This is a genomic window from Streptomyces sp. NRRL F-5126, assembly GCF_000721265.1.
Lineage (GTDB): Bacteria > Actinomycetota > Actinomycetes > Streptomycetales > Streptomycetaceae > Streptomyces.
The window spans coordinates 1-56,885 of sequence record NZ_JOFZ01000008.1 but is presented as its reverse complement, the minus strand read 5'-3'; the positions used below and the strand labels follow the sequence as shown (position 1 = coordinate 56,885).

The window sequence follows — 56,885 nt, the reverse complement described above, 5'->3', positions numbered from 1 at the left end:
CCGGCCAGATCTCCATCAAGCACGGCCTCGGCGGGCCCAGCGGTGTGCTCGTCACCGAGCAGGCCGGCGGGCTCGACGCCGTCGCCCAGGCGCGCAGGCACCTGCGCAAGGGCAGCAGGCTCATCGTCACCGGCGGCGTCGACGGCGCCGTCTGCCCGTGGGGCTGGACGGCGCAGCTCACCGGCGGGCGGATGACGACCGTGTCGGATCCGGCCGCCGCCTACCTGCCGTTCGACGCGGCCGCGAGCGGCCACGTGCCGGGCGAGGGCGGCGCCATCCTCGTACTGGAGGCCGAGGCGGCGGCACGCGAGCGCGGCGCCCGCACGTACGGCGCGTTCGCCGGGTACGCGGCCACCTTCGACCCGCCGCCCGGCAGCGGCGGCGAGCCGGGACTGCGCAGGGCGATCGAGCTGGCGCTCGCGGACGCGGGAACGGCCCCCGAGCAGGTCGACGCGGTCTTCGCGGACGCGGCCGGCGTGCTGTCACTCGACCGCGCGGAATCGGCGGCGATCCGCGCCGTCTTCGGGGAGCGTGCCGTGCCGGTCACCGCGCCGAAGACCATGACCGGCAGGCTCCAGGCGGGGGCGGGCTCGCTCGACCTGGCCGCGGCGCTGCTCTCGATCAGGGACGGCGTGCTCCCGCCGACCGTGGGCGTACGCCCGGACCCCGGCCACGGCCTCGACCTGGTGACGTCCGCACGTGAGTGCCGGGTGCGCACGGCGCTCGTACTCGCCCGCGGCCAGGGCGGGTTCAACGCGGCCACCGTGGTCACGGCGGCCGGCTCCTGACCGGCGCCCTTCACACCCCACCGCACCAACCACCCACCGCACCACCGACGAGAGACGGAGACACACCATGACGCTCGCAGAACTCACCGCCTTGCTGCGCGAATGCGCGGGAGAGGACGAGGGGGTCGACCTGGACGGCGACACGCTGGACACCCCGCTCGCCGAGCTGAAGTACGACTCGCTCGCCGTGCTCCAGACCGCCGGCCGCATCGAGTGCGACTACGGCATACGGCTGTCGGACGACGCGGTCGCCGAGGCGCACACCCCGAGGCTCCTGCTGGACTTCATCAACGAGAGCCTCGCCGAGTCCCGCGCGCAGGCCGCCGCCTGACGCGCCCGCGGCCCCCGAGCCCCCCACCGGCGAGTGCCGGCCCCGCCCGTGCGGGGCGGGCACTCGCTTTCGTGCGCCCGCCGCCGGCGGCAGCGGGGCACGCGCACAGCACGGCAGGCCCGTACGCCGGGGGAGCGTTACGGGCCTGCCGTGGATCCGGGGGCCGGGCGTGCCGGCCGGGGTGGGCGCGTCAGACGAGGTCGTCGCGGGTGACGTGGCGGTCCCGCACGAGCCAGCCGCCCTCGTGGCGCACCAGCACGTCCTCGCAGAGCGTGCTCGCCCTGATGGCCGCCTGCCCGCCGCGCGGCGTCTCGACGACCAGGGCGTAGCAGCGTGCGCTGACGCGGTCGCCGTGGTCCTCCACGGACAGCATGCCGAGCCAGTGGCGGCGCTGCACGCCCTTGGCGGCGTACTCGTCGGTGGCCTTGCGTGCCGACGCGGCGATGACGGCCCGGCCCACGGCGGGCTGCGGGTGCGCGTTGGCCGCGAAGACGCCGTCGCGGGTGAAGGTGTCGGCCCACAGCTCGGCCTTCCCGCTGTCGAGCAGGTGCATCTGGCGCGCGTAGAACTGCTGGACCTGCTGGTACAGGTCGGTCGTCGTGGCGACCGGGTACTCCGTGACGGTCATGGAGAGCTCCTCCGTGTGGTTCCTGCGGATCGTTCCTGCGGACGTGGCACCCGAGGGTCGCCGCGGCCCCTCGCGCCCCGGCTGACGGCCGCTGGAGCAGGCGCCGCACCCCGCCCCGCCGCCGTGTCCACCGCCTCTCGACGGCCGTTCGAGCACCGTTCGCCAGCTTGGGAGCGTCGACGGCCGACCGGCCGGCCAGCGAGAGGAGCGCAAAGCCATGGGGAACGAGGGACGGGTCGCCCTGGTCACCGGGGGTACCAGCGGGATCGGGCTCGCGGTCGCGACCGATCTGGCGCGCAGCGGACACCGCGTGGTCGTCTGCGCCCGCAGCGCCGACACCACGGAGCTCACCGTCAAGGAGCTGCGCGCGCAGGGCCTCGACGTGCACGGCGAGGTCGCCGACGTGCGGCGCGCCGAGGACGTCAGGCGCCTGGTCGCGGCCACCGTCGAGCGGCACGGCCGCATCGACGTGCTGGTGAACAACGCCGGCCGCAGCGGCGGCGGCGTCACCGCGCAGATCGAGGACGACCTCTGGTACGACGTGATCGCGACCAACCTGCACAGCGTCTTCCTGATGACGCGTGAGGTGCTGAACGCCGGCGGCCTTCAGGAGCGCGGCTGGGGCCGGATCATCAACATCGCGTCCACGGGCGGCAAGCAGGGCGTCGTGCTCGGGGCCCCCTACTCCGCGTCCAAGCACGGCGTCATCGGCTTCACGAAGGCCCTCGGCCTCGAACTCGCGAAGACCGGTGTCACCGTCAACGCGGTGTGCCCGGGGTACGTGGAGACGCCGATGGCGCAGCGCGTCAGGCAGGGCTACGCGGCCGCCTACGACACGACCGAGGACGCCATCCTGGAGCGCTTCTCGACGAAGATCCCGCTCGGCCGGTACTCCACGCCGGAGGAGGTCGCCGGCCTCGTCGGCTACCTGGCGACCGACACGGCCGCCTCCATCACGGCCCAGGCGCTCAACGTCTGCGGCGGCCTCGGCAACTACTGAGCCGCGCACGCCCCGCGCCCCCGCGCGACGACACGAAGGAAAGGTCCCGTATGTCCACCGCATCCGCAGTCTCCCGGGCCCCGGAGCCCCCCGTCCGCACCACCGTGCACTCCACGGACGTGGCCGCCCCGGCTGCCGCCGTCTACGCGGTCGTCGCCGACGTCACCACCTGGCCGCAGTACTTCACGCCCAACGTCCACGTCGAGCACCTGGAGCGCGGCGAGCGCTCCGAGCGGCTGCGCATCTGGGCCACCGCGAACGGCGAGGTGAAGACGTGGGTGTCGCGCCGCGAGCTCGACCCCGAGGCGCTGCGCGTCACGTTCCGCCAGGAGGTGTCCACGCCGCCGGTCGCGGCCATGGGCGGCACCTGGGCCGTCACCGCGACCGGGCCGTCCACCAGCAGGCTCGACCTGCACCACGACTTCTCGGCCGTGGACGACACACCGGAGAACGTCGCCTGGATCACCAGCGCCCTCGACCGCAACAGCGCGGCCGAGCTGGCGGGCATCAAGGAGGTGGCCGAGCAGGCGGACCTGATGGCCGAGCTGGTCTTCGGCTTCGAGGACACGGTCCACGTCGAGGGCGAGGGCACGGGCCCGGACGTCTTCGACTTCCTCAACCGGTCCGACCTGTGGCCCGAGCGGCTGCCGCACGTCGCGCGGCTGGACCTGCGCGAGGAGGTGCCGGGACTGCAGGTGATGGCGATGGACACCACCACGGCCGACGGCTCCACGCACACCACCGAGTCGGTGCGCGTGGTCTTCGGCCGTGACCGCATCGTCTACAAGCAGACCACCGTGCCGGCGCTGATGTCCGCGCACACCGGGCAGTGGACGGTCACGCCCGTGCCCGGCGGCGTCGACGTCACCTCGCGCCACACCGTCACCGTACGGACGGACACCATCGAGCGGATACTCGGCGCGGGCACCGGAGTCGCCGAGGCCCGCGAGTTCATCCACCGCGCGCTGTCCACCAACAGCTCCACGACCCTCAGGTACGCCAAGGAGTTCGCCGAGGCGCGCCGTGGCTGAGACGACGGCAGCGGCTTCCGTGCTCGACGTGCCGGTGGTGCCCGAGCGCCTCGACGGGCTGCTCGCACAGAGCGCCGCCGCGCACCCGGCCCGTACCGCACTCATCGGCGGCGGCCGTGAGATGGACTTCGCGGAGCTCGACCGCCGGGTCACCGCCGCGGCAGGCGCGGTACGCGCCCTGGTCGCGGCGGAGGAGGCTCCGCCGCGTGCGGCCACGGTGGCGGTCGCCTCCGTCCTGCACCCGGACTTCGCCGTGGCCTACTACGCGACGGTGCGCGCCGGGCAGGTCGTCGCGGTCGTCAACCCGCTGCTGCGCGAGGACGACCTGCACCACGTCCTCGAACTGAGCGGGGCGCGCGCGGCGTTCGTCGACGCCACCGTGTACGGCAGGCTCGCCGCGGTGCGCGAGAGGCTGCCGCTGCTGCGCGACGTCGTGCTGATCGGCGAGGGCGCGGACGAGGCGGCGGACGCCGCGTCCGTACCGACGCTGGACGCGCTCGTCGCGTCGGCCGGGGACGCCGCCGGGCAAGCGCGGCCCTGGGAGGCGCCCGGCGCGCAGGACATCGCGTGCGTGCAGTTCACCAGCGGCACCACAGGACGCCCCAAGGCGGTCGGGCTCACCCACCGCAACCTCGCGGTCAACGCGGCCCAGATCGCCGACGCGCACCTCCTCGACGCGGGCTCGGTGACCGTCAACCACCTGCCGACGTTCCACCCCATGCACCTCAACTCGGCCGTGCGGGCCGGTGCGACGCAGGTCCTGTGCACAGGCCCCGACCCGGTCGACGCGGTCACGGCGGCCAACGGCCACGGCGCGACCCACCTCTACAGCCTCCCGGTGCGCCTCATGCGGCTGGCCGCCGACCCGGCGCTCGCGGGACTCACCCTGCGCACGGTCGAGCGGATCGCGTCCGGCGGCTCCGCGCTGCCCCCGATGGCGGCCGGGCGGCTGACCGCACGGTTCGGCGTGCCCGTCTTCCAGGGCTACGGCCTCGCGGAGACGTCGCCCCTCACCCACAGCGACGACCCCGACCACCCGGTGCACGGCTCGGTCGGCAGGCCCGTCGCCGGTACCGAGTGCCGCGTCGTCGGCATCGAGAGCCGCGAGCCGCTGCCCGCGGGGGAGAAGGGCGAGGTCCAGCTGCGCGGCCCGCAGGTGATGAAGGGCTACCTCGGCCGTCCCGAAGGCGCCGGGCTCGACGCCGACGGCTGGCTGACCACGGGCGACGTGGGCCGCGTCGACGACGACGGGCGCCTGTTCCTCGTGGACCGGCTCAAAGACGTCTTCAAGTGCGACAACTTCCTCGTGGCGCCGTCCGAGGTGGAGCAGCTGTTCGCCCGCCACCCGCTCGTGCGCGAGTGCGTCGTCGTCGACCTGCCGGACGACTTCAGCGGCGCGGTGTCCGGCGCCCTGGTGGCGCCGCACCGCGGTGCCGTCGCGCCCGGCGCCGACCCGGCCGCCGTCGTCGCGTCCGTCGTCGCGTCCGTCAACCCGCTGATGCCGTACTACCGGCGGGTGCGGCACGCGAAGGCCGTCGACGCCATCCCGCGCTCGGGCAACGGCAAGGTCCAGCGGCGCGTGCTGCGCGAGGAGCTGATCCAGCACCGTGCCGGGGCCGCGACGCCGCACGCCGCCACGCACGAACTCCCCCGACCCACCGACGAGAGGCCCGACATGCCCGCCCCCCTGTTCACCGTCGTCAACACCTTCACCCTCAAGGACCCCGCCGGCGGCGCCGAGTTCGAGCGCCGCTTCCTGCGCCACGTCGAGTGGATGCGCGAGCGCGACGGCTTCGACTCGCACCAGGCCGTGCGCTCGTCCGACCGGCCCGACGTGTACGTCAACGTCGGCTGGTGGCGGGCGCCCGAGGACTTCCAGCAGGTCATGGCGAGCGAGGTATTCCAGGCGCACGCCGCCGAGTTCCACGAGATCGTCGACGTGAGCGCCGACCCGTCCATGGGCGTGCTGCGCGTGGAGGGCAGGCCCGTTCAGCCCGCGGACGAGGACGGCCGGCGTGACGTGGTCGTCGACGAGTTCACGGTCACAGGCGACGCCGCCGCGTTCGAGGCCGCGTTCCGCGCGTACGCGGAGCAGGCCGCGACCCGGGACGGCCTCGTCCACATCGACCTGGCGCGCTCCCTGTTCCAGCGCGAGGGCGGCTACACCGCCGTCACCGTCTGGCACACCGCGCGGCAGCGCGCCGCCGCGCAGTCCTGCCCCGAGTACGCGGCGGTGCTCGCCGAGGCCGGCGTACGGGTCATCGAGGCCACGCCCGTCACCGGCGTGCGCACGGCGCACGCCGGCAAGGCCTGACCCATGGCGACGGAACGGTTCGGCACGGACGTCTGCGTCGTGGGGGCGGGCCCCGCGGGTCTGGTGCTCGCGCTGCTGCTGCTGAAGTCCGGCGTCCGGGTGACCGTCGTGGAACGCGACCGGGCCCACCGGCGCGAGTTCCGCGGCGAGATCCTGCAACCCGGCGCGATGGCGCTGCTCGACCGGCTCGGGGTGCTCGCGGGCGCACGGGCCAGGGGCGCGCACGAGCACGCGCGGTTCCGGCTGGTCGAGAACGAGCGTGTGCTGCTCGACATCGACTACCGGGCGCTGCCCGCGCCGCACAACCACCTGCTGTCCGTCCCGCAGGCGCACGTCCTGGACGAACTCCTCCTGCACTGCGGGAAGTTCGAGGGCTTCCGCCACCTCGACGGGCGGCGGGCCGGCGCGCTGCTGCGTGACGGCCCACGGGTCGCCGGGATCGCGGCGGACGGTCCTTCGGGGCCCTGCGAGGTGACGGCACGGGTGGTCGTCGGCGCCGACGGCAGGTTCTCCAAGGTGCGCAGGCTCGCGGGCATCGAGGCGGGCCGCACCGAGGCGTTCGACCTGGACGTGCTGTGGTTCAAGGTGCCGGCGCCGCCCGGCGGCCCCGCTCCCGGCGCCGTGCGCGACGTGCGGGTCTTCCGCGCCGGGGACAGCCCGGTGCTCGCCTACGAGTCGTGGCCCGACCGGGTGCAGATCGGCTGGACGCTGCCGCACGGCGGCTACCGCGACGTCGCCGCCGAGGGCATCGGCCGGGTGCGGGAGCGGCTGGCGCGCGCCGTGCCGCCGCACGCGGACGCGATCATGGAGCACGTCACGTCGCTGCGCGACCTGACCCTGCTCGACGTGTTCTCCGGCCGGGCCGACCGGTGGGCGGACGACGGCCTCGTCCTGATCGGGGACGCCGCGCACACGCACAGCCCGATCGGCGCGCAGGGCATCAACCTGGCCGTGCAGGACGCGGCGGTGCTGCACCCGCTGCTCGTCGAGTCCCTCGCCACGGGCGACGCGAGCGCCGCGTTCCTCGGCCGCTTCGAGGCGGTGCGGGCGCCCGACATCGCCGCCGTGATGCGCATGCAGGCGCTGCAGAGCAAGGCGATGCTGTCCACCGGTGCGCTCGCCACCCGCGTCAGGCCCGCGCTCGCCGGGGTGCTGCGGCACACGCCGCTCTACCCCAAGGTGCTGCGCCGCATCGCCTACGGCAATCCGGGCGTCCGGATCGCCGAGGAGTGCTTCGTGTGATGCCCGAGGGGTTCTCGACCGCACGCGGCCATGGTCCCCCCGTCAGCACAGAACCAGCCACAGAGAACCAGCCACGCGCCACACCGCGGTGAGAAGAGGACCGATGAAGGCTCTGGTGTTGTCCGGCGGGACCGGATCCCGCCTGCGACCGTTCAGCTACTCCATGCCGAAACAGCTCATCCCCATCGCCAACAAGCCCGTGCTCCAGTACGTGCTTGAGGACATCAGGGACCTCGGCGTCACCGAGATCGGCGTCATCGTCGGCGAGCGCGAGCCCGAGATCGCGGCCGTGCTCGGCGACGGCTCCGCGCTCGGCGTCCACGTCACCTACCTGCGCCAGGACCTGCCGCGCGGCCTCGCCCACTGCGTGGCGCTGGCCCGCGACTTCCTCGGCGACGACGACTTCGTCATGTACCTGGGCGACAACATGCTCCCGCAGGGGGTGCGCGAGGCGGCCGACGAGTTCCGGCTGCTGCGGCCCGCAGCCCAGGTCGTGGTGCAGAAGGTGGCCGACCCGCGCGCGTTCGGTATCGCCGAGGTCGGCCCCGACGGCCGGGTCACCCGGCTCGTCGAGAAGCCCGTCGAGCCGGCCGGCGACCTGGCCCTGATCGGCGTGTACTTCTTCACCTCGGCCGTGCACCTGGCGGTCGACTCGATCAGGCCGAGCGCGCGCGGCGAGCTGGAGATCACCGACGCCATCCAGTGGCTGGTGACGGCGGGCGCCGAGGTCAGGGCGCACGAGTACGGCGGCTACTGGAAGGACACCGGGCGCGTCGAGGACGTGCTCGAGTGCAACAGCGAGCTCCTCGACAAGATCACGTACCGGGTCGACGGCGACGTCGACGCGCACAGCGTGCTCATCGGCGACGTCGTCGTGGAGAGCGGCGCCCGGGTCGTGCGCTCCTTCGTGCAGGGCCCCGCCGTCATCGGCGCGGGAAGCCTCGTCGAGGACAGCCACATCGGCCCGCACACGTCCGTCGGCCGCGACTGCGAACTGCGCGGCACGCACGTCGACCACTCCATCGCGATGGACGGCGCGAGCCTGTCGGGGCTGCACGGCGTGCACGGGTCGCTGATCGGCAGGTCGGCCGCCGTCAGCAGCGCCGACCGCGGCAACCCGCACCACCGCCTCGTCGTCGGCGACCACACCCGCGTGGAGGTGGCGGCATGAGGATCCTGGTCACCGGGGCCGCCGGGTTCATCGGCTCCCACTACGTGCGCACGCTGCTCGCCGGCGGCTACCCGGGCCACGAGGACGACCACGTCACCGTCGTCGACAAGCTCACGTACGCCGGCAACAGGGCCAACCTGCCGGACGCGCACCCGCGCCTGACGTTCGTGCGCGGCGACATCTGCGACCTGCCGACGCTGCTCGACGTCATGCCGGGCCACGACGCGGTCGTGCACTTCGCCGCCGAGTCGCACGTCGACCGCTCGCTCGTGTCGGCGGCCGAGTTCGTCGCCACCAACGTCGGCGGCACCCAGAACGTGCTGGAGGCCGCCCTGCGCGCGAACGTCGGACGCGTCGTCCACGTCTCGACCGACGAGGTGTACGGCTCCATCGACGAGGGCTCGTGGACGGAGGAGCGGCCGCTGCTGCCCAACTCCCCCTATGCCGCGTCGAAGGCGTCGTCCGACCTGGTGGCGCGCGCCTACTGGCGCACCCACGGCCTCGACCTGTCCATCACCCGCTGCACCAACAACTACGGCCCCTACCAGCACCCGGAGAAGCTCATCCCGCGCTTCGTCACCAACCTCCTCGAAGGGCGGCAGCTCCCGCTGTACGGGGACGGCGCGAACATCCGCGAGTGGCTCCACGTGGACGACCACTGCCGGGCGATCCAGCTGGTGCTCGAACGCGGCCGCGCCGGCGAGGTCTACAACGTCGGCGGCGGCGACGAGCACACCAACCGCGAGATCACCGAGCGCGTGCTCGACCTGTGCGGCGCCGACTGGGGCCGGGTGCGCCACGTCGCCGACCGCAAGGGCCACGACCTGCGCTACTCGCTCGACGACAGCAAGATACGCGGCGAGCTCGGCTACGCGCCCCGCGTCCCCTTCGACCGGGGCCTCGCCGAGACGGCCGCCTGGTACCGGGACAACCCCGGCTGGTGGAAGCCCCTCACGCAGCCGCAGGAGCGGTCATGAACGCGGCGGGCACGGCGTCCCCCCAGGTGCTGATCGCGGGGGCGGGGCCCGTTGGCCTGACTCTCGCGCACGAACTCGCGCGCCACGGCGTGCGCGTGCGCGTCGTCGACGCGGCCGAAGGACCGGCCACCACGAGCAGGGCGCTCGCCACCCACGCCAGGAGCCTTGAGACGTACGACCAGATGGGCGTGGCCGGCGAACTGCTACCACGGGGGCAGCGCGTGGAGCACTTCACACTGCACCAGAACGGCCGCAGGCTGGTCCGCTTCGACACCGACTACAGCCACCTGCCCACCCGCTACCCCTTCACCCTCATGGTCGACCAGAAGGTGACGGAGGAGGTGCTGCGCACCGCGGCGGCCCGGCACGGCGTGCGCGTCGAATGGGGCGTGGGCCTGGAGGAGTTCACCGACGAAGGCGGGTCGGTCACGGCCCGGCTGCGGCACGCCTCGGGCATCGTCGAGGAGGTGACCGCGGACTGGCTCGTGGGGTGCGACGGCGGCCACAGTACCGTGCGCAAGCAGCTCGGCCTGCGCCTCGCCGGGGACAGCTCGGAGACGTGGCTGATCGCCGACGCGGTCGTCGACTGCGACCTGCCGCGCGACTCCATCCACTGGCTGCGCACCCCCGAGGGCACCGTGATGATGGTGCCGTTCCCCGACCCCGGCAAGTGGCGGCTGCTCGACACCGCGGACGTGTCGTACGAGAGCGACGCGCAGGTGGCGCGACGCTTCGCCGCGAAGATCAGCACCGGCACCGGCCAGGACGTGCGGGTCGAGGACCCGAGCTGGGTGTCCGTCTTCACCATCCAGCAGCGCATGATCCCGGTGATGCGCGCGGGCCGCTGCCTCGTCGCGGGCGACGCGGCGCACGTGCACAGCCCCGCGTCGGGGCAGGGCCTGAACACCGGTGTCCAGGACGCCGTGAACCTCGCGTGGAAGCTCGCCGGCGTACTGCTGGGCACGGCGGACGAGTCGGTGCTCGACAGCTACAGCGCGGAGCGCGTGCCGGTCGGCGCGAGCCTGCTCAAGTCGACGAGGATGGCCACCGTGCTGGTGCAGCTGCGCAACCGGTACGTGGCGGCGGGGCTGCGGGCGATGTTCACCGTCGTCAAGACGGTGCGGCCGCTGAAGTCCCGGATCCAGCGCAAGATCATGGGCGGGATGTCGGCGCTCGACCTCGACTACGCGGGCAGCCCGGCGACGCTCGCGGCGCAGGACGCGGACGGACCCGGATCCACCGGAGCCGGGCCCGCCGTCGGCAGCAGGCTCGTCCGCGTCACGGGCGAGGACTTCGCCCGCTCCTACGGCTGGCAGCGCCTGATCGACGAGGTGCGCACGCCCGGCTGGCTGCTGCTCGCCCTCGAACCGGGGGAGCGTGACGCGCACGCCCTGGCCAGGATCGCCGCCGAGCACGAGGGCTGGGTCAGGGTCCGCACCGTACGCGGCGGGGTGCCCGCGGGGCCCGCGGGTCCTGTCTTGCTGCCCGACCCGGACGGGCGGCTCGCCGCCGGACTCGGCGGCGGCCCGGGCAGCTGGCTGCTCGTCAGGCCGGACGGATACGTCGCCGCACGCGGCACGTTCGCCGCGGGCCGGCGGCCCGAGGGCGCGCTCGCGGACCTGGGCGTACGGCCGGCCCGTGCCACGGCGGCCAGGGCGCGCCGGGCGGCGTGACGGACACGAGCGAGGAGGGGATCGACAGCATGGGAAGACTGGCAGGGCGCGTCGTGCTCGTCAGCGGCGCCGCCGGAGGACAGGGCACGGTGACCGCGCGGCGGCTGGTCGAGGAGGGCGCGCGCGTCGTACTCGGCGACATCAGACCGGAGACGAAGGAACTCGCGGACGAGCTCGGCGCGTCCGCGCTCGCCGTCACCCTCGACGTAAGGGAACCTGACGCGTGGGAGTCCGCGGTGACGCGGGCCGTGGAGCGCTGGGGAAAGCTGGACGGGCTGGTCAACAACGCCGGTGTGCTGCACCAGGCGCCCCTTGAGGAGACCACCCTCGACGACTACCGGCGGGTGATCGACGTCAACCAGCTCGGTGTCTTCCTCGGCATGCGCGCGGTGGTGCCCGCGCTGCGGGAGGCGGGCGGCGGGACCGTCGTCAACATCGCCTCCGTCAACGCGACGCAGGGCGTGCCGCTGCTGGCCGCCTACTGCGCGTCGAAGTACGCGGTGCTCGGCATGACGAAGGTCGCGGCGCTCGAACTCGGCCGCGACTCGATCCGCGTCAACGCGGTGCTGCCGGGCGTCGTCAGCACCGACATGACGGCGTCGATGCCGGAGCGTATCGCCCGGCACCTGCTCGACCAGGTCCCCGCGGGGCGCTTCGGCGCCCCCGAGGAGGTGGCAGCGCTGACCGCCTTCCTGACCTCGGGCGAGTCCTCGTACTGCTCGGGCGGCTCCTTCGTCGTGGACGGCGGCTGGACGGCCGGCTGACCTCGCACCGCACCCGAACACCACACACAGCGCGTCACAGCACAGCACGCCACAGCACCACTTGACACACATCACGGAGGTACCGGCATGACGGCAACACAGAACGACGGCACGGCGCCCATCGCGGTGGTCGCCGCCTTCCAGCTCAAGGGCGACGCGGCGGAGTTCGAGAAGATCCTGCGCGAGCAGGGCGAGTTGATGCTCGCCGGCGACGGCTTCCAGTACGGGGTGCTCGCCCGGGCCACCGACTCCCCCACCACCTATGTGAGCGTGGCCTGGTGGCGCGACTCCATGTCGTACCTCTCCGTCGTCCGCTCCTACGCGTTCGCGTCGCGCGCCATGAGCGGCGTCGGCAGGCTCGCGGACACGCGCCTCGACCGGCTCGTGCCGCTGACGGGCGACGGATCGCTGCTGCCGCCGGCCGGCTCCGACGACGCCGTGCTCGGGCTGAGCGAGTACACGCTCGACGAGGGCGCGGACGCCGCCGCGTTCGAGCGCGAGGCCGTCGCCGCGGGCGCCGTCGCGGGCCGCTCGCTGGTGCGGGCGGGCGGCTACACCGCCCTCACCTGGGGCGGCGACGCGGCCGTGTGGACGCCCCGGGGCGCGCGGGCGACGACCGTGCGCTATGAGCCCGTCTCGGTCTCCGCGCCCGCCGCGGTGTGACGGCGCCGCACCCGGCGGCCCGCCCGGCCCGCACCCTGACGCGGACCGGACGGGCCGCCTTTCCGCGCGCCCGCCACCACGGCGCGACACACCGATCCGTAACACGCCGCGGCCCCGTGCCCGGCGATCGGGCACGGGGCGCGGGGTACGGCAGCGCGGGCGCGGTGCTACGCGGCGGCCCGCCGCAGCGTGCGGTCGCGGGCCAGCGCTTCGAGCCGTCCGACGGTGTCGGCCGGCGTGGGCTGGGTCTCCATCGCCGCCCTCAGCCGCCGCGCCCCCAGCTCGTACCGCGGGTCGTCGAGGACGGCGCGTATCGCCTCGCGGACGGCCGCGCTGTCGTCCTGCGCCGCCGCGTCGTCGACCGTGACGCCCGCGCCGCAGGCGGCGACCCGGTCGCCCACGACGAACGTGTCCAGGTGCCCGGGCAGCACCACCTGCGGCAGCCCGAAGGCCGTGGCCGTCAACTGCGTGCCGGAGCCGCCGTGGTGCACGACCGCCGCGCACCCGTCGAGCACCAGGTCGAGCGGTACGGGCGGCACGACGCGCACATTGCCGGGCACCTCGCCCACCGCGTCCGCGTACGCGTCGTCCACGGTGACCACGCCCTCCACACCGTCAAGGCCCTCGAAGGCGCCGACGATGGAGCGCAGCAGCCCCATGCCGTTCATCGCGAGCGTCAGCCGGCCCAGCGACACGCACACCCGCCGCCCCTCGCACGGCTCCAGCGCCCAGTCGGGCAGCGTGCCGGAGCCGTTGTTCGGCACGAAGCGTATCGGCTGTCCCGGCGTCAGCGACGGGTCCTGGAAACCCGGCGGGCAGGGGTCGAGCACGAGGTCGGGCCGCGGCAGCCCGCCGGCGAGCCCCGCACGCTCGCAGACTCCGCGCAGCGAGCGCGCACCGGCGGCCCAGGCGACCTCGCCGACCGGGTCGACGCCCCAGCGGTGCTGCACGACCGGGACCCCGAGCGCGCCCCCGACGATCAGCGCGCCGTACTCGAGACGGTCGGCGAGCACCAGGTCGGGCCGCCAGTGGCGGGCGAACTCCAGGTAGCCGCCGACGGTGTAGCGGGTGTGCGCGGTCCACGGGCGTACGGCCCCCGCGAAGGCAGGCGGCCCGGGACGGCCCGCGGCCTGGATGGGCCGCAGCCCGTCGGGCAGCCCGAGGGCCATCAACTCCCCCGCGTGGAAGGCCTCACCCACCACGTGGCCCGACAGGCCCGACGCGCGGGCGGCGTCGACGACGTCCGGCTGGCCCGCCACCAGCACCTCGTGCCCGGCGCCGCGCAGCGCCCAGGCGAGGGGGACCAGCGGGGCGAAGTGCGTGGACACCGGCGTCGTGATGATCAGTACTCGCATGGGCGGTCCTCCGGGTAGTCGCGTTCGGTTCGGCTTCCTCGCGCCGGGGACCGTCCCCGGCCGCGCCGGCGCGCGGGCCCGCGCCGTCCGAGCGTCCGGCGCGCCGCTGGAGGATCCCTCGCGACGCGTCGGACCACGGCCGCCCGTCCGGCGCCCCGCACCCGGTTCGACCACGCCTCAAGCAGGCGTCCCTAGCGTCGAAGACTCATCCGGACCGGGAGGACTGAGTAGTCATGTCGAACGCGGTGATCCGCGCCCGAGGGCTGGCCAAGCGCTACGGCGACGCCGTCGCGCTGAGGTCCGTCGACCTCGACGTACAGCACGGTGAGATCTTCTCGCTGCTCGGCCCCAACGGGGCGGGGAAGACCACCACCACCGAGATCATGGAGGGCTTCAGGACCCGGGACGCCGGCGAACTGTCCGTGCTGGGCGAGGACCCGGCACGCGCGGGCGCCGCCTGGCGCGGCCGGATCGGGATCGTCCTGCAGCAGGCCAAGGACTTCGCCGACATCTCCGTCGCCGACGTCGTGCACCACTTCGCCGTCTACTACGCGAACCCGCGCGACCCCGACGAGGTCATCGAGGCCGTCGGGCTCACCGAGAAGCGCGCGAGCCGCGCCGCCCAGCTCTCCGGCGGGCAGCGCAGGAGGCTCGACGTCGCGCTCGGCATCCTCGGCAACCCCGAGCTGCTCTTCCTCGACGAACCCACCACCGGGTTCGACCCCGAGGTGCGCAGGCGGTTCTGGGAGCTGATCGCGGAGCTGCGCAGCTCCGGCACGACGATCCTGCTGACCACGCACTACCTCGACGAGGTCGAGTACCTGGCGGACCGCGTCGGAGTCGTCGACGGCGGCACCGTCGTGGACGTCTCCACGCCCGACCACCTCGGCGGGCGCCACCTCGCCCCGTCCACCGTCCGCTGGGTCGGCCCCGACGGCCCCCAGGAGCAGGTGAGTTCCAACCCCACGCGCACCGTGGGCGAGCTGGCGCGGCACTTCGGGGGCGACGTGCCCGAGCTGACCGTGACGCGCCCGTCGCTCGAAGACGTCTACCTCCAGATGATCGGGGAGTCGTGATGACGACCGTCCAGACCTCCACCCGCCCCGCCGCGGCCGCGCCCGCGCGCCGCGAGGCCCGGCGGCCCTCGCTGCTGCGCATGATCAGGGCGCGCGCCGCCCTGGAGATCAAGCAGTTCTACCGGTCCAAGGGCCAGATGCTGCTGAGCTTCAGCCTCCCGCTGATCATGTACATCCTGTTCTCGACCATCTTCAGCGGCGACATCGACGGCACGTCCGTCACCGCCGGCCAGCTGTACGCCACCGGCATGCTGGCGATGGGCGTCGCCGCCACCAGTTTCCAGAGCCTCGCCCTCCAGGTGTCCCTGGAGCGGCAGAACGGCGCGCTGAAGCGGCTGCGCGGCACGCCGATGCCGCCCACGGCCTATTTCGTGGGCAAGATCGCGGTGGTCCTCGTCACCAGCCTCGGCCAGGCCGCCGTCCTCCTGATCGTCGGCTCCGCCTTCTTCCACCTGCACCTGCCGACCGGCGCCGGGCCGTGGATGAACTTCCTGTGGCTGTACGCACTCGGCATCGCCGGCTGCAGCCTGCTCGGCCTCGCCTTCTCCACCCTCATCAAGGGCGACAACGGCGGCGGCCCGATGGTGGTACTTCCCTTCATGGTCGTGCAGTTCATCTCCGGCGTGTTCATCCCGTTCCAGGAGCTGCCGCACTACCTGCAGCAGGTCGCCGCACTGCTGCCGCTCAAGTGGCTGGCCCAGGGCATGCGTTCGGTCTTCCTGCCGCACGCCTACGCGGCCAACGAGGTCACCGGCCAGTGGGAGACGGGGCGTACGGCCCTGGTGCTCGGTGCGTGGGTGGTGGGCGGCCTGGTGCTGTGCCTGCTCACCTTCCGCTGGAAGAACAGAGACGACGGCTGACCGCAGCCGGCGCCGCAAGCCGCCAAGGAGGGAGCAGACCCGTGGGAAGAAGCAGCTCGCAACCCGCAGTGCCGACCGCACCACCGACGGTGCCGACCGCACCGGCGCCCGGCGCCAGGCGCGGCCGCTACCGGCGCGGTGACACCATGCACGGCTTGTTCGCCTGGTGCGCCGCCCGTACGCCCGGCGCGGTGGCGATGGCCGACGGCGAGCGCCGCATCACCTACGCGGAACTTGACGCCGCCTCCGACGCGTTCGCCCGCACGCTGGAGGCGGCGGGCGTCGGCCGCGGCGACCGGGTGCCCCTGGTGATGGGGCGCGGGCCCGAGCTGGTCGTGGCCATGCTCGGCGTGCTCAAGCGCGGCGCCGCCTACGCTTCCCTCGCGCCCGAGTGGCCGGCGGACCACACGGCGGGGCTGATGGAGCGGCTGTCGGCGCCGCTGGCGGTGACGGACCTGCCGGGGCCCTGGCGGGTCCCGGTACTGGCCGCGCCCGGCGACCCGCGAGGTGCTGACCGTGGCACACGCCGCCGCTCCACGCCCGTCGAGGTGGACGGGGACGACGTGTGCAGCGTCTTCTTCACGTCGGGCACGACGGGCGCGCCGAAGGCGGTGCTCTCGCGCCACTGCGGCACCGTCCGCCTCTTCGACGACTGCGTCTTCTCCGACTTCGGACCCGGCACGGCCATGCTCCAGGTCGCCGCGTCCCCGTGGGACGGGTTCACGTTCGACTGCTGGGGGTCGCTGCTGTGCGGCGGCAAGGTCGTGTTCGCCGAGTCGCCGCTGCTGCCCGGGCCCCTCGCGCGCCTCGCCGCGTCCGAGGGCGTCACCCACGCCTTCCTGACGACGTCGCTGTTCAACATGCTCGTGGACGAGGCCGTGGCGGCGTTCGACGGGATCGGGCACGTGATGGTCGGCGGCGAGAAGCTGTCGAAGGACCACATCCTGCGCTTCATGGACCGCCACCCGGCCGCGAGCGTCTCCAACGTCTACGGCCCGGTCGAGGCGACCGTCATCGTCTCCCGGCACGCCATCACACGCGCCGACTGCCTCGCGGACGAGGGGCTGCCGCTCGGCCTGCCCGTCACCGGCACCGGGATCCACGTGCTCGACGGGGACCGGCCCTGCGCGCCGGGCGAGCGCGGCGAGCTCTGCTTCGGCGGCGACAGCCTCGCACGCGGCTACCTGGATCCCGCCATGACCGCGGAGAAGTTCACGGACGTCGAGATCGGCGGCCGCGTCCACCGCGTCTACCGTTCGGGCGACGTCGGCCACCTCGACGCGGCGGGCGTGCTGCACTTCGCCGGCCGCAACGACCGCCAGGTGAAGATCCGCGGCATGCGCATCGAGACCGAGCAGATCGAGCAGGGCGTCAGCGCCGTCGAGGGGGTCAGGGACCGCGCCGTGGTCCCGGTGACCGCGGCGGACGGCTCGTGCACCGCGCTCGCCCTCTTCTACACCGGCACGCTCGAACCGTCCGAGCTGCGCGACCTGCTGGCCGCACGGCTCCCGTCCCACTTCGTGCCCGGGCGCCTGTGCCGGCTCGACCGGCTGCCCCTGACCCCGCAGGGCAAGCTCGACCGCAAGCACTTGGCGGTGCTCGCGCAGCGCACGCCCGCCGGCGGCGAACCCGTGCGGGGCGACGCCGCCCAGGAGTCCGCCAACGCGACGGAGCGGCGCGTGGCCCGCGCGTTCGCGTCCGTGCTCGACCGCGTGTCGGTGCCGCTCACCGCGTCCTTCTTCGACCTCGGCGGCAACTCGCTCGACGCGGCCAGGCTGTGCGCCCGGCTGAGCGCCTCCGGGGGCGCGGTGCAGTCCGCGCAGCTCCACCGGACGCCCGACGTGAGGTCGTTCGCCGCCTGGCTCGACACCGCCGTCGACGCCGCTGCCGCCACTGACGCCGCCGCTTCCCGTGGCGACCTGGCGGGCGGGGCCGTCCCGCTCACCACCATGCAGGACCTGTTCCTCAGCCGCGACGAGGTCGCGCCGCTCGCCTGGCGGGTCGAAGGCCCCCTGGACCTCGGCGCCCTGCGCGCCGCCGCATGCGACGTGCACCGCCGCCACCAGGCGCTGTACGCACGCTACGAGATGCGCGGCGCGGGCGTCGCCGTCCTGCCCGAGCAGCCGGGCGAGCCGGAGTTCACCGTGCTGCCCACCGCACCACGCGAGCAGGCGCCCGCGCTGCTGAAAGCGGCGCTGAACGAGCCGCTGTCCGTGGGCGAGGGCCGCATCTGGCGGACCGTCGTCCTGCCGGACGCGTCCGGCGGCGGCGCGCTCGTCGGCATGGCGATCCACCACATCGCCTTCGACGGCTGGTCGCAGGCGCTGGTCGCAGGCGACCTGTCGTTCGCGTACGCGCAGCGGCTGCGCTCCACCGCGCCGCGCTTCCCGCACCCCGCCGCCACCCTGGCCGAGGCCAACGACGAGCACGCCGCCTACCTGGCCAGGATCGACCTGGCCGAGCAGCGGGACTTCTGGGTCGGGGCCCTGCGCGGCCTGCCGGACGTCGTGCTGCCGGGCGAGCGCGCGGGCGCGGCGCCCACGGGGCCCGTCGCCGTGCACCGCACCCGCGTCGGCGCGGACGAGGCGGGCGGAGCCGACGCCCCGGCGGCGGGCGCCGGCCGCTTCGTGCGCTGGTACGCGGCGGCCGTCGAGGCGCTGCGCACCCTGACCGGCCTCGCGGACGTCGGGATCTGCGTGCCGACCGCGAGCCGCGGCGGCCGCCTCATGGACAGCGCGGTGACGAACCGGGCCGACGTCGTCTGCCTGCGCGCCACGCCGGACGGCGAGGGGCCCGCGCTGCCGCTCGCACACGCCGAGGCCGTCGTGCGCGAGGCGCTCGCCCACCAGGAGATCGCCTTCCGCGACGTCGCGCTCGCCGCCGCACAGGTGCAGGACGTCGGGGCGCTGCTGACGCTGCCGATGTTCATACTCCAGGACAACCCCGCGCCCGTGCCCGAGCTGTCCGGCTGCCGCGTGAGCCGCATGCGCGAGGTGATGGACCCGCGGGAGAACGCCTTCCGCCTCGTCGTGGAGGTCGAGCCGCTGCCGGACGGCGGCGCGGAGATCACCGTGACGGTGCGCACGGACGTGGTGGACGCCGGCCTCGCCCCGCGCTTCACCGCCGCACTCCTGGGCGCCCTGCGGGCGGGCGCCGCGCGCGCCGGCCGCACGCGGGCCGCCGAGCCCGCCGAGCCCGTTGCGTCCGGGACGTCTGCCGAGCCCGCGGCGTCCGAGGCCTCGGCACGGCGGCCGGAGCTCGTCGGCGCGCCGGACGGGCGGTGACGTGCCGTGCGAGTCCTCTTCGCCACCTGGGCCGCCCCCTCGCACCTCTTCCCGATGGTCCCGCTCGCCTGGGCCTTCCGCGCGGCGGGGCACGAGGTGCGGGTGGCCGCGCCCGCCTCGGGCGTCGCGGCCGTCGCCGCAACCGGCCTGTCCGCCGTGGCGGCGGGCCCCGACGTCGCCGTCGCGCAGATGGCGGGGCGCGAGCGGCTGGCGCCCTGGCGCAGCCCCGGCGAGTGGGCCACCGGCTGGTCCGCGCGCCCCGCGCTCCTGGGCGACGCCGAGCTCGACGTCATGCGCGCCCTCGCGGACAAGCAGCTACTGGTCGCGGACGCCATGCTCGGCGACCTCGTCGCGTTCGGCCGCCGCTGGGCGCCCGACCTCGTCGTGTACGACTCGCTGTGCCTGGCGGGCCCGGTCGCGGCGGCGGCGCTCGGCGTCCCCGCGTACGGGTTCGTCGCGGGCAGCCCGGCCGTCACCAGGATCGAGCGGCGCCACCCGTCCACCGAGCCGCTCCCCGGCTACCTGCGGCTGTTCGAGCGGTTCGGCGCCGAGCCCGCGGTGGAGCCGCGCGGCTGGCTCGACCCCTGCCCGCCGAGCCTGCGGCTGCCGTTCGACGGCGACAGGACCGAGCTGCGCCATGTCTCGTACAACGGCTCCGGCACGGTGCCCGGCTGGCTGCTCGACGACCCCGGCAGGCCGCGCGTCGTCGTCACGGGCGGCGCGGCGGGCAGCAAGTACGGCGGCCAGGCCGGCGCGGGCCTCTTCCACGACACGCTGGAGGCGGTCACCTCGCTGGGCGCCGAGGCGGTACTCGCGCTCACGCCCGCGCAGGCGGAGAACCTCGGGCCCGTGCCCGAGGGGACGCGCGTCGTGCGGTCGCTCCCGTTCCACCTGCTCTTCCCCGCCTGCCACGCGGTGGTCCACCACGGCGGCTCGGGCACGGCGTTCGCCGCGTTCGCGGCGGGCCTGCCCCAACTGGTCCTGCCCCAGGCCCCGGTACTCGCGGAGCTGGCCAGGTCCATGGAGGCGCGGGGCGCGGCCCTCGTGCTCGGCGGCGAGGAACAGGACGACCCGCGGCGCTTCGCCACGGCGGTGGCACGACTTTTGGAGGACGACGAGCTGCGGCGCGCGGCGGGCAAGCTGCGCGACGAGGTCGCGTCGATGCCGCCCCCGTCCGCCGTGGCCGCCACCCTGACACCTACCTATGGCAACTTGCTATAGTGTAGGTCGCCATAAGGGAAGGGTGGGCGGATGGCCCGGTGGGACGTGACGGGGACGACGGTGCTCGCGCTGCTCGCGCAGCGCTCGCGTCACCCCTATGAGCTGCACAGATTCCTCATCGACACGCACAAGGACTACGTGTCGGGGCTGCCGCGCAGCCTGTACCACGCGGTCGGCCGGCTGGCACGGGACGGCCTGATCGAGCCCTTGGGGAGCAGCCGGGAAGGCCGCTCACCCGAGCGCACGGTGTACGGCATCACCGCGGAGGGGCACCAGGAGCTGACGCACCGGCTGCGGCGCATGCTGGAGCGGCCCGACCGCGACACCACGGTGATGTATGCCGCGCTGTCGCTGATCGGGGTGCTCGAAGTGCCCGACGCCGAGCGCTGCCTCCAGACGCGCGCCGCGGACCTGGAGGGAAAGGTCGCAGCCGCCGAGTCGGCCCTGGCCGGCCTTGACCTGCCGCGGGCGCTGCTGCTGGAAACCGAGTACGCGCGGGCCCTGCACGCGGCCGAACTGGGGTGGCTCCGCGCGGTCCTCTCCGACCTGCGTTCGGGCGACCTCGACTGGCCGGCCCTGGTGAACGGCGACGACGAACGAACCGGGAGAGAGCCGTGACGCAAGCATCATCAGTGGACGAACTGCTCGGCGCGCTGACCACCGCGTGGAACGCCGGAGACGCCACCGCGTACGCGGAGCTCTTCGTCGAGGACGCCGACTACATCACCTGGTTCGGCCAGAACATGGCGGGCCGCCCGGCGATCGAGGCGGGCCACCGGGCCCTGTTCGAGGGCCCGCTCAAGGGCTCCCGTCTGACGTCGGGCGGGACGCCGCCCAGGATCCGCTTCCTGCGTCCCGACGTGGCCGTCATCGTGACCGCCGGCGGCGCCCCGGGCGGCACGGCAGAGCGGTCCGTCATCACCCTCACCGCCGTGTGCGACGAGGGCCGTTGGCGTTTCGCCTCGTTCCAGAACACCCGAGTCGGGCGCCCGCGGGGAGCGCCTTAGCGCCTTGAGGGGCCGCGGCGGACGTGTCAGAACGCGCGGAAGTCCTCGAAGGAAGGCTCGAACGACGGGTCGGGCAGGCGGAAGGCCTTGCAACGAGCCGCCTTCCCGCCCCGAGGCCCGGCCCCGGCAGACTCGGCGGGGAAGGCGTCGGGGACAGCCGTCCATCCCAGGTTCAGCTCGTAGTAGTTGACGGCCGCGTGTACGGACGGCCACCAGTCGTCGTCGACGACGACCAGGCCCCCGGGCCGGACGATCTTGCGCAAGTAGTAGAGGTCGACGAAGACCTCGTGAAACCGGTGGCTGCCGTCCACGAAGGCCGCGTCGGCGACGAAGCCCTCGGCGAGGAGTTGCGGGAGCGCGATGGACGACGGCGCGGCCATGAGGGTGGCGATCGAGTCCAACCCCGCTGAACACATCAGCTGCCAGCCGGTGTTCGCGTACTCGCGTTCCTGAAGCGGATCGATGACGACGTGCCGGGGGAAGGGGCGGTTCACTGCTGCCAGCGCCTCACCGATGGCGAGTGCGGAACTCGCGTACGCGAGACCGATCTCGACGACCCTCTCCGCCTGCTCGCGGACGATCAGGTCACGCAGCCGGTCGCAGTGGCGCTCCGGCACCGTGACGGTCTCGAAGTCCCCCTCGTGCTCCCGCGTCCAGGGCGGACCCTCCCGCACCAGCCGGCGGCGCACCGCACGCGCACGTGTTACGCCTTCGTCCATGTTCGTCATACCGCCACTCTGACGCATTGGCGAGCACCCGACCGTGACTCGGCCCGTCATCGGCCCTGTGAGCGTGGGGCCATCGTGATCAGCCACGCCATCAGCCGGGCGGCGCGCGGCCCCGGTGCGTGGCCGGGGCCGCACGCGGGGGCGCCGCGTACAGCGGGACGCGCGCCTCACGGCGCAGCGGTGAGTACGGCCTCGATGTCGATCCGCAGGAGCCGGCCCGCCACGCCGCGCATGGCGGTCACGCCCATGGCCGTGCGGTCGACCACCGCGCTCGCCCGCAGGACCGGGGCCGTGCCGTCCAGGGGGCCGTCCGCCACGAGCAGGTCCTGCGGGGCGGTCCTGCCGCGGACCGTGAGTCCGCCGCTCACCCGCCAGCCGTCGGCCTCCCGCGCCGCCGACGTGGCCGTGTAGCGCAGCTCCGGGTGGTTCGCGGTGTCCAGGAACCGCTTGCCCTTCACGTCCTTGTCCCGCTGCGGGTTGCCGCTCTCGAAGCACGTGGCGTCCAGCCGGGCCGTCAGGCCGGTGAGGACGCCGCCGGGCGCGCAGTCGACCCGGCCGTCCAGGACGGGCAGCGTGCCCTTGACCGTGATGACGCCCAGCTTGCGCAGGGTGAAGGACACCCGCGTCCTGGCCGGATCGATCAGCCACGAGCCTGTCAGTTCCGCGACGCCCGGTCGTGCGTTCGTCTCCGGCATGTGAATCAGCCTCTCCCTCTCGACGCGGCGCCCGGCTCTCGCGGGCGTGTGCACCGCGATCGTCGGCCCGCGCGCTCGCGCGCCTCTGGAGCCGTCGCCGCGAAGCCGCTTCCACCGGCGCTCGAGCCCCGTCCGTGAGGATCCCCGTGCCGGACCCGGGCCTCCCGGCCGGACGTGCACGACGCCGTGAAGGAGGACGGGACATGGGGAGCCCAGACGCGGAGGACGCGGTGGACAGGGACCGCGAGGGCGGGCTCGGGCGCGAACGGCGCTCTCTGCGCGTCCTGTTCGCCGTCTCGGACTGGCCGGGACACTGGCACGCGATGGTGCCGCTCGGCTGGGCGCTGCGCGCGGCCGGGCACGACGTGCGCGTGGTGTGCGCGCCGTCGCAGACCGACCCGCTGACGCGTGCCGGGCTGACGCCCGTGCCGATCCTGGACGGCGGCTGGGACATGGCCCTTCAGGGCCGGTTGCAGAACTACGTCGACGCGCGCGACGGGCAGTGGCGCCTGCCCGGCCTGCCCCCGCACCCGGTGACCGGCGAACCGCTCGCCTCCCTCGACGAGTTCGACATGGACGCGTGGTTCACCGGCTACCACCCGCGGCTGGTCGAGGCGGCCACGGGATCCACCGATCGCGCGGTGGCGTTCGGCCGCGCCTGGCGGCCCGACCTGGTGGTGCACGAACGGTTCAGCCTGGAGGGGCCGCTCGTGGCCGGGGTGCTCGGCGTGCCGTCCGCCGTGCACCTGTGGGGGCCCTGCGGACCCGACGACAGCGAGCCCGGCTTCATCTCGCTGCCGCTGGACTTCAGCGGCGCCTTCGACCGCCACGGCCTGCCGCCGCTCACGGCGCGCACCTTCACCCACGTCATCGACCCGTCGCCCGCCGACGTGGCTCCGCCGCTGCTGACGGCCGAGCGCATGCCGGTGCGGTACGTGCCCTACAACGGCCCGGGCTCCGCACCGCGCGAGCTGCCCGGGCCGTCAGAACGCCCGCGGGTGTGCGTGGTGTGGGGCACGTCCGTCACCCGGATGTACGGCCAGGACTCGTTCGCCGTGCCGGAGATACTCGCCGGCCTCGCGGACCTCGACGCGGAGGTCGTCGTCGCGGTGACCGGCGCGGACCGCGAGCGCCTCGGCACCGTGCCGCCGAACGCGCGCGTCGTCGGGCACACCCCGCTGCACCTGCTGCTGCCGTCGTGCGACGCGGTCGTGCACCACGGCGGCGCCGGCGTCGTCATGACCTCGCTCGCCGCCGGTGTGCCGCAACTCGCCGTGTCGCACGGCCTCGACCAGGCGGTCAACGCGCGCCGCGTCACCGTGGCCGGTGCGGGCCGCGTCGTCGAGGCCCACCTCGCCGAGCGCGGCGCCGTCACCGCCGCCGTCGCCGAGCTGCTCGGCGAGCCCGCCGTACGCGCGGCCGCGCTGCGCCTGCGCCGCCAGGTCATGGACAACCCCTCGCCCGCCCGACTCGCCACCGCACTCGGCCGGCTCGCCGCACGGCCGCCCGCCCTCGCCACTGCCCGTGGAGGCAACTGATGCGCGTCCTCTTCTCCGTCTCGGACTGGCCGGGACACTGGTTCCCGATGGTGCCGCTCGGCTGGGCGCTGCGCGCGGCCGGGCACGACGTGCGCGTGGTGTGCGCGCCGTCGCAGACCGAACCGCTCACGCGTGCCGGGCTGACGCCCGTGCCGATCCTGGACGGCTGGGACATGACGTTCCAGGCCAGGCTGCAGAACTACCTCAACGCCCGCGACGGCCTGTGGCCCTTCGCCGAGCTGCCGCCGCACCCGTTGACCGGCGAACCGCTCGGCGACCTCGCGGAGTTCGACCTCGGCGGCTGGTTCGAGGAGCACAACCCGGGGATCGTGGCGGCCGCGACCCGCAGCACCGACGCGGCGGTCGCGTTCGGCCGCGCCTGGCGTCCCGAACTGCTCGTGCACGATCTCGTCTCCATCGAGGGCCTGCTGAACGCGCGCGTACTCGGCGTGCCGTCCGCCGTGCACCTGTGGGGCGCCGTCGGCACGGACGAGAACGAGCCGGGGCTCGACCTCGTGCCCGTCGACACGAGCAAGGCGTTCGACCGGTACGGCGTGGGCCAGGCCGGCTTCGAGAAGGTCACGCACGCCATCGACCCGACGCCTGGCCCCCTGGCCCCGCCGCTCGGCGCCGAACGGCTGCCGCTGCGCGTGGTGCCGTACAACGGGCCGGGATCGATGCCCGGCTGGACGCTGGAGCGGCCGGCCCGCCGCCGCGTGTGCGTCGTCTGGGGCACGTCCGTCACGCGCATGTACGGGCCCGTCACGTTCGCCGTGCCGAGGATCCTCGACGCGCTGGGCCGCCTCGACGTGGAGGTCGTCGTCGCGGTGACGGGCGAGGACCGCGCGCGCCTCGGCGAGGTCCCCGACGGCGTGCGGGTGCTGGAGCGCGTCCCGCTGCATCTGCTGCTGCCGAGCTGCGACCTCGTCGTGCACCACGCGGGCGCCGGTGTCGTGTCGACCTCGCTGGCCGCAGGGGTGCCGCAACTCGCCGTGCCCAACGGCCTCGACCAGTCGCTGATCGCCCGCCGGGTCACCGCGAGCGGCGCGGGGCTCGACATCCCCGGGCAGTTCGCCGGCACCGACGCGATCGAGGCGGCCGCCGCCGAACTGCTCGGCTCCGGGACGTACCGGGCAGCGGCGCTCGCGCTGCGCGAGGAGAACGAGCGCAACCCGTCGCCGGCGGACGTCGCGGCGACCCTCACCGCGCCGGCGGCGCGCCGCTGAACCGCGCGAAGAGGCGGCCCGATCACGCGCCCCGATCACATCAGAGGCCGCACCCGAACCGGGTGCGGCCTCTGCGCCGTGCGCTGCGCTGCCCAAGTCGTCTCGCTGCGACCGGGCTGTCAATCCGCGGCCGTCACGCCGCGTCCTCGCGGCGCAGCCGCCCGTACAGGGCCAGGCAGTCCTCGTAGCGCGCCAGCAGCCCCCGGTCGGCGGCCTGCGCCAGCGTGGGCGCCTGCTCGTCCTTCTCCGACATCAGCACCTTCCCGCCGGGCGAGACCGCACGCTCCCAGGGCAGCGCGAGTTCCGCGTCGAAGGGCTGGATCTCGAACTGCGTGCCCGGCACGTACTGCGTCGAGCACAGGTAGCTGATGCAGGTGTCGTCCGCCATCGCCACGAACCCGTGCACCAGGCCCTCCGCCACGTACACGGCGGTCGCCTCGTGCGCGTCGAGCACGGTGGAGTCCCACGTGCCGAACGTCGGCGAGCCGAGCCGCAGGTCGACGACCACGTCGAGCAGCGAACCACGCACGCACGTCACGTACTTGGCCTGCCCGGGCGGGATCGACACGCCGTGCAGCCCGCGCAGGGTGTCCCGCCTCGAAACCGAGTAGTTGACCTGGGACGGCCGGAAGACGTGGCCGGTCGCCTCGGCGAGTGCGTCGTGGGCGTACGACTCGTGGAAGCTGCCGCGCGCGTCGCCCAGAAGGCGCGGCGTGATGCGGTACGCGTCGGGTACGGCCATCTCTGTGATCCCCATGGGCCCGGGACTGTAGGCACCCCCGCTTGAGGGACGGTAGCGCCCCGCCGCGCCCCCGGCCGCGCGGTCGCGGATCGACCCGCTCTCTAGCGCACGCCGCCACGCTCTGCGCCGTCGTCACACGGACCGAACTCAAGGAGGTGCGGACAGGTGTCGGAGAAAGCCCCGTCCCACACAGCCAGGCCGGCGGCACAGGCAGCACCCACGTTCGCCGTCCTCGGGGCGACCGGCTTCGTCGGCCGCCACGTCTGCCGGGCACTCGGCGCCACGGGCGCCCGGGTGATCGGCCTGTCGAGGAGCGGGACGAGCGTCCCGGGGACCGCCGCGTCCATGCGGACCGACCTGGGCGAGGCGGCGGCCACCGCCCGGCTCGCCGCGCTCCTCGACGAGGAGGGCGTCGACGCCGTCGTGAACGCGGCGGGCGCCGTCTGGGGGGTGTCCGACGACCAGCTCCACGATGTCAACGTCGAGCTGACGCGCCGCCTCGTCGACGCCGTCGCGGCGACGGACCGCGCGCCGCGCCTCGTCCACCTCGGCTCCGTGCACGAGTACGGGCAGGTGCCGCACGGCGCCGGCATCACCGAGGACCGCACGCCGCGCCCGGTGAACCCGTACGGACGCTCGAAACTGCTCGGCTCCGAGGTCGTCCTGCGGGCGGCGCGGCAGGGCCTCGTGGACGCCGTCGTCCTCAGGATCGTCAACGTGTACGGGCCGAACGCGCCGCAGGGCAGCCTCCTGGGCATGATCGCCCACCACCTGGCCGAGGTCGGGCGGTGCCGCCGTAGCGGCGCGCCCGAACCCGTGCTGCGCCTCGCGCCGCTGCGCGCGCACCGCGACTTCGTGGACGTGCGCGACGTGGCGGACGCCGTAGGCGCCGCCGCCCGCGCGCCGCTGCCGCCGGCCGGGCCCGCCGGCGACGGGCAGCGTCTGATCAACATCGGCCGTGGCACCGCCCTCGACGTGCGCCGCCTCGTCGACCGGCTCATCGAGCTCAGCGGCGTCGAGGCGTCCGTGGTCGAGGAGCGCTCGGACGACGGGCTGCGCGGCGACGTCGAGTGGCAGCAGGTGGACATATCGCGCGCACGCGAACTCCTGCACTGGCGGCCGCGCCGCGACCTCGACGAGTCGCTGCGCGACCTGCTCGCCTCGGCGTTCGCCCCGGCGCCGTCACCGGCACCCGCCCACGCGCAGGCCCTCCCACCGGCCGTCTCGCCGTCGCCGTCGCCGTCACCGGCGTTGGCACCGGCGCTGTGACCGGCGTGCCGCCACGGAACAGAAGAAAGGACCCGCCATGCGCGTCATGGTGATGACCGGCCCCGTGCCCACCCACCTCATGCCGCTCCTCCCGCAGGTGTGGGCGCTGCGCGGCGCCGGCCACCGGGTGCTGCTCGCCGCGCAGCCCGACCTCGCGGCCACCGCGCGCGCCGCGGGCCTCCCGCTGGCGGTGATCGGCACCGAGCAGCGCGAGATCGCGGCCCGCCGCGCCCACCGGGCGGCGGGTGGACGGGACGCGGGCGGCGACACCCGCCAGGTGCCGCCCTACGAGGCGCTCGCCCGCAGGCTCCGCGACCGCATGGACGACGTGCTCGGCCCGGCACTGCGCGTGGCTGAGCGGTGGCGGCCCGACCTGGTACTCGCGGACCCGCTCGAGTACGCGTCCCTGATCGTGGGCGGCGTGCTCGGCGTGCCCGTGGTGCACCACCGCTGGGGCGTCGACTCGCTCAGCAGCCGCGTCGGCCACGTGCGCGACGCCCTGCGCGAGACGTGTCTGAGCCACGGCCTCACCGGCGGCCTGCCCGCGCCCGCGCTGGTGCTCGACCCGTGCCCGCCGTCGCTGCAGGCGCCCGGCGCCGACCCGGCGCGGCCCGTGCGGTTCGTGCCGGGCACCGGGAGCGGCCTGGTGCCCGACTGGGCGCGCCGCAAGGCCGCGCGCAGGAGGATCTGCGTCACCCTCGGGCTGCGGACCGTGGCGCTCGAAGGCGCCGACGTGCTCGCCAGGTTGCTGCGGGGACTCGGGCGGCTGCCGGACACGGAGACGGTCGTCACCGTCGACCGGGCCGACCGCGAGGAGCTCGGCCCGCTGCCGCGCTCCGTGCGGCTGGTCGACCCGGCGCCGCTCGACCTGTTCCTCGGCACCTGCGACGCCGTCGTCCACCACGGCGGCAGCGGCACGGGCCTCGCCGCGATCGCGGCCGGCCTGCCGCAGCTCGTCGTGCCGCAGACGCCGTGGACCGCTGAGCACGGCGAGCGCGTCGAGGCACTCGGCGCGGGGCTGCTCGCGCCGCAGCGCGCCGCACCCGAGGACATCGCGGCCGCCGCGGGCGCACTGCTCGCCGACCCGCGCCACCGCGAGGGCGCACGGCGGCTGCGCGAGGAGATGCGCGCGGCGCCGAGCCCCGCGGCGACCGTGCCGGCACTGGCGCGGCTGGCCGGGCGCGAGCGCGGCACCGGCGCCGCACCACTTCGCGTCGAGGCGTCTTCCAGCGCCGCACTGCACCATCTGGCCGCACAGGGCGGCTGAAGACCGGGACATCGATCGAGGAGAAGGCGGACATGGCCGAGATGAGCGAACACAAGGCGCTGGTGCTCGACGAGGTGCGCAAGTACCACCAGGAGCAGGAGCAGGCGCACGACAGGGGATTCATCCCCGGCACCACCGAGATATGGCCCTCGGGCGCGGTACTCGACGAGGACGACCGGGTGGCCCTCGTGAGGGCCGCCCTCGACCTGCGGATCGCGGCCGGGATGTCGTCGCGCAAGTTCGAGTCGGCGTTCGCGCGCCGCCTCAAGCGCCGCAAGGCCCACCTGACCAACTCGGGCTCGTCGGCGAACCTGCTGGCGCTCTCCGCGCTGACGTCGCCCCAGCTCGAGGACCGCAGGCTGCGGCCCGGCGACGAGGTCATCACGGTGGCGGCCGGCTTCCCCACCACCGTCAACCCGATCCTGCAGAACGGCCTCGTGCCGGTCTTCGTGGACGTCGACCTGCGGACGTACAACACCACCGCGGCGCGTGTCGAGGCCGCCATCGGCCCGAAGACCCGCGCGATCATCATTGCGCACGCGCTCGGCAACCCGTTCGAGGTTGCGGAGATCGCGCAACTGGCCGAGGACCACGAGCTGTTCCTGATCGAGGACAACTGCGACGCCGTCGGCTCCACCTACGACGGCCGCCTCACCGGCTCCTTCGGCGACCTGACGACCGTCAGCTTCTACCCGGCCCACCACCTCACGATGGGCGAGGGCGGCTGCGTCCTGACGTCGAACCTGGCGCTCGCGCGGATCGTGGAGTCCATCCGCGACTGGGGCAGGGACTGCTGGTGCGAGCCCGGCGAGAGCAACAAGTGCCTCAAGCGGTTCACGTACCAGATGGGGAAGCTGCCCAAGGGCTACGACCACAAGTACATCTTCTCGCACGTCGGATACAACCTGAAGGCCACCGACCTTCAGGCGGCACTCGGACTCACCCAGCTCGCCAAGCTGGACTCCTTCATCGACGCGCGCCGCGCCAACTGGCGGCGGCTGCGCGAGGGCCTGGACGGCGTGCCGTGGCTGATCCTGCCCGAGGCGACGCCGAACAGCGACCCGAGCTGGTTCGGGTTCGTGCTGACCGTCGACCCGCAGGCCCCGTTCCTCCGCTCCGAGCTGGTGGACTTCCTGGAGAGCAGGAAGATCGGCACGCGGCGCCTGTTCGCGGGCAACCTGACCCGCCACCCCGCCTACATCGACGCGCCGCACCGGGTCGTCGGGTCGCTGGAGAACAGCGACATCATCACCGAGCAGACCTTCTGGGTCGGCGTCTACCCGGGGCTCACCGAGGAGATGGTCGACTACGTCGTCTCGTCCGTCCGCGAGTTCGTCGAGACCCACGGCTGAGGAGGCGGGAGACCATGGAAGCGAGCACCGGCCCCGGCCTCGCGGGCCGCAGCGTCCTCGTGACCGGCGGCACCGGCGGGATCGGGCAGGCCGTCGCCCGCGCCTACGCCGCGGCCGGGGCGCGGGTCGCGGTCACCTACCGCACCGGCCGGGAGGCCGCGGACAAGCTGGTGGCCGAGGTGGAGGCGGACGGGGGCCAGTCACTCGCCGTCCACTACGACCTGGAGGACGCCGGCTCGCCGGCCCGCGCCGTGCGCCAGGTGGAGGAGCGCTGGGGCTCGCTCGACGTGCTCGTGGCGTGCGCGGTGCGGTGGGGCGTGCGCAGGACGCCGGGCACCCGCTTCGAGGACGTGCCCGAGGAGGACTGGCTGCCGGTCGTTGACGGCAACCTGGCACCCGCCGTCCGCACCGTGCAGTGCGCGGTGCGCTCCATGCGGGCGCGCGGCTGGGGGCGCGTCGTGCTGGTGTCGTCGCACAACGCCCTGGGCGGCAACAGGGGACAGGAGTTCTACGGGGCGGCCAAGGCCGGGCTGCACGGCCTGGCGCGCAGCCTGATGTGGGACGTCGGCGCCGACGGCGTGCTGGTCAACGTCGTGGCGCCGGGCCTGACGGTGACGCCGCGCCTGGCCGCCGGGCTGCCCGAGCCCGTGCGCGCGCGGGAGGTCGCGGCGACACCGACCGGCCGGCTCTGCACACCGGACGAGGTCGCGCGCGCGGTGCTGTTCCTCGGCTCCGCCGCCAACGGGAACATCACGGGCGAGGCGCTCACCGTCGCGGGCGGCCGCTGACCGGCCGGCACCCTCCGCAACCCATCACCCCACAGGAAACCCGGAGTTCAAGGAGAGGTACCGCATGCTCTCGCACACAGCCACCGCGGAACACACCGCCACCGCGGAACACACCATCGCCGCGGAACACGCCACGACCGCCCCGCGCGCCACCGCCCTGCGGCCGCGCGAGGACCCCGGCCTCGCGGACCGGTTCGCCCGCTCCGCCGCCACCACCGACGGCGCACACCTGCGCCTCGACGAGTTCGCCGACTGGCTCGCCGCGCGCGGCCGTGCCAACACGTTCCGCGTCGAGCGGATCCCGTTCCACGAGCTCGACGGCTGGTCCTTCCAGCGCGACACCGGCAACCTGGTGCACCGCAGCGGGCGCTTCTTCAGCGTCGAGGGGCTGCACGTGACCACCGACGAGGGCCCGCACCGCGAGTGGTACCAGCCCATCATCAAGCAGCCTGAGGTCGGCATACTCGGCATACTCGTCAAGGAGTTCGGCGGCGTCCTGCACTTCCTGATGCAGGCCAAGATGGAGCCGGGCAACCCCAACCTGCTCCAGCTCTCGCCGACCGTGCAGGCGACCCGCAGCAACTACACGAAGGTCCACAAGGGCGCCGACGTGAAGTACATCGAGTACTTCAACGGCGCGGCGCGCGGGCGCGTGCTCGCCGACGTGCTGCAGTCCGAGCACGGCTCGTGGTTCTACCACAAGAGCAACCGCAACATGATCGTCGAAGCGGTCGACGACGTGCCCCTTGAGGACGACTTCTGCTGGCTGACGCTCGGCCAGCTCGCGGACCTGCTGCACCGGGACAACGTCGTCAACATGGACTCCCGCACGGTGCTCGCCTGCGTGCCCACCGGGGGAGCCGAACAGCCCTACGGCCTGCTGGGCACGGCCGGGGGCGGCGACGGCGACGGGTTCTCGGTCTCGCTCGCCAGGTCGCGCAACCCGCTGGCCGGCGCGCTGCACACGGACGTCGAGGTGCTGTCGTGGTTCACGGCCCAGCGGTCGGGCTACGACGTGCGCGCCGAGCGCGTCCCGCTCGCGGATTTGCCGCACTGGGTGCGCACCGAGCACGACATCCACCACGAACTCGGCAGGTTCTTCGACGTCGTCGCCGTGCGCGTGCAGGCGGGCAACCGCGAGGTCGGCAGCTGGACGCAGCCGCTCATCGCGCCCCGCACGCGCGGTGTGGCGGCCTTCCTGACCCGCCAGGTCGACGGCGTGCTGCACGTGCTGGTGCACGCCAAGGTGGAGGGCGGCTTCCTCGACACACTCGAACTCGCGCCGACCGTCCAGTACGCGCCGGAGAACTACCAGGACTTCGGCCCGGGCGAGCGTCCCCCGTTCCTCGACTACGTGCTCGCGGCGCCCCGCGGAGCCATCCGCTACGAGGCCATCCACGCGGAGGAGGGCGGCCGGTTCCTGAACGCGGAGAACCGCTACGTCGTCCTTGAGGCGGGCGACGACGTGCCGCTCGACGTGCCGCCCGGCTACCGCTGGGTGACCGTGAGCCAGCTCGGCGACCTGATCAGGCACGGGCACTACGTCAACGTCCAGGCCCGCACGCTGCTGACCTGCCTCAACGCGATGGGCCAGGAGGCGAGATGACGGGCGCCCTGCGCGTCGGGGTCCTGGGCGGCGCGGACATCGCCAGGCGCCGCATGCTGCCCGCCCTCGCCGCCGACCCCGACGTCGAGCTGGTCGCAGTGGCGAGCCGGGACGCCACGCGGGCCTGCGACCTCGCGCACCGCTTCGGCGGCCGCCCCGTCACCGGCTACGACGAGGTGCTCGCCGCCGGCGACGTGGACGCCGTCTACGTGCCGCTGCCCGCCGCCCTGCACGCCGAGTGGGTGCGGCGCGCGCTGATCGCGGGCAAGCACGTACTGTCCGAGAAGCCGCTGACGACCGACGCCACCACCACGTCGGCCCTGGTGTCGCTGGCGCGCGTCCGCGGACTCGCGCTGCTGGAGAACGTGCTGTTCGTGCACCACCCGCAGCACGCCGTCGCACGGCAGCTCGTGGCGGACGGCGCGATCGGCGAACCGCGCGTGTTCAGCGCCGCGTTCGCCGTGCCGCCGAGACCCGACGGCGACATCCGCTACCGGGCGGACCTCGGCGGCGGCGCGCTCCTCGACGTCGGCTACTACCCGGTGCGCGCAGCCCTCGAACTCCTCGGCCCCGGGCTCACGGTGGCGGGCGCGGTGCTCGACAGCTCGGAGGGCCGCACGGTGGACACCTCGGGCGCCGCACTGCTGCGCGGCCCCGGCGGCGTCACCGCGCACCTCGCCTTCGGCATGGAGCACGCCTACCGCTCCCGCTACGAGATCTGGGGCAGCGCGGGACACCTCGTGGTCGAGCCCGCCTTCACCCCGCCCGCCGGCCACAGGCCGAGGCTGTCTCTCACCGGCCCCGGCGGGCAGCGCGAGGTGGTGCTCGGCGCCGACGACCAGGTCGCCGCGACGGTGCGGGCGTTCGTGCGCGCCGCACGCGGCGGCCCTGTGGACGCGCGCACCGAGGCCCTTGCCGTGCGCCAGGCCGAACTGCTCGACGAGATACGCGCGGCCGCCGACCGCGTGGCAAGCCCCCTGCCAGGAGGACACGGATGACCGTCATCGAGGAAGAACGCACACTGATCCCCGACGAGGCGGTGCTTGCGGCGGCCGTGACGGAGCCGCCCGGGCCGCCGTCCACCGCGGAGCGCGTCGCCGAACTGGCGGCGCTGCGCGAGCAGGTGCTGCGCGGCCCCAACGCGAAGGCGACCGAAGCGCAGCACGCGAAGGGCAAGCTGACGGCGCGCGAGCGCCTTGAACTCCTTTTCGACGAGGGGACGTTCACCGAGATCGAGGGCTTGCGGAGGCACCGTGCCACCGGCTTCGGCCTTGAGGACCGCCGCCCGCACACCGACGGCGTGATCACGGGCTGGGGGCTCGTCGACGGCCGCCGCGTGTTCGCCTACGCGCACGACTTCCGCGTCTTCGGCGGCGCGCTCGGCGAGGCGCACGCCCAGAAGATCCACAAGGTCATGGACCTGGCCGAATCGACCGGCGCGCCGATCGTCGGACTGTGCGACGGCGCCGGAGCCCGCATCCAGGAGGGCGTCACCGCCCTCGCCGGCTACGGCGGCATCTTCCAGCGCAATGTGCGCAGTTCGGGGGTGATCCCGCAGATCAGCGTGATGCTCGGGCCGTGCGCCGGCGGCGCGGCGTACTCGCCCGCCCTCACCGACTTCGTGTTCATGGTCCGTGACACGTCCCAGATGTTCATCACGGGGCCCGACGTCGTGAAGGCGGTCACCGGCGAGGAGATCACCCAGAACGGCCTGGGCGGCGCCGACGTGCACGCGCAGCTGACGGGCGTCGCCGCGTTCGCCCACCAGGACGAGGCCGAGTGCTTCGAGGACGTGCGGCACCTGCTGTCGCTGCTGCCCTCCAACAACCGCGAGGTGCCGCCCGCCGAGCCCACGGCCGACCCCGTCGACCGGCGCACCGAGGAGCTGTACGACCTGGTGCCGGCCGACCCGGGCCGCGCCTACGACATGCGGGCCGTCCTGACGGCGATCGCCGACGACGGCGACTGGTTCGAGGTGCACGAGCGGTGGGCACCCAACGTGCTGTGCGCCCTGACACGGCTCGGCGGCCAGGTCGTGGGCGTGGTCGCCAACCAGCCCGCCAGCCTCGCCGGCGTCCTCGACATCCAGGCATCGGAGAAGGCCGCACGGTTCGTGCAGATGTGCGACGCCTTCAACATCCCGCTCGTCACGCTGGTGGACGTGCCCGGCTTCCTGCCCGGCGTCGACCAGGAGCACGGCGGCGTGATCAGGCACGGCGCCAAGCTGCTGTACGCGTACTGCAACGCGACCGTCCCGCGCGTCCAGGTCATCCTGCGCAAGGCGTACGGCGGCGCGTACATCGTGATGGACTCCCGCTCGATCGGCGCGGACGTCTCCCTGGCCTGGCCCACCAACGAGATCGCCGTGATGGGCGCCGAGGGCGCGGCCAACGTCGTCTTCCGCCGCCAGATCGCCGCGTCACCCGACCCGGAGCGGACCCGCGCCGAGCTCATCGAGTCCTACCGCGACGAGCTGATGCACCCCTACTACGCCGCCGAGCGCGGCCTCGTGGACGACGTCATCGACCCGGCCGACACCCGCGCGCGGCTCATCGGCGCACTGGAGATGCTGCGCACGAAGCACGCGCCGCTGCCGAGCCGCAAGCACGGGAACCAGCCCCAGTGAGCGCCGTGGCCGAGCCCCTCGTGCGCGTCGAACGCGGCGAGGCGAGCCCCGAGGAGCTGGCGGGGGTGATGGCCGTGCTGCTCGCGGCGCGCGCGGCCGCCGCCACCGCCGGGAACGCGGCGGACGCGGGCGCGCCGCCGGGGACGAGCGCCGTGCGCTGGCCGCGCGGCGGCACGCACCTGCCGCCCGAGAGCTGGACCGGCGGCCCCGGCCCCGCCTGGCAGCCACCGCTCTAGGGACCCAGCCCGACACGTCACCCGACGAGAGCAGGAACACCATGAACACCGGCGTGAGAACCGACCAACCCCACCCCATCGTGCGACGGCGCGAAGTCCGCGTCTTCGGCAACGACTTCGGCCGCCTGTTCAACGACGAGGTCAGCTCCGCTGCGGGCGCCACCGGCCGCCAGCTGCGCTGGAGCCCGGCCCAGAGCGGCGTCGTGGTCGTCCCGCGGCACGGGCCGCTGGTCGCCCTGATGCCCGTCTACCGCTACGCCGTGGGCGAGGTCTCCCTGGAGTTCCCCCGCGGCATGTGCCTGGAGGGCGAGCCCTTCGAGGCCGCCGCCGCACGGGAGTTGCGCGAGGAGACGGGCCTGCGGGCCACCGCGCTGCGCCGCCTCGGCACCATCCACGCGGACACCGGGATGATCGACGACACGGTCGGCGTGCTCGTCGCCGAGGTCGACCCCGACCAGGCCGTCGAGGGCACCCCCGAGCCCCTGGAGTCGCACGCCCCGCCGCAGTGGTTCCCCTTCGACGGCCTCGGCGCCACGCTCGCCGGCGGCGGCGTCCACTGCGCACTCACCCTGGCGGCGCTGGCGCTCTTCGACGCGTCGGTCGCCGACACGGGCGCGCTCGACGTCAGCGAGATGGCGGCCGGGGTCGCATGACCGCGGCTCCTCCGGGGCCAGCCCGCGCGGGCGGCGTCCAGGGGTCCGGGCGCGGGCGTCAGAGCGTGCGGGACGGTTCCGCCGGGGCGGAGCCGTCCGCGTGCTCCTTGAGCTCGAACCAGATCATCTTGCCGTCGCCCCGCGGGTCCACGCCCCACTCGTCCGCGAGCACCTCCATCAGCAGCAGGCCGCGCCCGCTCGACGCGAGCTCGCCCGGCCTGCGCCGGTGCGGCAGCTCGTCGCTGATGTCCGCGACCTCCACCCGCAGCTTCCTGCCGCACGCCTCCCCCGCCGTCTGAGCCGAGACGAGCGCGTCGCCGTCCGTGTGCACCAGGACGTTCGTGACCATCTCCGAGACCATCAGCACCGCGGAGTCGACCTGGTCGCCGTCCGGCCAGTCGTGCATCAGGTCCCTCAGCTGGTGCCGTGCCTCCGCGATGCGCTCCGGCGCGGCCTGCGCGACCGTCAGCGTCGCCCGCCGCGGCGCGAGGAAGCCGCGCGAGGCAGGCGAGGGGTCGCGGGAGAGCAGCACCAGCGCGATGTCGTCCTCGCGGCGCTCGGCGAGCGGGCCCGTCGTCCAGTGCGAGCTGGGGCCGTGCACGGACTGGATCAGCGCGTCCCCCAGCTTCTCCAGGGACTCCTTGCCCGACGCGCTGTCCGAGTGGCTCTCGATGATCGGCCGCAGCCTGTCCCAGCCGGTGAACATGTCGTGCCCGCCCGTCTCGATCAGGCCGTCCGTGCACAGCATGATCAGCTCGCCGTGGCCCAGCACGAGACGCGTGATCGGGTAGTTCGAATCCGCCTCGACGCCCAGCGGCAGGCCGCCCTCCGTGCCCCGGATGAACGCCGTGCCGTCGGTCATCCTGATCACCGGGTCGGGGTGGCCCGCGCGTGCTATGTCGAGCGTGCCGGTGACCGGGTCGACCTCCAGGTAGAGGCACGTCGCGTAGCGCGGCCCGGCCTCTTCCTCCTCCTCGTACGGCAGCCCGTCGCTGCCCACGATCGGGTGCTGCTGCAGCCCGGCCAGGAACCGCGAGGCGCGCGAGAGCACGGCGTCCGGTCTGTGGCCCTCCGAGGCGTACGCGCGCAGCGCGATCCGCAGCTGCCCCATCAGGCTCGCCGACTTCAGGTCGTGCCCCTGCACGTCCCCGATGACCAGCGCGAACCGCCCCTCGGCGGCCGCTCCCGGCAGCGGGATCATGTCGTACCAGTCACCGCCGATCTCCAGGCCGCCGCCCGTCGGCACGTAGCGCGCCGCCACCGACATGCCGGGCAGGTCGGGCGCCAGCCTGGGCATCATCGCCCGCTGCAGCCCCTGGGAGATCGCGCGCTCCGTCTCCACGACCTCCGTGCGCGCGAGCGCCTGCGCGAGCATCCGCGCGACGGTCGTCAGCACCGACCGCTCGTCCGGCGAGAACGCCACCCGGTGCTTGAACGTCGCCATCCAGGTGCCGAGCGTGCGCCCCGCCACGACGAGCGGCAGGTACGCCCACGAGCAGCGCTCCATCGGCCGCACGAACGGCCACACCTTGGGGTAGCGGCGCTCGTACTCCTCGGGGGACGACAGGTAGACGGCGCGGCCCGTGCGCATCACCTCCGCCGCCGCGTAGTCCGCCGAGATGTTGAGATGGTCCTCGTACGCGCTGTCGGCGGTGCGCATCTTGCCGTAGAGCCCGATGAGCTTGATCCGCTCCCCGACCGTGGTGAACACGGCGAGGCCGTCGGGCGAGAAGCCCGGCATGGACAGCGACGCCGTGACGCGCAGCACCTCCTGCGTGGAGCGCGCCTCCGCGAGCGCCCTGCCCGCGTCCAGCAGGAACGCCTCGCGCGAGCGGCGCCAGTCGCCGGTCACGGGCGTGCCGTCCACCAGCGCACCCGGTGTGGGCTCCGCGACCTCCTGCATCGTGCCGACCAGCTCGCGGACCGCGCCGAGGCGGCCGAGCAGCCCGCCGGGCCCGCCCAGGCCCTCCTCCCCCTGGAAGCCCTCCCAGGGTGCGTCCGCCTCCCTCGGCACCGGCTTCGTACGCGACCGCACCGTACGCAGCACGGCCCCCGTGTCGTCCACGATCCGCACCCGCACCTCGGCGAGCGTGCCCTCCGACACCGCGAAGCCGAGTACGCCCGTCAGCTCGTGCCAGTCGACGGGGTGCACCCTCGCCCTGGCCTCGGGCAGGCTCACGTCGACGGGCCTGGCGGGGAGCCCCAGCATCCGGGCCGCCTCGCCGTCGAGCGAGATCGTGCGCGATGCCGTGTCCCAGCGCCACAGGCCCGTCGCGATCGCCGACAGAACGTCCTCGGTGCGCATTTTTCCACTGTATGGACATATCGCCAGTCTTTGCCACCGAGGGCCCCGCGCCCGCGGGGAAACGGCGTCGAGCCCGGCGCGCGGCGGGCGATAGAGTTGCGGTTCGCACTCCCACCACGCCAGGACTGGATGAACGACGATGCACCGTTACAGGTCCCACACCTGCGGCGAGCTCCGCGCCTCTGACGTCGGCACCGACGTCCGGCTGAGCGGCTGGCTGCACAATCGCCGAGACCTGGGCGGCATCCTCTTCATCGATCTGCGCGACCACTACGGCCTCGTGCAGCTGGTGGCCAGGCCCGGCACGGCCGCCGTCGAGGCGCTGTCGCACCTCACCAAGGAGACCGTCGTACGCATCGACGGCACGGTCTCAGCGCGCGGCGCCGACAACGTCAACCCCGAGCTGCCGACCGGCGAGATCGAGATCGAGGTCTCCGAGGTCGAGGTGCTCGGCGCGGCCGGCGCGCTGCCCTTCACGATCAACGCCGACGACGGCGTCGGCGAGGAGCGCCGCCTCGAATACCGCTTCCTCGACCTGCGGCGCGAGCGCATGCACCGCAACATCATGCTGCGCACCGCGGTCATCGGCGCGATCCGGCAGAAGATGACGGCCCTCGGCTTCAACGAGATGGCCACGCCGATCCTCACGGCGACCTCCCCCGAGGGCGCCCGCGACTTCGTCGTCCCCTCCCGGCTCAACCCCGGCAAGTTCTACGCGCTGCCGCAGGCCCCGCAGCAGTTCAAGCAGCTGCTGATGATCTCCGGCTTCGACCGGTACTTCCAGATCGCGCCCTGCTTCCGCGACGAGGACGCGCGCGCCGACCGCTCGCCCGGCGAGTTCTACCAGCTCGACGTCGAGATGAGTTTCGTCGAGCAGGAGGACGTGTTCGGCCCGGTCGAGAAGCTGATGACCGAGCTGTTCACCGAGTTCGGCGGCGGCCGCGAGGTCACCTCGCCGTTCCCGCGCATCCCCTTCCGCGAGTCGATGCTCAAGTACGGCAACGACAAGCCCGACCTGCGCGCCCAGCTCGAACTGCACGACATCTCGGACGTCTTCGCGGACTCCGGCTTCAAGGCGTTCGCCGGCAAGCACGTACGCGCGCTGCCGGTGCCCGACACGGCGGGTCAGCCGCGCAAGTTCTTCGACCAGCTCGGCGAGTACGCCGTCTCGCAGGGCGCCCAGGGCCTCGCGTGGGTGCGCGTCGGCGACGACGGCACGCTCAGCGGCCCCATCGCGAAGTTCCTCACCGAGGAGAACGTCAAGGTCCTCAACCAGCGCCTCGGCCTGGCGCCCGGGCACGCGGTGTTCTTCGGCGCCGGCGGCTACGACGAGGTCTCGAAGATCATGGGCGCGGTCCGCGTCGAGGCCGCGAAGCGCGCCGGCCACTTCGAGGAGGGCGTCTTCCGGTTCTGCTGGGTCGTCGACTTCCCGATGTACGAGAAGGACGAGGAGACCGGCCGCGTCGACTTCTCGCACAACCCGTTCTCCATGCCGCAGGGCGGCCTCGAAGCGCTGGAGTCCAAGGACCCGCTCGATGTCCTCGCCTGGCAGTACGACATCGTCTGCAACGGCGTCGAGCTGTCGTCCGGCGCGATCAGGAACCACGAGCCCGAGATCATGATCAAGGCGTTCGAGATCGCCGGCTACGAGCGCGACGACGTCGAGCGCGACTTCGCCGGCATGCTGCGCGCCCTCCGCTTCGGCGCCCCGCCGCACGGTGGCATCGCCCCGGGCATCGACCGCATCGTGATGCTGCTGGCCGACGAGCCCAACATCCGCGAGACGATCGCGTTCCCGCTCAGCCAGAACGCGCAGGACCTGCTGATGGGCGCGCCGAGCGAGCTGACCGAGTCGCGCCTGCGCGAGCTGCACATCTCGCTGCGGGGGCCGCAGGGCAAGTAGGCACGTGCACCGCTGGAGGGGCCGGCCGGGACGGGTGTCCCGCCCGGCCCCTCCGCGTTCGCCCCGCCGGTAGGGTCGCCGCATGACGAAGGACGACGCCCCCGGCCACGACGTCGCCGCAGCCCTGCCCGTCACCGAGTTCGCGTTCCCGGGACCGCTGCGCGACCGGCTGGTGGCGGCGGTGCTCGACGGCTCCAAGACGTCCACGACCGGGCTCGTCGCCGACTACGAGCAGTGCGGCGATGACCTGCCGCGCGCGGGGACGCGCTCGACGGTGATCGACTCGGACGGCCGCGCCGTCGCCGTGATCGAGACGACCGGCGTCCGCGTCGTGCCGCTCGCGGACGTCGACCTCGCGCACGCCGTCGACGAGGGCGAGGGACACACGACGGTGGCCGAGTGGCGCGCCGGCCACGAGACGTTCTGGCACGGGCCCGAGATGCGCGCCGAACTCGGCCAGGACTTCACCGTGGACGACGCGACGAAGGTCGTGCTCGAACGCTTCCGCGTGGTGAAGGACCTGCGCGAAGGCGACTGAGGGCCCCGGACCTCAGCCCGCTTTCCCGGATCGGGGGCAACCACTGAGAGTTCCTCTCAAAGCGATCCCACGGAACCTTGCCCGGAGGCGTCGCCGGTTGCCGCGGCGATCGGGATCTGAAGCCTGCGTGCCGCGTCCAAGTGGTTGCCCGTCCAGATGACGCGCACGCCGGTTTTCGTGGCCTGCCCATCTGCCGCACGCAGGTCGCGGCCGACCGCCTCGATCAACCGGGAGATGTTTCCCGAATCGGAGTCAAGCGGCTCGGGCGCCGACCCGTCGTTCACGAGGCCGTCTGCCAGGGTCTCGTACCATCGCAGAATCCGCTCCGCCATGATGATCAGCTCTCGTTGCGCGGCCGCGCGATCGTTGAGCGACGCCCGGTCCGTGGATCGCCGCCACAGTTCCAGAACGGCATCACCGGCCAGCCGAAGGCCGGCCACACCGGCGACCAGGGTCGACATCTGGCACAGGGGAACAGTCTTGCCTCCGCGCTCCGCCAAGTAGGTCCGAAAAGCGTCGTCCAGGCGCCGCGCTGCCGCTGCCGCTTGCCGGCTCTCCTGCGGCGCTTGGATCCCGGCAGAGCCATTCACGCAGCAGGACACCGCGTAGTCGACGGCCGCGAGCAGATACCGCGCGCTACCGGAATACGCTTCGGCCAGAGCCTTACGGACTGCCCCAGAGGCGCCCCGAGGCCAGAAGAAGAAGCCGACAACCAGACTCACCACGCAACCGAGTGCGATGTCCTCGATGCGGAAGAGGAGGACTGAAGCGCCGGCCGGCTGAGCGACGTTGAACAAGATCGCCAGTGTAAGGGTGAAGGCAGCCTGTCCCGCGGCGAACGAAACCGCGGCAGGGACAATGCCCGCGAGCATGACGGCGATCGGGAGCAATGTCCACAAAAGCGGTGCGTTGTGGCCTATGGCCTGAAGAAGGACGAAGCCTACGATCGATCCGGCCAAGGTGCCCCCAAGAGCGCGGAAGGCGTTCTGGCCGGTATTGAGGGCGTTGGAACGGAGAACCGACAAGATGCCGAGCAGCACCCAGAAAGCGTGCTGAACGCCGGTGAAGTCCGCGACCACGACCCCGGCCCCCAGACCGATGGCACCGCGGATGCTGTTGTGCAGCCACACCGAGTGCGGTTCCACATGGGCTCCCGCTCGGTCCATGGCGCTGGTCAAGGGCCCCGAAGGCGCCCCCGGCACACGTCCGAGAAGGTGATCCCACCAGCTTCGCCGGCGGGCAGTACGGGCGGTGCCGACATTCTGCGCGATCTGCAGAACCACGAAAGCGATCTCCTCGGCACGAAAAGACACGTCGAGGCTGTCGACAAAGGTGTCGATGCTATGCCTGCCGTACTCCGCGGCACCACCACTCGGCACACCGGCGACGGCTCCGTCTTCAAGCGTGGTCAAGGCCGCGCGAAGCGCCGCCGCGCCGGCGAGGAGCTTCTCCGGCGAGTTGTCTGGATCATCGAGCAACTGCGCGCACATGTCGAGAACACTTGCGGCGGTCCTGCGCACCTCCGATGACTCCGCAGTGCCCAACGGCCCGTATTCCGCTCCAGGAGCGGCCTCTGCAAGAACCGCACTCAGCCATGTCAGCTCATCGACCAGGCGGACCAGAGTCCGAGATTCGGTCGACAACCCCGTGGGCCGGTACGGGGTGGCAGTGAACGCCCGTTGGAGTCTGCGTGCACTCGCTTCGGTCTCCCGGGCACAAGAACGGCACTGCCGAAATGCCGCAGCGCCGGATCGACCGGCGAAGTAGTCCGCCTCGACCGCCAGTTGAGCGGCCGCTGCTCGGCAGACCTGTGCTGCCGGTGCGCTGAGTGGATCGTCCTGCGACCTGGGCCACAGCCACCGGACCGCGAGCGTGGACGCACTCGCGGCGAACACGACCCCCATCAACTGCTGGGGCAACTGCTCCAGCGGCGCACGGGTCGCCACCGGCAGAACGAAGGCAAGGAGCAGTGACGTCGTGGCACCGGCCAGAACCGAGCTGATCACGCCCGAGAAGAGCACGAGAAAGGCCACAAGCACCGTCGCTGCCGCCCCGATCCAGATTTCGCGGCCGGCGAGGCTGCCCAGCGAAACCAGGACCACCCATACAACGCCGAGCACGACATGCGCCCGCATCCGCTGAGCCCAGGGACCGGTGAACTCGACGAGCAGCAGCATGGAGAACGCCGCGAACGCCGCATAGGTCCCAGCAACCGGCGTATGGAGGACTTCCGTACACAGTGCGAAGATCGCGGGCATGACTACTGCCGTCCGCGCCGCGCGCCGGGTAGCAGCCAGGGCAGGATCCAGGCGGCGCAACCACGTGGCAAGCCGATGCGTCGGATTCATCTCTGCCTCCGATGGGTGGAAAGGGAGCCGAGACCTCGGGCTCGGCGCGCGAAGTCTTCCGCGGGCGTCGGACATGGTCTTGTAAAGCGCATTTCGGTTCGTTTCCAGTTCGTTGACGAGCGTTTCAAGGGGAACGCCGCTCATGAGCGCGGTGAAGACCAGCGGCTGATGCCCGTTTCCAGTGGTTTTGGGACCGACCTGTCGGCGAAGGCAGCCGCCGGCGTCCCGCGGGACGGCGTCCGGTTCGGCGGGACAGGGCGCCTTCAGGTTGCGTCAGGAAGCGATGTCCGCCTGCTCTGCCGCGAATGCGGCCACGAGGCTGTTCCAGTGGTATCTGCCGGGGCCCACTTCGGAGACAAGGTGCGCGCGGACCAGGTGTGCGAGAGCCCTGCGAACCTGCTGCTCGTTTTGCCTGATCATGTCCGCGATCTGCGATGCCGCGAAGGCGAGGGTGCCGAGTGTGCTCAGCGTGCGAAAGAGTCGAGCAGGCTCTCTGTCCAGGGTGAGGTACGACCGCATGATCGAGGCCCGAACGTCCAGGGACGGATCCTCATCACCGCTGAAGGCGTCGAGCACACTCGATCCCGCAGACGTGTACTCGGCAGCCAAGGCTTCCAGGCGTAGTTGAGGTCGAAATGCCGCTCGGGCGGCCACGTTCGCGAGGGCCAGGGGCAAGTGCCCTGCCAGCTGGATGATGCGGTCGACGGCTGTGGGTTCGGCAGCGGTCCTGGATGCGCCGAGACGATGCGCCAGGAAGCTGTGTGCATCGGCCTGGCCGAGGGGCAGCAGCGTCAGCGGTGTCGCCTGGTAGGCGGCGACGAAACCGTGCAGCTGAAGGCGACTGGTGACGAGCGCCATGGATCCGGGGGTGCCGGGGATCAGCTCTCTGAGCTGGTCAGTGTCATGAGCGTCATCAAGCACGATCAGCATCCGCCGGTGGGCCAGCAGCCCACGGAAAATGAGCCCCCGGGCCCGCCGGGTCCGAGGGATGTCATTCGCCCGGACACCGAAGGACTGGAGGAGGTCCGCGAGCAAGTCCGCGGGGTCTCTTGGCACGCCGTAGGAACTCGCACCCCCCAAGTCCGCGAAGAGCTGCCCGTCGGGGAAGTGGTGCGCAAGGCGGTGGGCAGCAGAGGTGGCGAAGGCCGTCTTCCCGACGCCGGCCATCCCGCCGATCACGCAGATGGCGACGGAAGAGGAGGTCGCGGCCTCCGAGACCAGGCGTTCGACCCGGGAGTGCTCCTGTTCCCGGCCCACCAACCGGGGCAGGGCGGCCGGCAGCTGTGTCGGCGCGGCCGATTGCTTCGGCCGCTCGGGCTCTTGCCCCTTGGCGTCGCGTCCGGCAGCCCGTGGGAGCACAAGCTGTCCGGAGAGGATCGCCTCGTGGACCTTCCGCAGGGGCGGTGAGGGGCTGATCCCGAGACGCTGGCGGAGCATGTGGGTGGTCGTGTGATACAGGGTCAACGCCTCGGACTGCCGCCCGGCCCCGTACAACGCGGTCATCAACAGCTCGGAGAGACGCTCTCGAAGCGGATGCTCCACCAGGAGCGCCGAGAGCTCGGCAGCGGCCTCGGCATAATTCCCCTGCTCCACCTGGCAGGCCAGCTGCTCTTCCACGCATGCCAGGCGCAGCTCGTCGAGGATGCCTCGTTGGGCGTCCGCAAAAGGCCCCGGGACCCCGGCCAGGCCGATCCCCCTCCACATCCCCAATGCCTCGGACAGCAACGTCTCCGCGGACGTGAGGTCGCGCTCCGCCCGGGCTTCGCGACCCTTGGACATCGCCTGCTTGAACCGGTTGAGGTCCAGAGCGTCGTGCTTGAGGCCAAGCGAGTAGCCGCCGTCGATGAGCCGCAAGGAGCTGTCGCCGCATCCGCCCAGCACCTGTCTGAGGCGGTAGATGTAGGTGCGCACCGACCCTACGGCCGACGCCGGGGCATCCACGCCCCATACGTCCTCCACCAGGGTGGCGAGGCTCACGGGGCCTCCCGGCCTGAGCAGGAGGGAGGTGAGCACTGCGCACTGCCGCGGCTGACCGACGCCGGTGTCCGTTCCGTTCCTCTGCAGCCGCAACGGACCAAGTACGGAGAACTGAACGTCTGACTGCACCGTTTTTCCCGTTCCGCGGAAGTGAGCGCATCGCCGGCTCCACCGGGCCCTCTGGGACAGGGTACCTCGCCGATCCCCTTTTTAGGGACTATATAGTCCACTGTAAATGAGGCGCCTGCGACCGCCCAAGCCTCCCGCGGATGCCCCATGGGGATGTCGTGCGGCTCGTCTGGTGGCTCCCGACCTTCCGGGTCGAACGGTGGTTGTGCCGGTCCTGGCGGCGCGGCTCTTCTCGGCTGCACCACGGGGGGCACACCTGACTATTGAAATGGGACTCGATAGTCCAATAAAGTTTCGGCTTCTGTGCCTGGTGCGATGCACACCGTAGTGGGCGAGTGACGCTTGCCGACACCCCGTCCAAGCCGAGCCGCGCCACAGCTGAGGCGAGTTGGGCCCGTCGGGTTCTCCGCCTGGAGGGCGAATCCACGGCCATCGTCGCGGCGCCGCCGCCTCCTGTTCACACGGGCGAGGTCGCTGCTGAACTGGGGCGACAGCACCAGCTGATCTGTCTGCAGCTGCCATGGAAAAGCCCGGAAGGGGCGCTCCGTCCGATGCCGGCTCTTGCCGTCGCCCACCCCGGTAATCTGACCGATGTGGCCGAACCCGCATGCGACAGGAACGACTCCCGGTTGACGGACCGCGGGAGGGCGACTCGTGAGCGCATTCTGAGAGCAGCCGTCGACACGATGCGGGTGAAAGGCGTGTCTCTCACAACCCTCGACGATGTCAGGGCGGCCAGCGGAACCAGCAAGTCGCAGCTCTACCGCCACTACCCGGACAAGGACGCACTCGTGCGTGACGTTCTCGCGTCGCAGGCAGTAGAGGTGCTCGAACGCGAGCATCAGCTGCTGCAGCGGCTTGGTTCTCTGCGTGGGCTGGAGCGCTGGCGGGACGCGCTGATCGAGCGCAATGCGCTGCAAAACGGTGCGTACGGTTGTCAGCTCGGCTCCCTCGCGAGTGAGCTGGTCGATCGCCACGAAGAAGCGCGTATGGAGATTGCCGGGTATTTCGAGACTTGGGAAGGGCTGCTTGAGGCCGGTCTCGTACGCATGAGGGACTCAGGGGTTCTGCGGGCCGACACGGATACTCAAAGGCTTGCGACCTGCCTCATGGCAGCACTTCAAGGCGGCTACCTCCTCGCACGTACGGCCCAGGACGTGGGGCCCATGAGGATCGCCGTTGACATGGCCATCGCCCACGTCAAATCTCACGTGGTACCCACTGTTTGAGGTACGGGAGAAGCTGCGAGTCCAGAGCAGATAAGTCTGCTCTGCGTGGTAAGAAACTGTCGTTCGGCGCCACTAAGCACGCGCCTGCCGGGAAGGGCTGTGCGGCCGAAGAGTGTACAGGGAAAGGTGCATGATGAAAGCGGTTGTGGTGACGGATCAGGCTGCGGGAACGGCTGGGATGACGCTGACAGAGCGTCCCGAACCGACCCCCGCCGGCAATGACGTCCTTGTCCAGGTTCATGCGTCGGGGTTCACCCCGGACGAACTCTCGTGGCCGTCGTCATGGACCGACCGCCTGGACCGCGACCGGACGCCGTCGGTGCCCGGGCATGAGCTGGCCGGGGTGGTGACTGCCCTCGGTTATGGCACGGCGGGACTGTCGGTGGGGCAGCGGGTCTTCGGCCTCACGGACTGGACGCGCGACGGCACCCTGGCGGAGTACACGGCCGTCGAGGCGCGCAATCTCGCGCCGCTGCCGGGCGATGTCGATTTCTCCGTGGGTGCGAGCCTGCCGATCTCGGGTCTGACCGCGTGGCAGGGGTTGTTCGAGCACGGTCGTCTTCAGGCGGGTCAGAGTGTTCTCGTGCATGGATCGGCCGGCGGAGTGGGTTCGATGGTGACCCAGCTCGCCTCGGAGGCCGGGGCCTATGTCATCGGTACGGGGCGGGCCGGCAGCCGTCGGACGGCTCTTGATTTCGGGGCACAGGAATTCGTCGACCTGGAGAGCGACGCGTTGGAGGACGTCGGGGGAGTGGACCTGGTCTTCGACGTGTTCGGGGGGGACATCGGTCGGCGGTCGGCCGGCCTCGTCAAGGAGGGCGGGATCCTGGTGTCCATCGCCGGGCCGGTGGAGGCCCGGCCCGTCGGTGGCCTGGCGATCGACTTTGTTGTCGAGTCCGATCGCAGGCAACTGGCGGAGATCGTCCAGCGGGTGCGAAGCGGCCGGTTGCGGACCAATATCGGCACCGTCGTACCTCTCGACGACGCCGTGGCCGCCCTCAACCCGACCGCGCACGTCAGGGGGAAGACCGTCATCCGCGTTCGTCCGTAGGTACACGGGCCCACACTGAGGCAGTCGCCGCGATCGACCGGTCAACGCCGACCGCCGGCTTTCCATGGGCTTCCGAAGATCACCCAACTGGACGATTTCGTCCAGTTGGCTTAATATCGCACACAGCTGGACGCGCTGTTCGGCGCGGCCTCGTCGCCCTCCGAGGAGCAGCGTTGACTCATGAGGTCACCATCGTCGGCTCGACCATCCGGACGCCGCGGCTGCTGCTGCGTCCATGGCGCCTGAGTGATGCCGCCGGTGCGCTCGACATCTATGGAAGTCCCGAAGTCTCGAGATGGCTGGCTCCGGCAATGGGCCGTGTCACCGACGTCGAGCGGATGCGCGAGGTGATCGCCGGGTGGATCGACACGCCGCCAGGGCCCGAGGGGCGACCGAGTGGCCAATGGGTGATCGAGGAGACCGGGCGCGGGCGTGTCGCGGGCTCGGGTCAGATCCTTCCGCTCCCGCCCGAGGGCGATGATCTCGAACTGGGTTACCAGCTGGCCCCGTCGGCCTGGGGCAGGGGCCTGGCCGCCGAAGCCGGTCACGCATTGGCGCATTATGCGTTCAGCAACGGTGAAGAGGAAGTCTTCGCCGTTGTGCGGCCCAAGAACACCCGTGGAGCGCGTGCCGCTCGTCGTATCGGGATGGAGTGGGTGGGGGAGACCGAAAAGTACTACGGCCTGCGCCTTCAGGTCTTCCGTCTGAGGAAGGGCGACCTGGATGCCTCAACGTTTGCGTCGGCCCCTGTCGAACAGTGACCGGCCGACCAGGCTCGGTAACCGGCACCCAGCTGCGCGACCGCAGTGCCGGCGGGGCGGCCCGAGCCCCTGTCTCCTCGCCGTCCCGCTGCTCCCGTCGCACGTGTGAGTGCCGCAGGCGATATACGCGCCCCGACGTGCAGCGGGGCTGTGCGCGGCTGAGAGGAGCAGGGCGGTCTGCGGTTCTCGGGCACGGTTGCCCCTTGCCGCCGGGTGGAATCATGGAGTCAACAAGAATGGACTAAATGGTCCAAGAATGTGCCGGGATGAGATGGGATGACGCCGACGAGTCGGGAGGGGTGGATGAAGACGCACATCGCGGAAGTGCTGAACCGCGAGCGCGCTTGTCTGGCCGCAGTCAGTGACCGAGCGGCGTTGGCAGCGTGGCGCTGCCGGGTGGTTCAAGAGCTCATGACCCCGCGATCATCGTACGTATTGGCCTTGAGGGAAACGGGTGACGCCCACGATCGGTCCGACTTCGTCGACCAGTGGCGCGATCTCCTCAGCGAAGCAGTCGGCCGGTTGCTCCGGTCCGACGCCGCGGGTAACGGCGAGTCCGCGCCGGACGACCCGCGGAGGGCCGGCGTCGACCCGGAGAAGATCGCTGTACTGATCCTTGCCGCACTGCACGGCGGCAGTGTCCTGAGCGGAATGGAACAAGATCCACGGCCGCTCAATGCCGCCCTGGACCTCGCACTCGCACCCTTTTCGCGAGGACCGGCCTCGGAGCTGTTGGGAAGGATCGGGTCCGATCAGTAACATGAAGTTGTGATGACGACCGCTGAATCGCACAACGGCAGACGCCTGACGGCGCGTGGTGCAAAGACGCGGGCGCGGATCGTCAGCGCGGCGGCCGACCTGATATACGTGCAAGGGGTCGGGGCCACCACGCTCGATGACGTGTTGGCATCGAGCGGCGTGAGCAAGTCGCAGTTGTACCACCACTTCGACGGCAAGGACGCGCTCGTACGAGCTGTCATCGACCACGTCGGCGAACGCATCATCGAGCGTGAGCGCACAGCGCTCGGTCATGTCTCGACGATCCGGGGTCTGCGGCGTTGGCGTGACGCCTTGGTCCAGAACAATGCGCTTCGGCATGGAGCCTACGGATGTGCTCTGGGCTCTCTGGCCGCCGAGGTCTCCGACCACGACGCTCTCGGGCGCCAAGCGCTGTCGCGACTGTTCGCCGAGTGGGAGAGACTCCTGGCGGGCGTGCTGGGACGCCTCCAGGACAGCGGGAACCTGCCGCCCGAGGCATCGATCGAGCACCTCGCGACGGGCGTCATGGCCGCTCTCCAGGGCGGATACCTGCTGGCCCAGACGAAGCGTGACATCACTCCGATGGCGACATCGCTCGACATGGCCCTTGCGCATATCGAGCGCCTGTCCACCGACTGACTTCCGGCTGCATCATCATGTCGCGGACATATGTTCCACCCTGCCTCGAGTGGGTCGCACTCAACGGCGCGTCCTGAACCGGTGACTATCGGCAGCCTCCCCGATTAATGGACCATTCAGTCCTTCTTTGAGTCCACGATTGTGCGCAGTGCACGTATACTGGTCTCTACAGTCCAATTAGTTGTCGAAAGGCGACGCGATGACGGCTGGAGTGTCTGTGAGCAGCGAAGGACGGATGCCTCCGAGCGAGCGATTGCTCGACAACGCTGACCGAGGCCGCTTTGAGCTCTACCGTGGCGACGACCTGACCGGCTGGCTCTACTACACGCACCTCAAGCCCAACCGGTACGCACTTCAGCACACTGAAGTCGCCTCCGATCGCCGGCACCAAGGCGTAGGGGGCGCCCTGGTGCGGCAGGTACTCGATGAGATCCGCATCCGAGAGGGAACGATCACCGCGATCTGCCCCTTTGTGGTCGACTACCTCTCGCGGACCAACGCCCACGCCGACGTGGTCGACCCACGGCACCCCGGCTACTCCGATCGTGCGGCTGCGGAGGCGGCGGCTGCCAAGCGCCGTGGCTGAGACCGCAACGAGGATGTCGCCGCCGTCCAGAGCGGACTATTGAACACTCCCCGGCCGCGTCGGCTGTTCGGTCGAAGCCGACCCGGATGCCTCGGAGGTGAGGTCGTCCTGGGCTATGAAGGAGTCATCGCGCCGTACGGCGACGGACAGACGGGAACGTGCGGCGCGCAGTGCGGCCTCTATGGTGAGTGTTCCGGTAGCCACGCACAGCGTGTAGGCCACGTCTTCCAGACGTCGTCTGGTCTGTTCACTGCTCTGGCCGCACGGCAAAGTGGTGAGAGCTTCGTACTCCTTGACCAATGGGCGCAGGACTGCGGGATGGGCCATGAGCATGCTGCTCCTCCGATCCGGGATGTTCTCGCGGTATGTCTCAAGGGAGCTGACGGGCTCTCCTCTCCAGCATCCGCCCAGGGCACGGCGCCGGTTGAGTTGATGGCCTGCCCTCGCCGATGGGGTTTAGCGTCATGCGCGGGGTGCTTCTTACGACCGGACACGGCGCGGCCGGACCGTCCTGAAGGGACAAAATAGTCCACAGAGTCCTTCCCCTCGCCCAGTGAACACCGACACAGCGGGGGCGCACAAGCGAGTGATGAGCGGTGCTAGCTGGACGTTTCTCCTGCCATCCAGGCCATCGGAAGGGTGCACGACGTGTTGTCGGGGACCGGGCAATGACCTAAACTGGACTATAGAGACCTGATTGAAGGCTCGGCAAGCTGATCGCGCTCAAGTCCACCGCTCACTACCCGACGGGCCATGCCTGGGGTTTCCGCCACGAAGGGCTTCACGGGTCCGCGATCCAGAAAATGCTCTGCGGTGTTTTTCGCTGGTGTCGGCCGGCAGTCTCAATGGAGGAGGAATCGTGTCGCGTGACTACCAAAAGACTCCTGAGGCGTTGAGTCGCCTCACCGAAACGCAATTCCGTGTCACTCAGAAAGATGCCACGGAACCGGCGTACCAAAACGAGTACTGGAACAACCATCAGGATGGCATCTACGTGGATGTGGTCTCCGGCCAGCCTCTTTTCTCGTCGGCCGACAAGTACGACAGCGGGACCGGCTGGCCGAGCTTCACCAAGCCGATCGCCGCGGACGCTGTCCGCTCGAAGAGCGACAGAGCATTCGGAATGATCCGCACCGAGGTGCGATCCGCCGGGGCCGACAGCCATCTCGGGCATCTGTTCGATGACGGCCCCGCCCACGCCGGAGGGGAGCGGTACTGCATGAACTCGGCCGCACTGCGCTTCATCCCCGTCTCCGAACTGGAAACGCAGGGCTACGGCGAGTACCTCTCGCTGTTCCCCGCAGCCGACACCGCGACAGAGGAGCACACATCGTGACCAGTGGAAGGCATGACACCGGACAGATCACACGGGAAGCCGGCACCGAGACGGCCGTCCTGGCGGGCGGGTGCTTCTGGGGTATGGAGGACCTCATCCGCCACCAGCCCGGCGTTCTACGTACGCGTGTCGGGTACACCGGCGGAGAGAACGACCATGCGACGTACCGCAAGCACCCCGGCCACGCCGAAGCCATCGAGGTCGTCTTCGATCCCGCACAGACGACCTACCGCGACCTCCTGGCCTTCTTCTTCCAGATCCACGATCCGTCGACCCTGAATCGCCAGGGCAACGACATGGGCACGAGTTACCGCTCGGCGATCTTCCCGCTCAGCCCTGAGCAGGAGCAGGTCGCCCGTGACACGATCGCCGACGTCGACGCGTCCGGCCTGTGGCCGGGCAAGGCGGTGACCACGGTGGAGCCGGCAGGTCCGTTCTGGGAGGCCGAGCCGGAGCACCAGGACTACCTCGTCACCTACCCAAACGGTTACACGTGCCACTTCCCGCGCCCGGGCTGGGTGCTCCCCAGGCGCGCGAAAACCACGGGCTGATGAATCCCGCGGTGAGTGCGGGCTCACGACAGGGTCGCCGGCCGGGACAACCGCTCTGCGGCTGTCCCGGCGAATGGAGTTACCGCAGTCGGCGACCACGGCCTGTCCCGCCGTCACTCCACTAGTTGCGGCCGGCCATGACGCCGCCGTCGACGTTGAGGATGGCGCCGGTGGTCCAGCTCGATTCCGTGGAGAGGAGGAACGTGATCGCGGAGGCGAGGTCCTGGGAGGTGCCGATCCGGCCGAGCGGATGCAGGCCGCTGAGTCCCTCCAGCGCGGCGTCCAGCTGGTCCGGGGCAAAGACCTTGTCGAAGTGATGTGTCCTGGTGATGGCGGGAGCTACGGCGTTGACCCGGATGTTCTCGCCGGCGAGTTCCATGGCCAAGTTGTGCGTGAGCGCGTGCAGGCCCGCCTTGGCCATCGAGAACGCGGACGACGGTGTCGCGGCGATCGCCTGGTGCGCCCACATGGCGCCGATATTCACAATGGCGCCTCCCTGGCCTGTGGCGACCATGCCCCGGACGACGGTCTGCGTCAGGAAGAACGTCGCCCTGTTCAGGTCGTGATAGGCGTCGTAGTCCGCCACCTCGTGATCGAGGAACGGCTTGGGCAGCACGAATCCGGCCGCGTTGACGAGGAGGGTGGCGTCGGAGTGGTTCTGCGTGAGCTGCTTCCGAGCCTCGACCACCTGCTCCCAGTTCGTCAGGTCCGCCGCGATCGGCCATGCGCTGCCCGACCGGGACAGGCTTGCCACGGCGTCGTCGAGCCTACGGCCGGGGCGGCCGATGATGACCGCACTGCCGCCCTTTTCCACGACGTTTTCCGCGGTTGTAAGGCCCATGCCGCTGGACCCTCCGAGTACAACGAGCTTCTTTCCTTTGAAATCCGAGGCCACACCAACCACGCTCCATTCATGGATGAGAATGTCCGTCCCGCCGAGTTTTATCCTCCCGCGCCGTGGTCGTTGCCAGCTCTACGTGAGCTCTACGGAAGGAATCTCGGCTCGACAACGATCGGCGCACAATTCTGGTGACCATCTGCAAGGACATGTTCCGGGCTTTCCCTTTGGCGGCGCGGGTCTGCGTTGTGTACTACAGCGCCACCGGGAATGTTCATCGGCCGGCCGAGGCTCGCCAAGGGCGACCCTGGAGGACTTGGAGTGGGCGACAGCCCACGCATTCGGGAAGGCACTTGGTGCAGATCGCCGAGCAAGTGCGCGGCTGACCGACCGGACGCGGACGGCCTTCCGGCTCACGACTGAACGCTGACCCGCTCCGACGCGGCGGATCTCTCTCTCCGGCGCATCAGGACCCGTTCCTCCGCCTCCATTCCGCCCCAGATTCCGTACTCCTGAGCGGTGGTGAGAGCCCAGTCGGCACACTGGCGCCGGACAGGGCACGTCTTGCACACGGCTTTTGCCTTCTCCGCCTGGTGCCGGCCGGGGCCGTCGGGCCCCACGGGGAAGAAGAGTTCGGTGTCGAGATCACGGCACGCCGCCCTCCCGAGCCAGCTCAGCATGGGTCGGGGAGCGGCGTGCGGCGGTCATGCGGCTGCGCGGGGGCGTCGTGTCGTTGCGAAAGCACGTTCTTCATTGCCTCTTGCGGGGTGGTTGGCGTCATGGGCGGAACACGATGGCGATGGAGATCAGGACGGCGGCGAGGATGAGTGTGACCGTGGCACACGCACACCACAGACGCCGCCGCAGCAGTTCGTAGCGAGCCGTGTATTCGGCGCGCAACTCCGTGCACCGTGCGGCTGTGGCCTCGATGCTCTCGTGGGCGATCGCGGTACGCCTCGCCCGGTAGTGGCGTATCACCTCTGCCCGCTGGGCGGAGGTGAGCCAGTCCAGGCGGTCGGCGAAGATCTCGGCCTCCCGTCGCGCCGTGTGCAGGGCGGCCTGGCAGATCAAGTACCCCTCGATCTGCGCCACTCCTGCGCTGTTTCCGTACTCGTACTGTCGCCGTCGGCGCTGTGCGCTCATCGATAGCGTCCCGCGTGGGAAAGCACTGCCGGGCAGCCACCGGAAGCCCGGGGAAGACCGGCCTGAGCCGTCGAGCAGTACTCCAGGGCGTGGTCATTCGAGTGGTTCACGCGTGTCCTTCCTCTCCGCGGTCGGCTCGTGCTCTGCTGAGGCGCTTGACGAGTGGCCGCCCGGTGTGGCACCGGAAGACGTACGGGAGTGCGACGGCTGCCGGCCCTCCAGGTTGTGACGGACAGCCCTGAGGGTTTCTCCGGGCGCGGCGTCGGCGATGGCGAGCTTGTCCAGCACCGCGATTTCCGGATGGTGCAGGTCGAACGCCGGGGATTCCGAGCGGATGCGGGGCAGGGTCAGGAAGTTGTGCCGGGGGGGAGGGCTTGAGGTCGCCCACTCGAGGGAGCGGCCATAGCCCCAGGGATCGTCCTGGTTCACCCGCCGGCCGTAGTGGTGGGTCAGCCAGACGTTGTAGAAAAACGGCAGCATGGACAGGCCGAGGAGGAAGGACCCGATGGTGGAGATGGTATTGAGCGCTGTGAACCCGTCGGTGGCCAGGTAGTCGGCGTAGCGGCGTGGCATTCCCTCGGCGCCCAGCCAGTGCTGGACGAGGAAGGTCAGGTGGAAACCGGCGAGCAGGGTCCAGAAGTGGATCTTCCCGAGGCGTTCGTCCAGCAGCTTGCCGGTCATCTTGGGCCACCAGAAGTAGAAGCCCGCGAACATCGCGAAGACGATGGTGCCGAACAGGACGTAATGAAAGTGAGCAACCACGAAGTAGGTGTCGGACACGTGGAAGTCGATGGGCGGTGACGCCAGGAGGACGCCTGTCAGGCCGCCGAAGAGGAAGGTGATGAGAAAACCGATGGAGAAGAGCATCGGCGTCTCGAAGGACAGGGAGCCCTTCCACATGGTGCCGATCCAGTTGAAGAACTTCACTCCGGTGGGCACGGCGATGAGGAAGGACATGAAGGAGAAGAAGGGCAGCAACACGCCACCTGTCACGAACATGTGATGCGCCCAGACCGTCACAGAAAGGCCCGAGATGGCGATGGTCGCCGCTACGAGGCCGATGTATCCGAAGACGGGCTTTCTGCTGAAGACCGGGATGACTTCCGTGACGATGCCGAAGAAGGGCACCGCGATGATGTAGACCTCGGGATGTCCGAAGAACCAGAAGAGGTGCTGCCAGAGGAGGGCGCCACCGCTCGCGGCGTCGAACACGTGCGCACCGTACTTTCTGTCGGCCTCCAGAGCCAGCAGCGCCGCGGCAAGTGTGGGAAACGCCAGGAGTACGAGCACAGCGGTCAGGAGCACGTTCCAGGTGAAGATCGGCACCCGGAACATGGTCATGCCCGGTGCGCGCATGCAGACGATCGTCGTGATGAAGTTCACCGACCCGAGGATTGTGCCGAAACCGGACAGCACCAGACCGGTGATCCACAGATCCCCACCAACGCCGGGAGAGTGGGCGGGCCCTGACAGCGGTGAGTACGCCGTCCACCCCCAGCCAGGCCCGCCTTGAGGGGCCGCCATGGACGAGATGACGATGAGCGAGCCGAAGAGATAGAACCAGTACGCCAAGGCGTTGAGACGTGGGAACGCCACGTCGGGAGCACCGATCTGCAACGGCATGATCCAGTTGGCGAATCCCGCGAAGAGGGGTGTGGCGAAGAGCAGCAGCATGATCGTGCCGTGCATCGTGAATGCCTGGTTGAACTGCTCGGTGGACATGATCTGCAGTCCGGGCCTCGCCAGTTCGGCGCGCATGGCCAAAGCGAAGAGCCCGCCCACGAGGAAGAAGACGAAAGACGTGATGAGGTAGAGGGAGCCGATTGTCTTGTGATCGGTGGTCGTCACCCAGGTGACGATGACCCTGCCTCGGAATTTTCGCCGTAGCGAGGTTTGAGACGGAGTCCGCATGTCCTGTGCAGTCGTAGCCACGTGAACCTCTCATCCTGCTGCGTGGGATTCCTGGGAAACCGTGAGCAACATGCCATGGAGCAGACCGTGCGGTCCGGGTTTTTCCCGGTAGGCGAAAAGCCTTGAGAAGGCAGCCCAATTGATCGGTTCAGGCAACTGGGTCGCGGTGCAGGCGCATGGCAACCAGGGCGAATCCGGCGCACGTTCAAGCGAGCCGCCCGGCTGTGACGTACCGTGCGGGTATTGGAGTCACGCCGCACTGAAGTCTTACGCCACGCGCCACAGCTTTAACAACCGTTTACTCGTGCGGGGCGCCGTCAGTCGCCGTCCTGTTCCGATCACGTGAGCGCCGGCGCTACGCGTGAACCGCGGCGTCGGTCGTCCGGCTGCCCCTGCCGCCCCATGAGCGAGGACGGTCCGGCCGGCGTGCGCGCAGCCGTTCTGAAGCAGGCCGCCGGGCCACTCGGCCGCCTCCGCCAGAATCGTCTCGTGTGCGGCCACGGATGGAGCGAGACGAAAGGAGACGTCCGGGAGGTCGACCGCGTGTAGATGGACCGTCGATCGCACCGGGCTAGGTTTCCTCACAGGGTGGGTTGCGCGGCCTCTTGCCGGAGCGCCGCCTTCTCACCCGGTGGCAAAGCACTCGGCGGCGGTGTCGAGGGACCGACAGGCAGGGCTTGCGCGAGTTCCCGGGATCGCCCAACTGACGTGAAGATGCCGCAGGTCGGGGCGGATGACAGAGCGGACACGGGATCCGTGATCATTCAGGT

Annotated in this window: 50 protein-coding genes and 1 pseudogene (1 of these 51 running past the window's edge); 38 read left to right on the top strand and 13 right to left on the bottom strand. The window is 71.6% G+C overall.

Going from position 1 to position 56,885, the window contains the following annotated elements; all coding sequences use genetic code 11:
* A protein-coding gene (locus tag IH48_RS0118260) for a ketosynthase chain-length factor (RefSeq protein WP_051840077.1) crosses the window boundary here: on the top strand, positions 1-788 show its 3' portion. Its footprint begins 475 nt before the window's first position; 788 of the gene's 1,263 nt are visible here — the last part of the coding sequence; its start codon lies off the left edge, out of view; its stop codon occupies positions 786-788.
* Between the two features lie 67 nt (positions 789-855).
* The gene (locus tag IH48_RS0118255; protein WP_030905186.1) at positions 856-1,119 is read left to right on the top strand and encodes an acyl carrier protein; all 264 of its coding nucleotides are present in this window, start codon (positions 856-858) and stop codon (positions 1,117-1,119) included.
* Between the two features lie 190 nt (positions 1,120-1,309).
* Here IH48_RS0118255 and IH48_RS0118250 read toward each other — a convergent pair whose 3' ends face one another.
* Positions 1,310-1,747, bottom strand: a complete 438-nt coding sequence (locus tag IH48_RS0118250; protein ID WP_030905183.1) for a nuclear transport factor 2 family protein — start codon at positions 1,745-1,747, stop codon at positions 1,310-1,312.
* A 217-nt stretch (positions 1,748-1,964) separates the two neighbouring features.
* On the opposite strand from IH48_RS0118250, the gene fabG reads away from it, so the two are divergent.
* The 9 genes from fabG to IH48_RS0118205 all read left to right on the top strand — a co-directional run bounded on the left by fabG (position 1,965) and on the right by IH48_RS0118205 (position 12,582).
* Positions 1,965-2,747 (top strand): 3-oxoacyl-ACP reductase FabG, encoded by a 783-nt coding sequence (fabG, locus tag IH48_RS0118245; RefSeq protein WP_030905180.1) that lies wholly within the window; start codon positions 1,965-1,967, stop codon positions 2,745-2,747.
* A gap of 50 nt (positions 2,748-2,797) precedes the next feature.
* A complete protein-coding gene (locus tag IH48_RS0118240; protein ID WP_051840074.1) occupies positions 2,798-3,778 on the top strand; it encodes an aromatase/cyclase in 981 nt (326 codons plus the stop codon).
* Positions 3,771-6,092 (top strand): AMP-binding protein, encoded by a 2,322-nt coding sequence (locus IH48_RS33465; protein ID WP_051840071.1) that lies wholly within the window; start codon positions 3,771-3,773, stop codon positions 6,090-6,092. Before IH48_RS0118240 ends, IH48_RS33465 begins: the two co-directional genes overlap by 8 nt.
* Positions 6,093-6,095: 3 nt before the next feature.
* Positions 6,096-7,334, top strand: coding sequence for an FAD-dependent monooxygenase (locus tag IH48_RS0118230; protein ID WP_030905172.1), 1,239 nt, complete (start codon positions 6,096-6,098; stop codon positions 7,332-7,334).
* Positions 7,335-7,437: 103 nt separating this feature from the next.
* A complete protein-coding gene (locus IH48_RS0118225; RefSeq protein ID WP_030905169.1) occupies positions 7,438-8,505 on the top strand; it encodes a glucose-1-phosphate thymidylyltransferase in 1,068 nt (355 codons plus the stop codon).
* Positions 8,502-9,482, top strand: coding sequence for a dTDP-glucose 4,6-dehydratase (rfbB, locus tag IH48_RS0118220; RefSeq protein ID WP_030905166.1), 981 nt, complete (start codon positions 8,502-8,504; stop codon positions 9,480-9,482). The genes IH48_RS0118225 and rfbB overlap by 4 nt, the downstream gene beginning before the upstream one ends.
* Positions 9,479-11,155: an FAD-dependent monooxygenase gene (locus tag IH48_RS0118215; protein WP_030905162.1), complete on the top strand. Its 1,677-nt coding sequence runs from the start codon at positions 9,479-9,481 to the stop codon at positions 11,153-11,155. The genes rfbB and IH48_RS0118215 overlap by 4 nt, the downstream gene beginning before the upstream one ends.
* Positions 11,156-11,184: 29 nt before the next feature.
* Positions 11,185-11,919 carry an SDR family NAD(P)-dependent oxidoreductase gene (locus IH48_RS0118210; protein ID WP_030905159.1) on the top strand — a complete coding sequence of 245 codons (735 nt, stop codon included), beginning with the start codon at positions 11,185-11,187 and terminating at the stop codon, positions 11,917-11,919.
* Between the two features lie 87 nt (positions 11,920-12,006).
* Complete coding sequence (locus IH48_RS0118205) at positions 12,007-12,582, top strand: antibiotic biosynthesis monooxygenase family protein (protein WP_030905156.1); 576 nt, start codon at positions 12,007-12,009, stop codon at positions 12,580-12,582.
* Positions 12,583-12,749: 167 nt separating this feature from the next.
* On the opposite strand, the gene IH48_RS0118200 is transcribed toward IH48_RS0118205, so the two are convergent.
* Entirely contained in the window at positions 12,750-13,937 is a 1,188-nt protein-coding gene (locus tag IH48_RS0118200; RefSeq protein WP_030905154.1) for a nucleotide disphospho-sugar-binding domain-containing protein, read from the bottom strand.
* Between the two features lie 233 nt (positions 13,938-14,170).
* On the opposite strand from IH48_RS0118200, the gene IH48_RS0118195 reads away from it, so the two are divergent.
* From IH48_RS0118195 to IH48_RS0118165, 6 genes are read left to right on the top strand one after another with little or no spacing between them, the layout of a single operon-like run.
* A complete protein-coding gene (locus IH48_RS0118195; protein WP_030905151.1) occupies positions 14,171-15,013 on the top strand; it encodes an ABC transporter ATP-binding protein in 843 nt (280 codons plus the stop codon).
* Complete coding sequence (locus IH48_RS0118190; RefSeq protein WP_030905148.1) at positions 15,013-15,873, top strand: ABC transporter permease; 861 nt, start codon at positions 15,013-15,015, stop codon at positions 15,871-15,873. The genes IH48_RS0118195 and IH48_RS0118190 overlap by 1 nt, the downstream gene beginning before the upstream one ends.
* A 41-nt stretch (positions 15,874-15,914) precedes the next feature.
* Positions 15,915-19,157, top strand: coding sequence for an AMP-binding protein (locus IH48_RS0118180; protein WP_158710322.1), 3,243 nt, complete (start codon positions 15,915-15,917; stop codon positions 19,155-19,157).
* A 6-nt stretch (positions 19,158-19,163) separates the two neighbouring features.
* Complete coding sequence (locus IH48_RS0118175; protein ID WP_051840067.1) at positions 19,164-20,378, top strand: nucleotide disphospho-sugar-binding domain-containing protein; 1,215 nt, start codon at positions 19,164-19,166, stop codon at positions 20,376-20,378.
* 30 nt (positions 20,379-20,408) lie between these two features.
* Complete coding sequence (locus tag IH48_RS0118170; RefSeq protein ID WP_051840065.1) at positions 20,409-20,996, top strand: PadR family transcriptional regulator; 588 nt, start codon at positions 20,409-20,411, stop codon at positions 20,994-20,996.
* Positions 20,993-21,385 (top strand): SgcJ/EcaC family oxidoreductase, encoded by a 393-nt coding sequence (locus IH48_RS0118165; RefSeq protein ID WP_030905139.1) that lies wholly within the window; start codon positions 20,993-20,995, stop codon positions 21,383-21,385. The genes IH48_RS0118170 and IH48_RS0118165 overlap by 4 nt, the downstream gene beginning before the upstream one ends.
* Positions 21,386-21,411: 26 nt before the next feature.
* Here IH48_RS0118165 and IH48_RS0118160 read toward each other — a convergent pair whose 3' ends face one another.
* Both IH48_RS0118160 and IH48_RS33460 read right to left on the bottom strand, forming a co-directional pair.
* A complete protein-coding gene (locus IH48_RS0118160) occupies positions 21,412-22,113 on the bottom strand; it encodes a class I SAM-dependent methyltransferase (RefSeq protein WP_107059322.1) in 702 nt (233 codons plus the stop codon).
* A gap of 167 nt (positions 22,114-22,280) precedes the next feature.
* Positions 22,281-22,808, bottom strand: coding sequence for a YceI family protein (locus IH48_RS33460; RefSeq protein WP_037842486.1), 528 nt, complete (start codon positions 22,806-22,808; stop codon positions 22,281-22,283).
* 203 nt (positions 22,809-23,011) lie between these two features.
* On the opposite strand from IH48_RS33460, the gene IH48_RS0118150 reads away from it, so the two are divergent.
* The gene (locus tag IH48_RS0118150; protein ID WP_234434309.1) at positions 23,012-24,346 is read left to right on the top strand and encodes a nucleotide disphospho-sugar-binding domain-containing protein; all 1,335 of its coding nucleotides are present in this window, start codon (positions 23,012-23,014) and stop codon (positions 24,344-24,346) included.
* Positions 24,346-25,572: a nucleotide disphospho-sugar-binding domain-containing protein gene (locus IH48_RS0118145; RefSeq protein WP_030905126.1), complete on the top strand. Its 1,227-nt coding sequence runs from the start codon at positions 24,346-24,348 to the stop codon at positions 25,570-25,572. Before IH48_RS0118150 ends, IH48_RS0118145 begins: the two co-directional genes overlap by 1 nt.
* 133 nt (positions 25,573-25,705) lie before the next feature.
* Here the strand turns inward: IH48_RS0118145 and IH48_RS0118140 are convergent, their stop codons facing one another.
* Positions 25,706-26,329 (bottom strand): dTDP-4-dehydrorhamnose 3,5-epimerase family protein, encoded by a 624-nt coding sequence (locus IH48_RS0118140; protein ID WP_030905123.1) that lies wholly within the window; start codon positions 26,327-26,329, stop codon positions 25,706-25,708.
* 150 nt (positions 26,330-26,479) lie between these two features.
* Between IH48_RS0118140 and IH48_RS0118135 the strand changes: the two genes are divergently transcribed.
* From IH48_RS0118135 to IH48_RS0118095, 9 genes are all read left to right on the top strand, one after another.
* Positions 26,480-27,583, top strand: a complete 1,104-nt coding sequence (locus tag IH48_RS0118135) for an NAD-dependent epimerase/dehydratase family protein (protein WP_078849833.1) — start codon at positions 26,480-26,482, stop codon at positions 27,581-27,583.
* Between the two features lie 37 nt (positions 27,584-27,620).
* Positions 27,621-28,850: a nucleotide disphospho-sugar-binding domain-containing protein gene (locus IH48_RS0118130; RefSeq protein ID WP_051840055.1), complete on the top strand. Its 1,230-nt coding sequence runs from the start codon at positions 27,621-27,623 to the stop codon at positions 28,848-28,850.
* Between the two features lie 41 nt (positions 28,851-28,891).
* Positions 28,892-30,202 carry a lipopolysaccharide biosynthesis protein RfbH gene (gene rfbH / locus IH48_RS0118125; RefSeq protein WP_030905117.1) on the top strand — a complete coding sequence of 437 codons (1,311 nt, stop codon included), beginning with the start codon at positions 28,892-28,894 and terminating at the stop codon, positions 30,200-30,202.
* A 14-nt stretch (positions 30,203-30,216) separates the two neighbouring features.
* Positions 30,217-30,990, top strand: coding sequence for an SDR family NAD(P)-dependent oxidoreductase (locus tag IH48_RS0118120; protein ID WP_030905115.1), 774 nt, complete (start codon positions 30,217-30,219; stop codon positions 30,988-30,990).
* Between the two features lie 64 nt (positions 30,991-31,054).
* Positions 31,055-32,596 carry an NDP-hexose 2,3-dehydratase family protein gene (locus IH48_RS0118115; protein ID WP_078849832.1) on the top strand — a complete coding sequence of 514 codons (1,542 nt, stop codon included), beginning with the start codon at positions 31,055-31,057 and terminating at the stop codon, positions 32,594-32,596.
* Positions 32,593-33,594, top strand: coding sequence for a Gfo/Idh/MocA family protein (locus IH48_RS0118110; protein ID WP_030905110.1), 1,002 nt, complete (start codon positions 32,593-32,595; stop codon positions 33,592-33,594). The genes IH48_RS0118115 and IH48_RS0118110 overlap by 4 nt, the downstream gene beginning before the upstream one ends.
* Positions 33,591-35,222, top strand: coding sequence for an acyl-CoA carboxylase subunit beta (locus IH48_RS0118105; RefSeq protein ID WP_078849831.1), 1,632 nt, complete (start codon positions 33,591-33,593; stop codon positions 35,220-35,222). Before IH48_RS0118110 ends, IH48_RS0118105 begins: the two co-directional genes overlap by 4 nt.
* A gap of 5 nt (positions 35,223-35,227) precedes the next feature.
* Positions 35,228-35,458 carry an acyl-CoA carboxylase epsilon subunit gene (locus IH48_RS0118100; RefSeq protein WP_158710321.1) on the top strand — a complete coding sequence of 77 codons (231 nt, stop codon included), beginning with the start codon at positions 35,228-35,230 and terminating at the stop codon, positions 35,456-35,458.
* A 53-nt stretch (positions 35,459-35,511) separates the two neighbouring features.
* Complete coding sequence (locus IH48_RS0118095; RefSeq protein ID WP_234434308.1) at positions 35,512-36,111, top strand: NUDIX hydrolase; 600 nt, start codon at positions 35,512-35,514, stop codon at positions 36,109-36,111.
* 58 nt (positions 36,112-36,169) lie between these two features.
* Here IH48_RS0118095 and IH48_RS0118090 read toward each other — a convergent pair whose 3' ends face one another.
* Positions 36,170-38,416, bottom strand: a complete 2,247-nt coding sequence (locus IH48_RS0118090; RefSeq protein ID WP_030905102.1) for an ATP-binding SpoIIE family protein phosphatase — start codon at positions 38,414-38,416, stop codon at positions 36,170-36,172.
* A 139-nt stretch (positions 38,417-38,555) separates the two neighbouring features.
* Between IH48_RS0118090 and aspS the strand changes: the two genes are divergently transcribed.
* Positions 38,556-40,319 (top strand): aspartate--tRNA ligase, encoded by a 1,764-nt coding sequence (gene aspS, locus IH48_RS0118085; protein WP_030905100.1) that lies wholly within the window; start codon positions 38,556-38,558, stop codon positions 40,317-40,319.
* Between the two features lie 82 nt (positions 40,320-40,401).
* Entirely contained in the window at positions 40,402-40,857 is a 456-nt protein-coding gene (locus IH48_RS0118080) for an ASCH domain-containing protein (RefSeq protein ID WP_030905098.1), read from the top strand.
* Positions 40,858-40,913: 56 nt separating this feature from the next.
* Here the strand turns inward: IH48_RS0118080 and IH48_RS0118075 are convergent, their stop codons facing one another.
* Entirely contained in the window at positions 40,914-43,349 is a 2,436-nt protein-coding gene (locus IH48_RS0118075; RefSeq protein ID WP_234434307.1) for an FUSC family protein, read from the bottom strand.
* A gap of 129 nt (positions 43,350-43,478) precedes the next feature.
* Positions 43,479-45,311, bottom strand: a complete 1,833-nt coding sequence (locus IH48_RS0118070) for an AfsR/SARP family transcriptional regulator (RefSeq protein ID WP_037842483.1) — start codon at positions 45,309-45,311, stop codon at positions 43,479-43,481.
* A gap of 335 nt (positions 45,312-45,646) precedes the next feature.
* Here IH48_RS0118070 and IH48_RS0118065 point away from each other — a divergent pair, with 335 nt between their 5' ends.
* The 6 genes from IH48_RS0118065 (at position 45,647) to IH48_RS34455 (ending at position 50,336) form a co-directional block, all read left to right on the top strand.
* Positions 45,647-46,540, top strand: a complete 894-nt coding sequence (locus tag IH48_RS0118065; RefSeq protein WP_234434305.1) for a TetR/AcrR family transcriptional regulator — start codon at positions 45,647-45,649, stop codon at positions 46,538-46,540.
* Between the two features lie 133 nt (positions 46,541-46,673).
* Positions 46,674-47,591, top strand: a complete 918-nt coding sequence (locus tag IH48_RS0118060) for an NADP-dependent oxidoreductase (RefSeq protein WP_030905090.1) — start codon at positions 46,674-46,676, stop codon at positions 47,589-47,591.
* 173 nt (positions 47,592-47,764) lie between these two features.
* On the top strand, positions 47,765-48,352 hold the full coding sequence (locus IH48_RS0118055; RefSeq protein ID WP_037842482.1) for a GNAT family N-acetyltransferase: 588 nt from the start codon (positions 47,765-47,767) through the stop codon (positions 48,350-48,352).
* 303 nt (positions 48,353-48,655) lie between these two features.
* Positions 48,656-49,111, top strand: a complete 456-nt coding sequence (locus IH48_RS0118050; protein ID WP_158710320.1) for a hypothetical protein — start codon at positions 48,656-48,658, stop codon at positions 49,109-49,111.
* A 12-nt stretch (positions 49,112-49,123) separates the two neighbouring features.
* The gene (locus tag IH48_RS0118045; RefSeq protein WP_030905082.1) at positions 49,124-49,750 is read left to right on the top strand and encodes a TetR/AcrR family transcriptional regulator; all 627 of its coding nucleotides are present in this window, start codon (positions 49,124-49,126) and stop codon (positions 49,748-49,750) included.
* A gap of 217 nt (positions 49,751-49,967) precedes the next feature.
* On the top strand, positions 49,968-50,336 hold the full coding sequence (locus IH48_RS34455; protein ID WP_158710319.1) for a GNAT family N-acetyltransferase: 369 nt from the start codon (positions 49,968-49,970) through the stop codon (positions 50,334-50,336).
* Between the two features lie 36 nt (positions 50,337-50,372).
* Here the strand turns inward: IH48_RS34455 and IH48_RS35095 are convergent, their stop codons facing one another.
* On the bottom strand, positions 50,373-50,663 hold the full coding sequence (locus IH48_RS35095; protein WP_324604313.1) for a DUF5133 domain-containing protein: 291 nt from the start codon (positions 50,661-50,663) through the stop codon (positions 50,373-50,375).
* 532 nt (positions 50,664-51,195) lie between these two features.
* Between IH48_RS35095 and msrB the strand changes: the two genes are divergently transcribed.
* Both msrB and msrA read left to right on the top strand, forming a co-directional pair.
* Positions 51,196-51,672 (top strand): peptide-methionine (R)-S-oxide reductase MsrB, encoded by a 477-nt coding sequence (gene msrB / locus IH48_RS0118030; protein WP_030905076.1) that lies wholly within the window; start codon positions 51,196-51,198, stop codon positions 51,670-51,672.
* Between the two features lie 83 nt (positions 51,673-51,755).
* Entirely contained in the window at positions 51,756-52,223 is a 468-nt protein-coding gene (gene msrA, locus IH48_RS0118025; protein WP_199809976.1) for a peptide-methionine (S)-S-oxide reductase MsrA, read from the top strand.
* Between the two features lie 121 nt (positions 52,224-52,344).
* Here msrA and IH48_RS0118020 read toward each other — a convergent pair whose 3' ends face one another.
* The 4 genes and pseudogenes from IH48_RS0118020 to ctaD all read right to left on the bottom strand — a co-directional run.
* Positions 52,345-53,118 (bottom strand): SDR family NAD(P)-dependent oxidoreductase, encoded by a 774-nt coding sequence (locus IH48_RS0118020; protein WP_030905070.1) that lies wholly within the window; start codon positions 53,116-53,118, stop codon positions 52,345-52,347.
* A gap of 356 nt (positions 53,119-53,474) precedes the next feature.
* The gene (locus IH48_RS0118015; protein WP_030905067.1) at positions 53,475-53,741 is read right to left on the bottom strand and encodes a WhiB family transcriptional regulator; all 267 of its coding nucleotides are present in this window, start codon (positions 53,739-53,741) and stop codon (positions 53,475-53,477) included.
* A gap of 97 nt (positions 53,742-53,838) precedes the next feature.
* Complete coding sequence (locus IH48_RS0118010; RefSeq protein WP_037842480.1) at positions 53,839-54,204, bottom strand: hypothetical protein; 366 nt, start codon at positions 54,202-54,204, stop codon at positions 53,839-53,841.
* Between the two features lie 273 nt (positions 54,205-54,477).
* Positions 54,478-56,115 (bottom strand): annotated as a pseudogene (gene ctaD, locus IH48_RS0118005) (cytochrome c oxidase subunit I); the annotation flags it as partial.
* Positions 56,116-56,885: the final 770 nt, after the last annotated feature.

Bases quoted from the DNA above. Each gene is read 5' to 3' on its own strand.
- IH48_RS0118075 (WP_234434307.1), bottom strand. From the start codon at position 43,349: ATGAGCGGCGTTCCCCTTGAAACGCTCGTCAACGAACTGGAAACGAAC.
- fabG (WP_030905180.1), top strand. From the start codon at position 1,965: ATGGGGAACGAGGGACGGGTCGCCCTGGTCACCGGGGGTACCAGCGGG.
- IH48_RS0118215 (WP_030905162.1), top strand. From the start codon at position 9,479: ATGAACGCGGCGGGCACGGCGTCCCCCCAGGTGCTGATCGCGGGGGCG.
- IH48_RS0118045 (WP_030905082.1), top strand. From the start codon at position 49,124: ATGACGACCGCTGAATCGCACAACGGCAGACGCCTGACGGCGCGTGGT.
- IH48_RS0118010 (WP_037842480.1), bottom strand. From the start codon at position 54,204: ATGAGCGCACAGCGCCGACGGCGACAGTACGAGTACGGAAACAGCGCA.
- IH48_RS0118210 (WP_030905159.1), top strand. From the start codon at position 11,185: ATGGGAAGACTGGCAGGGCGCGTCGTGCTCGTCAGCGGCGCCGCCGGA.
- IH48_RS0118225 (WP_030905169.1), top strand. From the start codon at position 7,438: ATGAAGGCTCTGGTGTTGTCCGGCGGGACCGGATCCCGCCTGCGACCG.
- aspS (WP_030905100.1), top strand. From the start codon at position 38,556: ATGCACCGTTACAGGTCCCACACCTGCGGCGAGCTCCGCGCCTCTGAC.
- IH48_RS0118160 (WP_107059322.1), bottom strand. From the start codon at position 22,113: ATGACGAACATGGACGAAGGCGTAACACGTGCGCGTGCGGTGCGCCGC.
- IH48_RS0118255 (WP_030905186.1), top strand. From the start codon at position 856: ATGACGCTCGCAGAACTCACCGCCTTGCTGCGCGAATGCGCGGGAGAG.
- IH48_RS0118200 (WP_030905154.1), bottom strand. From the start codon at position 13,937: ATGCGAGTACTGATCATCACGACGCCGGTGTCCACGCACTTCGCCCCG.
- IH48_RS0118050 (WP_158710320.1), top strand. From the start codon at position 48,656: ATGAAGACGCACATCGCGGAAGTGCTGAACCGCGAGCGCGCTTGTCTG.
- IH48_RS0118195 (WP_030905151.1), top strand. From the start codon at position 14,171: ATGTCGAACGCGGTGATCCGCGCCCGAGGGCTGGCCAAGCGCTACGGC.
- IH48_RS0118205 (WP_030905156.1), top strand. From the start codon at position 12,007: ATGACGGCAACACAGAACGACGGCACGGCGCCCATCGCGGTGGTCGCC.
- IH48_RS0118105 (WP_078849831.1), top strand. From the start codon at position 33,591: ATGACCGTCATCGAGGAAGAACGCACACTGATCCCCGACGAGGCGGTG.
- rfbH (WP_030905117.1), top strand. From the start codon at position 28,892: ATGAGCGAACACAAGGCGCTGGTGCTCGACGAGGTGCGCAAGTACCAC.
- IH48_RS0118060 (WP_030905090.1), top strand. From the start codon at position 46,674: ATGAAAGCGGTTGTGGTGACGGATCAGGCTGCGGGAACGGCTGGGATG.
- IH48_RS0118080 (WP_030905098.1), top strand. From the start codon at position 40,402: ATGACGAAGGACGACGCCCCCGGCCACGACGTCGCCGCAGCCCTGCCC.
- IH48_RS33460 (WP_037842486.1), bottom strand. From the start codon at position 22,808: ATGCCGGAGACGAACGCACGACCGGGCGTCGCGGAACTGACAGGCTCG.
- IH48_RS0118090 (WP_030905102.1), bottom strand. From the start codon at position 38,416: ATGCGCACCGAGGACGTTCTGTCGGCGATCGCGACGGGCCTGTGGCGC.
- IH48_RS0118115 (WP_078849832.1), top strand. From the start codon at position 31,055: ATGCTCTCGCACACAGCCACCGCGGAACACACCGCCACCGCGGAACAC.
- IH48_RS0118145 (WP_030905126.1), top strand. From the start codon at position 24,346: ATGCGCGTCCTCTTCTCCGTCTCGGACTGGCCGGGACACTGGTTCCCG.
- IH48_RS0118130 (WP_051840055.1), top strand. From the start codon at position 27,621: ATGCGCGTCATGGTGATGACCGGCCCCGTGCCCACCCACCTCATGCCG.
- IH48_RS0118150 (WP_234434309.1), top strand. From the start codon at position 23,012: ATGGGGAGCCCAGACGCGGAGGACGCGGTGGACAGGGACCGCGAGGGC.
- IH48_RS0118140 (WP_030905123.1), bottom strand. From the start codon at position 26,329: ATGGGGATCACAGAGATGGCCGTACCCGACGCGTACCGCATCACGCCG.
- IH48_RS0118015 (WP_030905067.1), bottom strand. From the start codon at position 53,741: ATGCTGAGCTGGCTCGGGAGGGCGGCGTGCCGTGATCTCGACACCGAA.
- rfbB (WP_030905166.1), top strand. From the start codon at position 8,502: ATGAGGATCCTGGTCACCGGGGCCGCCGGGTTCATCGGCTCCCACTAC.
- IH48_RS0118190 (WP_030905148.1), top strand. From the start codon at position 15,013: ATGACGACCGTCCAGACCTCCACCCGCCCCGCCGCGGCCGCGCCCGCG.
- IH48_RS0118240 (WP_051840074.1), top strand. From the start codon at position 2,798: ATGTCCACCGCATCCGCAGTCTCCCGGGCCCCGGAGCCCCCCGTCCGC.
- IH48_RS0118250 (WP_030905183.1), bottom strand. From the start codon at position 1,747: ATGACCGTCACGGAGTACCCGGTCGCCACGACGACCGACCTGTACCAG.
- IH48_RS0118120 (WP_030905115.1), top strand. From the start codon at position 30,217: ATGGAAGCGAGCACCGGCCCCGGCCTCGCGGGCCGCAGCGTCCTCGTG.
- IH48_RS35095 (WP_324604313.1), bottom strand. From the start codon at position 50,663: ATGGCCCATCCCGCAGTCCTGCGCCCATTGGTCAAGGAGTACGAAGCT.
- IH48_RS0118110 (WP_030905110.1), top strand. From the start codon at position 32,593: ATGACGGGCGCCCTGCGCGTCGGGGTCCTGGGCGGCGCGGACATCGCC.
- IH48_RS0118170 (WP_051840065.1), top strand. From the start codon at position 20,409: ATGGCCCGGTGGGACGTGACGGGGACGACGGTGCTCGCGCTGCTCGCG.
- msrA (WP_199809976.1), top strand. From the start codon at position 51,756: ATGGAGGACCTCATCCGCCACCAGCCCGGCGTTCTACGTACGCGTGTC.
- IH48_RS0118230 (WP_030905172.1), top strand. From the start codon at position 6,096: ATGGCGACGGAACGGTTCGGCACGGACGTCTGCGTCGTGGGGGCGGGC.